The following is a 57671-nucleotide window of genomic DNA, read 5'->3' as shown; positions in this document are numbered from 1 at the left end:
ATCAAGGTCGCCCTGTGATTGTCGATACGGCTTAAGTAAAAACTATAAACTCTCTTCTGCATCTTGACGTTTGACAACCTTATGCTCATCTTCACTACTATCAAGCTTCCAGTAACTTGAGATATAAAGATGACTTTTCGCCACTTGCTTTTCTTCCTTAAAATATTGGCGCAAAGCGCGCATACTATTAAACTCACACGCTGTCCACACTGCCACCTCACCATATGGCCAGTCCAATGTCTTAATCTTATCTAATAAAGGATAGCGGCTATCGGTGCTCACCGGATTTATTACCCACTCAATAGCGAGGTTTTCTGGTTTTTGTAGCAGTTGGATATCGTCTTCACTTAATACTTCTATAACGGCATAACCAATCGCATCTTTGGGCAGTTGTGCCAAATTCACGGTGATGGCGGGTAATGCGGTCATATCGCCAGCTAATAAAAACCAGTCTGCCTGAGGGTTAATTAATTTTTTGGCACCAGGACCGCCGATCAAAATACTGTCGCCTATATTCGTGGTTTTTGCCCAGTGTGATGCGGGGCCCTCTTTTCCTTTGTGATTCAGTCCATGTAAAACAAAATCTACATCTATCTCATCATCGCGCTGCTTGATAATGGTATAAGTACGCATGATTGGCTTTTTGTCTTGCTGCTGTGGAAACATCAACTTGATATAGGCACTTTCTTGGTCTACTGGGAAATCTTTGATGCCCTGACCGCCAAGCGTAATCCGGCGCATATTGGGCGTAATATCTTTGATACCTTTAACTTCTAAAACTCTTGGTGTCGGTTTGGCCATTTTTTCACTCTCCTATTACCTATAGACTTATATAGTCAATATTTCGGTTTATTACGTTATGACTTACAAAAAACCAGCCATCTAAAATTAGAGGACTGGTTCTATATTTAAATGATAACGTCTATTAAAAACCGTTATTTAAAGACACTATTAAACTATCAAAACTGATACGTCAATGACGCTTTGATGTTACGGCCCGGCTCAAAGTCAGTGCTCTCATCTTTAATTGCATTGTAGCGTGAGGCATGACTGGCGTAGGTTTCGTCAAATAAGTTATAGACGCCAACGGTGGCTTTGACGTTTTTTAGCTGACGCGGTGCATAATTCATGTAGATATCATGCACATCATAGTCGGACTTAGTGTCGCCCTGATTATCAGTGATAGAGGCGACATAAGTACTACGCCAACCTAAATCAACAACGTCATTGGGTGCATAATCTAAATTCACCATGTAACGATCGCCTGAGTCAGCACTGCCGCCACTTACTGAAGGAATGCTATCACCAGTTTTGTCGCCTTCACTACGCGCGCGCGAATAGCTAAGCCCCATACCAAAGTTATTGGTGCTGTAATTCGCTGCGAGCTCAACCCCTTTGATCTCGTAATCCTCTTCGCTGTTGATCATGCCTTGGCAATCTTGTAAGTTACCGGCTGAACCGCGCTCACCTGTAGTACAGTTTAGACCGTAGCGACCGGCGCGATCTCCTGTTCTGATAAACTGCTGAAAGTTTTCGATATTAGAGTGGAAGTATTTGGCACTTAATTGCAGGGCGTCATCATCTGTGGTTAATCCACGCAGCGTTGTCGCCACGCCCACCTCAGAGTTATAGCCTTCTTCTGCTTTGAGATCGTCGTTGACATAGATACTATCGCCATTACTATTGAATATCGTTTGCGCAAGATCAGGGCCATTGAATAACTGCGTATAGCTGGCGAATATTTGCGTACTTGGAGCAATCTCGTAGCTTGCTGCTAGCGCACCGACGACGTTATCATACGTCTCGCCACCCGATACAAATTCAGGCGACTCGTAACGATCATAACGCACGCCTGGCGTTAGGCTGAATTTGCCCATTCGCCACTGATCTTCTAAATATACTGAAGTGTTATTTGCCTCATCAGTCGCGGTATCACTACCCTCACGCGCCATCTGTGATTCTTTTTTGTAGTGCTCAACACCTGCAATGAGTTTATGCGTACCCGTAATCCCTTCAAAAACGCTGTCATCGATTACACTAGTGTTTTCAATCTTGCCGCCTGTGGTTTTTACCTGAGCTTGCCAGTCATAACCGGGCGATACATCAGCATTATTATCTCGCGAAATTTCGGTTTCAGTCTGATAAATCGTGGTATCAACATCAACCAAAGCATTTAGCGGGTTAAAGTTGTAATCAAGAGTATAAGTATCGCGGTTTACCTTTTGCGGTATAGGATCATCACTTAAGCTAGGAAAATCTGGACGAAACGGAAAAACACCTTCTTTTTCGGTACGGCTAAAGCTAGCACCTACGCGGTGATTATCATTAATATAAGCGCCCGCTTTTAACAAGATATTTTCGCTCTCACTATCCTCAAATAGCTCACGGCCACTGCCATCTTCGCCAGAATCTGTATCGCGCTTACCATAATAAGCTAATAGGTCAATATCGTCTGTTGGCGCGCCATAAACGGTTGCTGACGTTAGAAGCTCATCATTATTACTGGCATACCCTGCTTTTAGTTTTGCACCAATCTTTTGATCGGGCTTTAATAAATCTGCGGCATCGACTGTTTCAAACGCTACCGCACCACCAAGTGCGTCGTTGCCAAGCGTTACTGAGTTATTACCCACCGCTACTTCGGCTTGCTTAAGCAAGTCAGGATCAAGAGTGACATCACCCATATGATAAAACAGCGCTCCTTCTTGACGCGCGCCATCGATAGTGACTTTGAGATTAGTATCATCAAGCCCGCGCACTCTGATACGCTGGTTTACCGTCGACGTTCCACCGACCTCAACCCCAGGTATCACATCTAAAAAGTCACTCAAATGACTCGCCTGCGCTGCGGGCGTATAGTTATCGATATAAACAACCTCTTTTTGCACTTCGTCTCGTACTGAAGTATTTGCCGTTACCGTAATCGTCTGCAACGTAGTGCTAGGCATAGTCTCTGCAGCAGTGGCCATTTGTGAAAATAGCGCTGTGGCTATCCCTATAGATAAAACCGATAATCGACTAGAAAATGTTACTGCACCCATAAAATACTCACTTTATTTAACTATCAAATTTATGCCCAAGAATTAGCGTGTGAGATGTAAAACAGCAAAGCCACTCTATTGAGCGACTTTTATCACTCATAGGATTAGCTGCTATAACGACTCACTATTACTTATAGTAATATTAAGAATGTTAACGATAACTATTATCATTAACATTCTGAAAAGCATAATAGCGAAGTATCTATAATTTAGCAACAATGAATCAAAGCTTTTGTTCAAAAAGTAAGCGTGATGCCAAGTCTAGCACTAGCGCTTACTTTGAATAAATGCCGTCTTTAAGTAAAAAAAGCGTTGCAATAGTAAACCCTTTCACTATATCCTACATATAGCTGACTAAATGGTCAGGTTATTCCATTAACGTTTGATAGAGAAATTGAACCATTATTCTTGGTTTATTAGCATACGGACAAGTGCGACTCTTTGTTTTAGAAGACTGCAAAGTTCATATAAAAGGAAGTTACCATGAGCGAAACGACTGCACAGACGCAAGGAAATCCCGATTTATTATACGGGCTCCATGATCGCCCCGCCCCTGCAAAAGCCTTCTTAGGAGCTGTCCAGCACGTTCTTGCAGCTTTTGTCGGTATCATTACCCCCTCTTTAATCATCGGCGGAGCGTTAGGTTTAGGACAGCATATCCCCTATCTAATCAGTATGTCCCTGATGGTATCGGGGGTGGCTACCTTTATTCAAACTCGCAAAGTAGGTCCTGTAGGCTCAGGACTTATGGCATTACAAGGCACTAGCTTTGGTTTTTTAGCGGCCGTACTAGCCGCCGGTTTTGTGGTAAAAAACCGCGGTGGTAGTCCTGAGGAGATTTTATCTGTAATCTTTGGCGTTTCGTTCTTAGGCGCATTTGTAGAGATCTTCTTAAGCCAGTTCATCACTAAGCTCAAATCTTTGATGAGCCCCATCGTTACCGGCTGCGTTATTGTCACTATTGGTCTATCCTTGACTAAGGTAGGTTTGACAGACTTGGCAGGCGGCGTTGGTGCAGAGGATTTTGGGAGTGTACCGAATCTATTATTGGGCGGCGGGGTATTAGTCAGTGTGGTGCTGATTAGTATTGTTAATAATAAAGTCATACGCTCAAGCGCTATCTTTATTGGTCTCATGCTCGGTTTGGTTGCCGCTATGATTATGGGTAGGATTGATTTCTCATTGGTCTCAGAAGCGGCTATCTTTACGGTTCCTGTGCCTTTTAAGTTTGGCTTTAGTTTTGACTGGCAAGCGTTTATTCCGATTGCCTTTATGTATATCATTACCAGTATCGAGACCTCTGGCGATCTGACCGCAACCTCGATGATTTCAGGCGAGCCGATTAAAGGCCCAGTCTACGAGAAACGCATCAAAGGCGGGGTGTTAGGTGATGGTGTCAACTCTTTGATTGCCGCTGTATTCAATACTTTCCCGGTGACGACTTTTAGTCAAAATAATGGTGTGATTCAGATGACGGGTATCGCCAGCCGTTATGTTGGTTTTTTTGTGGCGGCTATCTTGTTCACGATGGGTCTGTTTCCGATTCTTGGCGCTATCTTCACTCAACTGCCAAAACCAGTAGTAGGCGGTGTCACGTTATTGATGTTTGCCACCGTAGCGACAGCGGGTATTCGTATTTTATCGACGGTTGACTTTACCCATCGTAATATCCTTATCATTGCCACCTCATTAGGTCTTGCTATGGGTGTGGCTTTCGTACCTGACGTGTTTGCACAAATGCCGCAGTTCTTTCGCAATATCTTCGGTTCGGCAGTCACCGTGTCTGGTATCATAGCAATTGCACTTGATATGATCCTACCTAAGAATTACGGTGTCGAGTTCGATACCCCTGAACAGCATATTGACGATGGTCTAAAGCATGAACTCAAGCCAGTTCGAGAATTGCCTTAAAGGACTGTTGAAAGGCGCTGATAAAAAGAGCTAACAATTGGTTCTGACAGCTTATTCTAGACCGCAGCCGCGCAAGATAAACGGTACTAAAAAATCGGCGGCTCGGTCTTCATCGTCCTTCTCATAAGCCTCTTTTTGTAATAAACCGACAATTTCGGTTTCAAATTCAGCATAACGCTGGGTGGTCGCCCAGATCAAAATCAGTAATTGTAGCGGATCCTTAATTCCTATCTTGCCTTGCTCATGCCAGGTCTTCATCACTTGCGCTTTATCAAGCGCCCAGTCTTGCATCGTATTCGACATAAAATCATGCAAGTGCGGAGCGCCACCAATGACTTCAAGGGCAAACAGCTTATGGCGATTGGGATGAGCAAAAGCTTGATGAAGCTTGGTTCTGACAAACTTCTCAATGACTGTTTTTGGGTCACTATCTACCGTCATCGTCACGAGGCCCTCGTTCCACTCCTCGATAATAGCGCGCAGTGCTTTTTCATACAGGTTTTTCTTATTCTTAAAGTAATAATGCACATTGGCTTTTGGCAACCCGGCACGATCTGCAATACCTTGCATGGTAGCACCGCGAAAGCTCTTCAGCACGAACTCCTCTTCGGCGGCCTTTAGGATAACGGCTTGATTATGAGCACGAATGTCTTGCTGACTGCGGTGAGTGTCATTATCTGCAGTACTCAAATCATTGTCGGTAGTAAAAGTCATAAATTCATCCAGTAAAAGAGCAGATAGTGACAGCTTGATGGCTGACTATTGCTTATAACGCTTAAATTATTGCCTACTCAAGGCGATAAATTATGATATATTGCATAAAGTAGTTGACCAGTTGGTCAGGTTTAAGCAGAATAGCTAATATAAACCAATTGGCTTTTAATTTATACTTTTATTATCACTCTCATGCAATAGCACTTTAGCACACGAATAGGCGGCCATATACTCAAGGCGTGTCCTCATTTTCGATACGCTATGATTTAAAAAGCTATGAGGCTTCCACCCCACAAGAAAAGGACTTCATCGTGAGTTTAACCCTAGCGCAGTTCAACGATTTTAATCAGGCTCAGGCAACCTCAACCCTCCTCACTTGCTGTACTAGCTCTCGTTGGGCACGTGAGGTAGCGAGCGCTCGGCCGTTCACTACGCTAGAGGCCCTAAGCGCTCATAGCGATACGATATGGGGCAAAGTACAACAGCAAGAGTCAGACTTATTAGAGGCGCTTGACGGCCATCCACAAATCGGTAATGTCGCCACTCTAAAAGAAAAGTATCGCAACACCCAAGATAGCGCCGCTCATGAACAATCAGGAGCGAATGAGGCAGAGGATGAGGTTCTTGAAGCGTTAGCACAAGGTAATCAAGAGTATCTCGATAAGTTTGGCTTCATCTTTATTGTCTTTGCAACGGGTAAAAGCGCCCAGCAAATGCTCGATCTACTATTAGCGCGTTTGCCAAATGATCGAGCCACTGAGCTTGTCAACGCCGCTACTGAACAAAACAAAATCACGCGCTTGCGTTTAAACAAATTATTCAAACCAGCTGTTTAGCTCAACAATTCGCACAAAATATAAAAGGACTTATTATGTCAGCCTCTCTTTCTTCACACATCTTAGACACCCATTTGGGCAGACCTGCCGCCGATATCGCGGTCGCTCTACGCCGAGTCGACAGCGACTCGAATGCGACGCTGTTGGCCCATGGGACGACCAATAGCGATGGCCGCGTCAGCCCAGATAGCTGGCAGTTTGATGAAGCCATTAGCACAGCTGATCGTGAGCTGAGCACTGGTCGCTACACTTTGACTTTCGATACGCAAGCTTATTTTGATACCCAAAACCTCACGGCTTTTTATCCGCAAGTTATTATTGATTTTGTGGTCAGTGATAGCAGTCATTATCATGTGCCACTATTGTTAAGTGCTCACGGTTACAGCACTTATCGCGGCTCATAATTTATTTTTTCGTATTAAACGCAGTATTTAAGACATCGTATAAAAGGACAGTAGTCGCATGGGTGCATATCTTCTTGATTGGGTCGCTTTATTTTTTCGCTGGTTTCACGTTATCGCCGGCATAGCATGGATTGGTGCTTCCTTTTATTTTGTCTGGCTTGATCTTAGCTTACGCAAGCCGCCGCAGTGGAAAGCCGATAAAGGCATTTCTGGCGATTTGTGGGCGGTACACGGTGGCGGATTTTATGAAATCGCAAAATACAAGCTCGAACCTGAAGAGATGCCAAAGACGCTGCATTGGTTCAAGTGGGAAGCTTATACCACTTGGTTGACTGGTGCGGCGATGATGGCAATTGTCTACTATGCCAATGCCACCGCTTATCTGATCGACCCAAGCAAAGTCGCTTTTGGTAGCAATATCGGCGCTATCTCGACCAGCTTACTCTTCTTGTTTGGTAGCTACTTTGTCTATGAGGTTATCGTCCGTAGCCGCATCGGTAAGAATGCGTTAGTGTTTAGCTCTACTATCTTTATCCTGCTGGTGATTGCTACTTGGGGTTCATACCAGCTGTTTAGTGATCGCGCCTCCTTTATCCATGTCGGTGCTATTTTAGGTACGATCATGGCAGGTAATGTCTTTTTTGGGATTATGCCCGCTCAGCGCGCGCTAGTAGATTGTGTTCGTAAAGGGGAAAAACCGGGTAAAGACGTTGCGGATTTGGCACTCATGGCCAAAAACCGCTCTTTAATGAATAACTATTTTACCCTGCCGCTTATCTTTACGATGATTAGCAATCATTACCCTATGATGTATTCACATGCCCATGGCTGGTTAGTGCTAGTGTTTGTAGGGGTCATTACCGCGCTCGTACGCCACTATTTTAATCAAAAGCACTTGGGTAATACGCAGACAAAATTCCTATGGATTCCAGCTTTACTCACCGTTTTACTGATTATCTGGATGCGCCCTGCACCTATTGAACCGCTGCCAGTACCGCCCGTTCAGTCGGCTGTTCCTGTTGAGGCTGACCCTGAAACGGATCCTAACACTACGCCGCCTGCTACTGAATCAACGTCTACCGCTGCTGAGACGACAGGCACTGCTGCCGATGCCGTTGCGGTGAGCGCTGCTACTGACAACCCTATTATGGATATTGTGCATACCCGCTGTAGTACTTGTCACGCCGCGCAGCCGACGCAGCAAGGCTTCAACGCCCCGCCTGCTGGTATTATCTTACAAACCCCTGAAGATATGAAAATTCACCAAGCTAAAGTAGTGACTGCAGTACAAACCGGCTATATGCCATTAGGCAATATTACACAACTGACAGATGAAGAGAGACAGCAAATTGTGGCTTATGCCTCTGGACTGTAGAGCGCTTTGAGACAAGACAATAATCGAGCTAAGATAGGCCAATAAACATTATTGAACAATTCGCTTGACCAATGACTTGGACCTCCCTAGAGTGGCAGTAAGCATCATTTCGATTGCTTAGTCATAAAAGAAAGAAGGAAGAGGGAATGTCTATTAATAAACAGGGAAGTCAGCTTAATCAGTCAGCAGACAGCGCGCTTTATGATTGTAACACTTTCGATCCAGAGCGTAAGAACTCAAGGTTATACAACGAGGATCTTGCTCCTTTACAACCTGAAGATCGCAATTGGGGCTGGTTCTCCATATTTAACGTCTGGTCTAACGATATCCAAAGCTTGTTCGGTTATACCCTGGCTGCTTCCTTATTTTTAAGTTATGGCCTCAGTGGCTGGTGGGTGATGGCGGCGATTATTTGCGCCGGTTTTATCGTGATGCTCATGGTCAATCTGACGGGTAAGCCTAGCGTCAAATACGGAGTGCCTTTTCCTGTACTTATTCGCGCTAGCATGGGGATCAATGGCGCTAATCTGCCCTCACTGCTACGAGCGATCATTGGTATATTCTGGTATGGCGTGCAGACCTATTTTGCATCAACCGCTGTGGCTATTTTGCTCGCCGTATTTATGGGCAGCTCGGATACTATCTTTTTAGGACTCAACGGTACCGCATGGCTTGCTTTTGTCATCGTCTGGCTGTTTCAGATTATGCTATTTTGGGCGGGTATTGAGCCTATCAAGCACTTTTTGAACTGGGCAGGACCGCTCGTTTATGTCGTCATGGTAGTACTCATGGCTATGATCTGGTATCAATCAGGCTCTGAGCTGTTACCCGCGATCAACTCGATTTTTACTAGCGGTAGCGATTACGCGGGCACTTCTGTGCAAGCCTTTACTGCTATTGTGGGTACGATGGTCGCTTATTTTGCGGCAGTGGTAATTAACTTCGGCGACTTTTCACGCTTTTTATGCAGTGAGCGCGATATGCGCAAGGGTAATCTGATTGGTTTGCCGATCAATATGGTGTTCTTCTCCTTTATCGCGCTGATTATCACCGCCGGTACTTTAGTGCTCTTTGGTGAAGCTTTGACGAATCCCTCAGATATCGTGGAAAGGGTCGATTCGCTACCGCTGACTATCGTGGCTGCTCTTACCTTCTTCGCGGCGACTGTCGGTATCAATATGGTTGCCAACTTTATACCGCCAGCTTATGATTTAGCCAATTTATTCCCAAGACATATTAACTTTCGCCGCGGCGGCTTAATTACCGCAATCATTGCCTTCTTTGTAGGGGCGCTATGGTTATCCGTTATTAGTAAAATTGGTATCGTCGGTTTTGTCAACGTCGTTGGCGCTATCATCGCGCCGTTCTTTGGGATTTTGGTCATCGATTACTACATTATTAGACGCCAAAATATTAACATGAACGACTTATTTTCTGCGCAGCCAACTGGCGCTTATTACTACACCAAAGGCTGGAATATACGCGGTCTTATTGCTTTTGCTATCGGGGCGCTATTTTCTGTTGCGACAGTACTCGTGCCCAGTTTGGCAAAATTTGAAGGTTACGGTTTTTTATTAGGCGCTGCGATAGGAGGTTTAATTTACTGGTTACTCATGCGCAAATACGGCGTTGAGCTTAATAAAACTTTAGCGCACAAATAAACACTGTCTACTTTTAAGACTCTATTGATAAATAGCTAATAATAAATAGCTAGATTGTTAGCAAACCGTATAGATATAAGGAAAAACGTTATGACGCAGAAGATCACTAGCGACTTTGATCACTCCGCTTACCCTCGTGATTTAAAAGGCTATGCTGACACCCCTCCTAAAGCCAACTGGCCGGGCGGCGCTAGAATTGCCGTGCAGTTTGTTCTCAATATTGAGGAAGGTGCGGAAAACAGTGTGATGCATGGTGATGGTCAATCAGAGCGGTTTTTGTCAGATGTCTTAGGTACTCCTGAATTTACCAACCGTCATCAATCTATCGAATCCGCTTTTGAATATGGCAGTCGCGTTGGCGTTTGGCGCGTACTCGATACATTTAAAGAGTATGGGTTGCCTATCACCACGTTCACTTGTGCTGCGGCAGCTGAAAAAACCCCGCACATCATCGAGCGCGTCTTAGAAGACGGCCATGAAGTAGCAAGCCATGGCCTGCGCTGGATCACTTATCAGTATATGTACCGCGAAACGGAGCGCGAACATGTGCGCGCGGCCACCCAGATTTTTGAGCGTATGCTCGGCAAGCAGCCACTAGGCTGGTATACTGGTCGTGACAGCCCTAATACTCGCGAGCTAGTCGCTGAGCAAGGCGGTTATATTTACGACTCTGACTCTTATGCTGATGAGCTCCCCTATTGGCTCAATGTCAAAGTAGAAGATGGCGATAAAATATTACGTAAACCGCATCTGGTTATCCCCTATACTCTTGAAACCAATGATATGCGCTTTGCTTCAAGTCCGGGCTTCACCAATGCTGAACCTTTTTATCAGTATCTAAAAGATAGCTTTGATACGCTTTATGAAGAAGGTGCCAAAGAAAGTAAAAACCAGCCTAAAATGCTAACTATTGGCCTGCACTGCCGTATTATTGGTCGCGCAGGTCGTATCACTGCTCTTAAACAATTTTTAAAATATATTACCAGTAGGCCTGATGTCTGGGTCTGCCGCCGCGATGAAATCGCCAAGCACTGGTACGAAAACCATCCAGCCACCGAAGATAACACCGCCAACTGGATGTAGTCATTCATGAGACGTAGAGGCGTATCATCATCTTTTTATAAACACTTAGATATGAGCTACTTAAGTGTGAGCCACCTAGGTATGAGCCACGTACCTAGTAGCAACCACAGAAGCTCACTGATGATACGCTCAAGACGGTTACTACCTCACTACTGACTCTGTCTGAATATTTTAAATAGCTTTGCCTTTCAAGCAAGCAGTACGTGATTTGGTGTCTTACGAAAGCCTTATGCAGACGGGTATATCTCCCTTTCACTGTTCGGGCTCAGACACTATTTATCGCGGCACACAACTCCTAAGGATTATAAATCATGTCAACAAAAAGCACTTATTACGCACCAACTGGCGGCTTGCCACCACAAACACAGCTCCTATCCGATCGCGCTATCTTCACCGAAGCTTATGCGATTATTCCCAAACGTGTCCTAACTGACATTGTGATTAGCTACCTGCCGTTTTGGGAAGGTATGCGTATGTGGGTGATTGCCCGTCCGCTAAGCGGGTTTTCCGAAACTTTCTCACAATACATCGTTGAGGTAGCACCCAATGGCGGCTCTGATAAGCCTGAGCTGGATGCTAAAGCCGAAGCGGTACTGTTCGTCGTTGAAGGCGAGATGGATATTACCATTGAGGGAGAGGCGCATCACATGGAGGCAGGTGGTTATGCCTTTTTACCCCCTGGCTGCAAATGGACGCTTAAAAACAACAGCGATACCCATGTTAAGTTTCATTGGATCCGTAAAGCTTATCAATTTGTAGAAGGTATCGATGTGCCCGAAGCCTTTGTCACTAGCGATCACGAGGTCGAAGCTATTGAGATGCCGGATACCAATGGCGTATGGAAAACCACTCGTTTTACCGAGCAGTCTGATATGCGCCACGACATGCATGTGAACATCGTCACTTTTGAGCCAGGCGGCGTGATTCCATTTGATGAAACGCATGTGATGGAGCACGGCTTGTATGTGCTAGAAGGCAAAGCGGTCTATCACTTGAACGCTGAATGGGTCGAAGTTGAAGCGGGCGATTTTATGTGGCTACGCGCATTTTGTCCCCAGTCTTGTTACGCCGGCGGACCTGGCCCCTTTAGATATTTACTCTATAAAGATGTGAATAGACATATGCCGTTTATTCGTCCAGAACGATAAGTCATCTAGAGTAATAAACAGTATCAAGTATAAACATTCATTCGTATAGGCCATTTATTCCAAATGGTGATTTAAGTCGCATGCAGGTTTATGATAAATTTGCAGGTAGTCATAATCAAAAGTAAGGCAAAATCATGAGTACTACAATCGTCGCAAAACCTTTAACTAAAGCTGAGTTTGCTCCCTATGGCACGGTGATTGAACCTTATGATGATGAGCAACAAACGCCTGATAATTGTTATCATATCAACCGAGGTTATGCTTGTCGTCATCACGCTATTACCAAAGTAGCTTTGGATGGTGGTGAGGTTGGCTTAAGTATCTTCCGCGCTAAAAAACGTGATTTCCCTATTACTTTATCAGTGATGGAATATCATCCGTTTGGCACGCAAGCCTTCTTTTCAATGAATGGTCGAGACTACATAGTCGTCGTTGCTCCAGCAGGCGAGCCGCCAAAGTCAGCAGATGATTTGACCGTGTTTTATGCCAAGTCGCACCAAGGCGTGCAATACAATAGAGATGTCTGGCACCATCCGCTACTCGCTTTGAGTGCCGACTGCGACTTCTTAGTCGTCGATCGCATCAATGGTCCTGGCAACAACTGTCACGAGCTAAACATTGATGATTGGGGCGTACGCATTGAGATCGAAAACGAGCAGCCCAATCCGAAAGATTCTGTCAATGCTTAGTAGCAATGCTTAGCAGATAGCCTTCAAGGTATTTATATAAAGCATCTACATATTGTAAATATCTGAGCCAGCTGATTTAAATTAGCTGGCTTTTTTATTAAGATTCAATTTTATTAAGATTCAATACGCTGTAAAAACGCTTGCGTGCGCGGATGGGTCGATAGCTCAAACATCTGCTTAGCGCTACCCTCCTCAACCACATAACCATCTTCAATTAACACCACATGATCAGCGACATCGCGGGCAAAATTGATCTCATGAGTGACCACGACCATCGTCCAACCTTCGCTTGCTAGCTGTTTCATAGTCTCAAGAACATCTTGTACCAGCTCCGGATCGAGCGCTGAGGTTGGCTCATCAAACAGCAACAATGAAGGCTCAATAGCCAAAGCGCGGGCAATGCCAATGCGCTGCTGCTGACCACCTGATAGCTGAAACGGATAAAGATCCGCTTTGTCCGCTAGCCCCACCTTTTTAAGCAGTGCTAAAGCTTGGGCTTGCGCGTCCGCCTTAGAAGTCCCTTGCACTACTGTCGGTCCGAGCATCAGGTTCTGTAGTGCCGTCTTATGCGGGAATAGATTATAAGACTGAAACACCATGCCAGATTTACGCTGCAGGGCTAATAGCTTTTTCTTATTCGGCTTAGCACTGAAATCTACCGTTAAGCTACCATCATCAAAAGCGATGATCCCTTGATCAGGAGTTTCCAGCGCATTGATACAGCGCAAAAAGGTGGTTTTACCTGACCCTGATGGTCCTAAAATTACCACCACCTTACCTTTATGAATGGTCAAGTCGATGCCTTTGAGCACTTGATTGGTACCGAAAGCCTTGTGAATATTAGTGATTTGAATCATAAGGACGTTCCGTTTATAAATGAATAAGCTGGCATGTAAAGGTCAAGTTACTTTGCCACATAGCGATCAAGACGAGTCTCAAGCTTGCCTTGGATAAAGGTTAAGAACAGGCAAATTCCCCAATAGATAACCGCCGCTTCGGTATAGACCAGCATAAACTCATAATTACGCGCGGTAATGATCTGAGCTTGTTTAAATAGCTCAGTGACCAGTACCAATGATGCTAATGACGTATCTTTTACTAAGCTAATAAAGGTATTAGATAGCGGCGGCACCGATACTCTGAGCGCTTGTGGCAAGATAACATGGCGAAAGGTCTGCAAGTACGTCAGACCTACTGTCGAGCCAGCCTCCCACTGCCCCTTTGGGATAGACAAAATAGAGGCGCGCACGGTCTCTGAAGCATAAGCGCCGATATTTAAGGAAAACGCAATAATCGCCGAGGGAAAGGGGTCGAGCTTGACCCCAACGCTTGGCAAGCCATAAAAGATAATAAATAGCTGCACAAGCATCGGTGTACCGCGAATGGCGGAAACATAGATGCGAGCAAGTCTATAAATGATCTTATGAAACCAGCCTGTCCGCGGCACAATACGAATGAGCGCGACTGTTAGCGCAATCACCATACCAATAGCAAATGAGATCAATGCCAGCGGTATCGAATAATAGATACCGCCTTTAAGCATTGGCCAAAATGAATTGATAACAATTTGCGCCCGATCAGGGCTCATAAACGGCAATAATGCCAATAAATCAGCTAACACCGATGTTATAGAAGCTAGCATTATTTTTGTTGGCTTATATCGGCGCCAAAGAACTCTTCGCTAAGCTCAGTCAATGTACCATCTGCTTGCAACTCACTCATGGCTTCGTTCAGTTTTTCCACGACAGCATCATTACCTTTTAATAGTATCAAACCTGAACCACGCTGCTCACTTTTTGGTGCAACCAGTTTAATCTCAAGGCCACTATCTGGGAATTTTTTGAGATAATCGAGTACGGCTAGATTATCATTCATGGTAAAGTCAGCACGGTCTTGTTTGACCAGTTGAATCGCTTGCGCCATACCATCGACTGGAACGACTTCTGCTTCATAACGCTCTGCCAGCTCGCCATAGTTGCTTGAGAGCGACTGAGCACTACGTAGACCTTTCAAGTTCTCCCATGAGCTATAGCGATTGTCATCGGTTGGCGCTAAAGCGACCGCACCCGACCAGCTATAAGGCGAAGCTATATCATATTTTGCTTGGCGCTCTGGGGTAGTGAGACTGACTTGGTTAGCCACCATATCGAAACGCTTAGAGTCGAGCCCTGCTAGCATCGCATCCCACTGAGTCTCTTTAAACTCAACATCGACGCCAAGTTTGTCAGCGACCGCGCGAGTGACTTCGACATCATAGCCGGTCAGCTTACCGCTTTGATCATGGTAGGTAAATGGCGGATAAGTGCCTTCAGTGCCCACATTGATAGTGCCGCCGTTATTGATACGTTGTAATAGTTCTGAGCCACCCTCAGCAGTACTATCGGCATTATTAGCCGTTTCATCGGTTGTAGATTGGCTACAGGCCGCTAGCAATACAGTGCTAGCAGCTAAAGTTAATAGAGCACGGCGTTTCATAGGATTTCCTTAAGTTACAAATTAACAGTTATTATTGTCATTGCGATTGGTTACGACTAGTTTAACTTGGCTCGGTAAGAATTGGGCAAAAAAAACGTACAAAAATAGTGAGCAGAAGTCAGAAGGTTGAGGCACAAAGCAAAATTACAAGAGTAGCTAGTGATGATAGAGCAAGCAAGCTTTATATTTTTGAGTCTGCCATATATAAAAAGCCCCAATCAGTGATTGAGGCAAGGTGCCAGTATTCTTTGAGAATACTAAGGTCTATTTAGAATAATAAGGGCTATAAATAAAGGTCGCTTATTTTTTGACTTTACGCGCAAACTCTCTACCTGTTTCGGCGTCTATTTTGAGCTCAATAATTTGCTTGTCTCTGAGCATATCGACCTCAAAATAGCTAGGATGATCAGCGTAATCACGGTCGTTTTTGAACTCTACTTCTAGCACGCGACTATTAGCTTGCTTTTCGATAGCATTAATAACACCCATAGCGCTTATTTTTGCGCGGCGCTGACTATTATAATCGTCGACATCACCACTATCTAGACGGTCTGTATCTAGCTCGAGTACTTGACCGCTAATAGCATCAACCTTGATTTCATATTCAGTGGTGCCATTACTGAACTGTATCTCATAAGCGCCGCCGTTGCCCTTAGCAGCACTATCGTCATCGTCGAACTCTGCACTGATCAAGGTGCCTTTTGCTTGTTTATTAGCGATATTGATCGCTTGCTTGAGACTAATTTTGGTCCCTTGTGCGGCACGTATTTCGTCATTGATATTGGCATGAGACACCGTACTGACAGCACCTAACGCTAATGTCAATGTTAAAGCCAATCCAGATCCTAATGTCGTGACTTTAAACCTTTCAAAATACTTATTCATTACCTTCTCCTTATTAGTATTAGGGTATTGCTGGTAGCATAACGTTTTTCGGGAAAGGATTTTGAAGCAAAAAAGTAGCGTAATGTATCACTCCTGTCTAGAGCTTATGAGGATTGTTAGCTCTACATCTTGCTGCTGCTTCATGCTAGTAAATGCTACAATAGCGCACCCGTTTAAGGACTCTTATGATTGATTTTTTAATAAGCAGTCGGGCGAAAATACCTACATAAACTTAATAAAAACATTTATTCCTTTTTATCTCTTTACCTCTAAGAACCAAGTCCGCTATGACAATCCCCTTTACAGACTTATTTTATGACAATCCTGTCAGCCATGATACCAATAATAAAACCTCTGAGCTGAACCTAAATGATTGTAATAATACGGACATCTCGGTATTGGCATATAAAAGCTTGCCTGCAACGATACAAAAAGCACTCTTAAGCCAAAATCGTTTGGTTATTATTGCTAATAACCCGTCGATTACTATCGAGACGTTAGAGCAAACCCTACAGCCTACCGATATCGTAGTCCTGTTCAACGACTTCATTCATGCCGACTTTTTTGCTACTCATGCACTCGCCAAAACCTTGCCCAAGCTATTATTTTTCAGGCAAATTGGCGATAGTCGGTTGCACTTTGGCCTACCCCCAAGAAGCAATAATTTGATCGCTATTGAGCAGATGGCGCAGCATGCCGCTTTGGGTATTTTTCTTAGTAATATCAGCTATCAGTTTCCTACCCCTACTGACGATCCTAAGCCGAATGATGATCCTATTAGTGAAGATCGAGTCTTGAGTATTGCTCATGATTTAAAGGTTATTTTTGATAGCAGCGAGCATTGCCGCGTACTGTCCGAGCAGCATCCTGTAGTCGCCGACTATCCGAGTTTTGCTGACATTCATTCTTCGGCACCAACCTCTGGATTTTTAATGTATCGATTGCTATTGGCAGCTCGCCAACCCGTGCAGTGCTTGCAGCGTACCAATAATCCACAGAAGAGGACTGCACCTGTAGAGATACTGCTGCTTGGCTTCAATGATGACGACAAGACGGCGCACTTTTGGGAGGGTCATAATTGGGCTTTTGAGCGTCAAGAGCTGGCAGCGCCGCCTATTGGGGTGGAGATTATTCGTCAGTATTAGAATTAAAGTTTAGAATTGAGAACATGTTAAAAAATGCTCGCTTGTCTCATTAATTGTCTTAGCAAGTAGTATCTACAAGGAAGCCTGATCATTTTTAACACCTAAACCCTAAACCCTAAACCCTAAACAAAAAAATACCGCGTTTGGCTTGTTATTAGCTGAACGCGGTATTTTGCTATAGATAACTATCTAAGCAAGCCTACAGGCTGACCTACTCTAAACGACTATTAGTTCAAGATGCCATAAGCACATAGCGCATCAGCGACGCGCTTAAAGCCAACGATGTTCGAGCCGGCCATATAGTCGATGTAGCCATTATCAGTCTGATTATACTTATCAGAGGCAGAAGCGGCGCAGTCATGGATGTCTTTCATGATGTTTTTTAGGCGCGTATCGATTTGCTCAAAGGTCTTGTACTGACGTACAGAGTTCTGTGACATCTCAAGCGCTGATACCGCAACGCCGCCAGCATTAGCCGCTTTACCTGGCGCATAATGGACGCGGTGGTCACGGATATGATCGATCGCTTCGGCAGTGAGTGGCATATTAGCGCCTTCCACCACGTACTTGATACCATTGTCGACCATCATTTTGGCATCGTCTTCATCGACTTCGTTTTGCGTCGCTGAAGGAATAGCAATATCGCCTTTAATGTGCCAAGGTTTTTTGCCTTCAAACCATTCACCACCGAACTTATCAATATAGTCAGCCAAAGGCTTGCTTTGATCTTTTTGCTTTTTCAGCCAGTCGATCTTTTCTTGATCGAAGCCATTTTCATCATACAGCGTGCCTTTTGAATCAGAGACAGTGATGGCTACGCCGCCGAGCATAACCACCTTTTCAGCGGCGTGTAGCGATACATTACCCGCGCCGGTGATCAGTACTCTTTTGCCTTCGATACTCTCGTTTTGTACTTTAAGCATGTTTTCTAAGAAGTACACCGCGCCATAACCGGTGGCTTCGGTACGCATCAAGCTACCCCCAAAACCGACACCTTTACCGGTCAACACGCCGCTATACTCATGCGTCAAGTTCTTATACATGGCAAACATATAGCTCACTTCGCGGCCGCCTACACCGATATCGCCAGCAGGGACATCCATATCTTTACTGACGTAATGATGAAGCTCACGCATAAAGGCGTAGCAAAAACGGCGAATTTCATTTTCAGTTTTACCCTTAGGATCAAAATCAGAACCGCCTTTACCACCGCCTATCGGTAGACCAGTCAAAGCGTTTTTGAAGATTTGCTCAAAGCCTAAGAACTTGAGTACCGATTGATTGACGGTAGGATGGAAACGTACGCCGCCTTTATAGGGGCCTAGCGCGTTACTAAACTGTACTCGCCAGCCGCGGTTGACTTGTACCTCTCCTTTATCGTTCTCCCAGTTAATACGAAAGGCAATAATACGATCAGGCTCTACCAAACGCTCAAATATTTTATTTCTTTCGTATTCAGGATGGGCGTCATATAAAGGAGCAATAGTAAGCGCAACTTCTTTTACGGCTTGCACAAATTCGGGTTGATGGGCGTAGCGGGTTTCAACTTTTTCGATGGCTTGACTGATACTCATATAGCGTCCTTAAAGTAGAGATGATCATTCTATAATTGACCACGGCATAGCGGTGTCGTGCTATCGCCTGTTTACACTTGCAGCGATGCGACTGTCCATACCAATGTAGGATTGCAATTATTAGAATAAAAGAGAATGGTATACGGCGACCTATGTAGACCCCTGTACTAGTATATCTAAGTTATGAATATATCCGATTTTGGTCTATAAATATCGCCGCGTTCATCGCCAGCTGATTGACCTATAACGAGTCTAGTAAAAACGAGTCGGTTACAGGTACGTTATAGTAGGCGCTTCAGGCGTCTATTTGACGACCAAAAAGATAAAATCGATGAAATCAAATTAGTGAAATCATAGTTTCGTTATAACTATATATCATTTTTTGCGCGTATAAGTCTAGTAAATAACGACATCATCGGAAGTTATAATAGTCCTCAGCGGTCATATTTTTTTACTGACAATAGCGCGATGGCGATAGATAAACGCCTGACAAGCAAGTTGGCGTAGTGATATTAGCTACTGTGGTGTAACTATCAATTATGAACAACAGCTCTGCCGCACCACATTGTGACTCTACTCAAATAAGCATTAATCATTGCAAATAGCAATGCACGCTCACAACTCATACTAGTTTCTATCCTTATAGCTGTCAATGTTATCTATAAGCCGTTGGCTACTAGAGCAGTTATAAAATCGTGAAAGGTCATTAAAGCAGGATAAAAGGTAAAAAAATTCGAATATTACACTTTCTAGGCGGCTAATCTATATCAATAATGCTAGTAAGGCTTTATAATGCTTAGCCTAGTTTGCCAGACTATTTACCTTTTATTCACCGTTTATTTCACCACTAATTGTAGAGAAAAAGTTATGCGTACAGATTCATTCCAACAAATCTTGGAAGACCTAAATAGCTCATCAGCAGACGTCGAAGCATCAGCGCTAATCTCCAACGATGGTCTTATGATAGCCTCAGCATTACCGACTGGCGTTGACGAAGATCGTGTTGGCGCTATGTCTGCAGCACTGCTGTCGTTAGGTGACCGCGCGGGGCGTGAGCTTGCCCGTGGCAGTATCGATCGCATTATGATTCAAGGCGAAAAAGGCTACGTCATTATGACCTCTTCCGGCGACGAGGCGGTATTAACGATTATGGCAAAACCGAATGCTAAGCTTGGCCTGATATTTTTGGACATCAAGCGTGCCTCAGAAGCGCTAGCCAAACTGATCTAACTATTAGTTTTAGTAACGATTAACTTTAGTATTTATCAATTTCAGTACCTGCCACAATAATTATGACATAACCATAATTAGGCTAAATAAAGGAGATTGCTATGGTCGCTTCCTTACCGGACGCCACTAAGCCCGACGCCACTGCTGAACCCATCACCATGACTTATCACGACGGAGCATCGCGCGTCATCTATGATACTGGGATTGAGCGCCCTTATCCGGATGGCAAACTCATCGTCTCGCGTACCGATTTGGCGGGTAATATTACCCACGTCAACGATGCTTTTGTTGAGATCAGTGGCTATGATATCGATGAGCTAATCGGTAAGCCGCATTATATTTTGCGGCACCCTGATATGCCAAAAGCGGCTTACAAAGATCTCTGGAGTACGGCTGAGGCGGGACAAAAATGGCATGGCTATGTAAAGAACTTATGTAAAGATGGTAGCCACTATTGGGTCTATGCCACCGTTGTACCGAATGTTCGCCGCGGTGAGACTGTCGGCTATACTTCAGTGCGCCGTAAGCCATCACGTAGCAAGATAGCCGCCGCCACTACCCAATATGCGCAAATGAAACAAGATGAGGAAGGTTAAATCATGACGACACACAATATGTTAATCGCCCCTGATTTTTCACCTGAGCGGTTTGCAGGCTGGCACATGCTCAACACTTTAATCCAAAAACGCGCCAACATCAATATGCACCTCAATATGCCGGCAGCTCATGCCGAGCAAGAAGATCTGATAGCTGAAGGTGACATCCAGGTCATTTATGCCAATCCATTCGATGCCGCTACCCTCATTCGTGAGCACGGCTACCGCGCTGCTGCGCGTCCGGTTGGCAAATCAGACGAGATGGTCATTGCCACCGCGAGCAATGGTGAAATTGCTAGTTTAGAGCAAATTACTGCGGGGATGACAATTGCCATGGCGGATAATCGCGATGTCAAACTGATTGGCCTGCGTTTGCTCGAAGCGGTTGATATCATAGAGCCTGATCTCAGCTGGGACATTACTGAGACTTATCAGGCAGCCGCACGCAAAATCATCAAAAGCGAGGCGCAAGTAGGGTTCTTTTTAGCCGAGATCTTTCATAGCTTCTCACGGTTAACGAAAGCTCAGCTCTCGGTGCTGATCGAGAGTGACTTGGCGGATATCAGTCATGTCCTCCTCGTCAAGGAAGACTTTGCTGATAGCCAAATACTGATGGATGCTATCTTGAACCTGCATAAAGACGAAGATGGCAAAGAGGTACTAACAGAGCTAGGTATGGCGCAAGGGTTTGAAGCTATGAGTGAAGAAGACGGCGAGTTTATGATAGATCTGATGGAAACCTTGCTTGATTAGTTTGGCTATTGGTTTTTGCACCTTTGCCTGACTGATATCTACCTTTTTGATTACTGCTTAGGATACGGCTATGAGTGAGCTACCCCCTACCCCCACGCAAGAAGCGACTGCTCGCCATGATTTTCGCTTTTATTCGCGCAAGATATTTTCAGCGCCCAATAATCGCTATTATCATGAGCAGCGGATCAACGCCGCCTTGCTCCTCAAAGAAAAAGAGCCGCTACAAGGTGCCGTCGCTGACTTCTTTTATGGCTGCTGGTACGACATTCCTTATGATGTTGAGGATATATTCATCCGTATCCAGAACCGTTTGCATCCGCAAATAGAGCGAGCGTTTCGCAACTGTATCAATAAGATTGACTATATTAGGCATAGTAGCGAGTTTGCGACGCGCTGGAGCGTGCTGATCACCCCTTCACTCAACGTCGATACTCACCGCCTGCGTATCAGTAGCGACGACGCCAAAGAGATCGCTAAGAACATCACCACTGAACTGATGAATGCTCGCGATAGTGAGGATTGGAGCACTATTGAGCAAATAGAAAATGAGTTTTTTGCGCACTGCTTAGCGTGTAACGATCGTCTTGCTTTCTCTATTGTCTGGTTTCGGTTAGGTAAGAGCGACTGGCAGTTCGATCAGCGCTGGCAAAGCTGTCAAGAGCACTTGGAGCAAACCCAAGTGACAGCAGAAGCCTAGCGACTACTTAGCCCTTATCTTACTTTCTCGCTCAGCTATTAGGTTAGCATTATTACTAAGGTTGTTTTTATGTCCAGTTTTGCTCATGCCGAAAAAACCTATATTACTTTGACCCCAGCAGGCGTCTTTGAAGCCTTTTCACAGCCCAAGCCTACTGCAATGCAGCTTGCCCTACAAGCGCTGTTATCACACCGTGAGACTATGCTAGTTGCCGACTGGCTCAAAGCGTTTCCTGAGCTGTGGCTTGAGGGCTTCGTTGAGCAAGGCTTTATTGAAAAGCTCTCGACCTTTTTACCCGCGCCTAACCTACCCTTAGATCAGTTTTTGCCTTATGTCGTCGCCAGCTTATCTGGTAAACGCCGTGCCGCTATCGCCTCAGATGAGGGCTTTTGTCTTGCACGGATTGGCTATAGTCAAGAAGAAGCGGATATGCTGAGTGTCGCTGCGGCGGATTTTTCAGGGTTTATGCTCAGGCAGCAGCAGCGCGGCTGGTCATTGGATAGCCGTGCTATCTCGTTCTTTCAGCAAGTGGATCTGCTCATCCCCGAGACAAGCTTTGTGTTTTTGTGGATTGATACTGATGGTTATGCCGTCATCATCGATGGCGAGCCTTTAACCAATAATCGTGCCTTCGTTGAGCTGATTTGGGGTATCAAAACCTCAGGGCTAAAGTTTGAAACAACGGAAGCTTAAAGTCAGCTAACGTCTTTGCTACACTTGCTATAAAAGCCTTGCGCTTTTCTATCATTGAATAGAAAGGCGCAAGGCTTTTTGTTTTAGTGTCTAAAATCTTATCTTATTTTCACCTTTTAGCCGCCTTTAAAAAAATGTTTATTTATAAAAACTTAGGCTAATAAATAGCGACAACTTGGCGCATAATAGGGCATACTGTCTTGGCTATGTTTATTTATAAGTAAGTAAAGCCACCGTTTTTTATAACTATCACTCCTACCACACCCCTTTATCATTATGAAAATGTTTCGTATTAACGGTTCTATTTAAGTTTTATCCTAACTCACTCACCCCTTTGAGTTAGGTCACTAGGCATGGTGCAACCTTCCCTAATGCTCCAAACTCCTTAACCATTTGCCTATACTCCCCTATGCCACTTACCCTCTGTTTAGGATCCGCTATGACTGCTCCAACTACCCCTATGGATGTGCGCTTACGTTATCAGACGCTTGAGTTTGGCGATATGGATATTCATGTCTGCACCTTGCGTGACAATCAAGAATATAGCGATCCGGACGGTATAGCAGCCGCTTTGGGTATTTGCTCAGCTTCTTGGCCAATCTTTGGGGTACTGTGGCCATCGAGTTTAGTACTGGCTCATCATATGCTAGAGTATGATATAGCAGGCAAACGCATCTTGGAGGTCGGCTGCGGTATGGCGCTTTCAAGCTTGCTGCTCAATCATCGTCAAGCAGATATCACCGCGACGGACTATCACCCAGCAGTGCAATATTTCTTAGACAAAAACGCTGAGCTCAATGGCGATAAGCGCATAACCTTTGAGCGTTTAGAGTGGTCGGAGCATAAAGGCGATTTGGGTCTATTCGATACGATTATCGGTAGCGATTTGCTCTATGAAGAACAACACGTACCGATACTGGCGGACTTTATCGGACGACATGCTAAGCCAAACTGCGAGGTCATCATCGTCGATCCGGGACGAGGCCGGAAAAACAAGATTATCGCTAAAATGGAAGAACAAGGGTTTAGCAGTCAACAGCAAAAACCTATAGATACGATCTATTTAGAACAGCCTTTTAAGGGGCATTTATTGACGTTTTTGCGTCAATAATTCATCCGGTTACTTTGCTATAATGCAAATACACCCTTGAGAAACTAGCGAAAAAAGTATTTATCCAAATATCCTGCAATTATTGTAATAAAAGACTTGCAAAGTCTGCGAAACTTGCTAAAATGCTCAACCTAAATAGGCGTATAGCTCAGTTGGTTAGAGCGCTACCTTGACATGGTAGAGGTCGCTAGTTCGAATCTAGTTACGCCTACCAGATTCGAAAGCCCCAATCTTTATGATTGGGGCTTTTTTTATGCCTGTAATATAAGGAGCTGTAGCGGAATAGATAGATTAATTTCGATTAGATTTTAGAGCCTTCTAACTTTAAATAATTAGCACTGAAAAGTGTGTGTGCCCAAAATGTGCCCAAGTTATGCCTTCTCTTAGTTTTTCCTATTTATTAATATAATATTTTTGACCTCTACTGTAACCTTTTAGTCAAAACCTACTTATCACTATCTTCTAATCTTATTTGTTTCATTCTACGTACGAGCAGTTTGTATTGTCAGAGCTATCTTTACAATACAGCAAATATTTAACTGAAATAAATAGAGAACTGCTTTTAGGGTTTGTTATAGTTAGACTCAGAAATTGTACTCACTATTGTATTTTTAGGAGATTATTATGTCGTATAAGAAGGTAACGGTCGCGGGAAGCGGCGTCTTAGGCTATCAAATCGCCTTTCAAGCCGCATATCATGGTTTTGATGTCACGGTTTATGACATCAATGACGAGGTTCTAGAGCAAGCTAAGTCAAAGTTTGAGTGGATGTGTAAGGCTTTTAGAAAGGACTTAAGAGCGACTCAAGAGCAATTAGATACAACGTTTGAGAACCTGAGCTATACCTCAGATCTTGCAGAAGCGGTCAAAGACGCTGATCTAATGATTGAGGCCATTCCTGAGATTCCAGAGATCAAAATTGAATTTTATGAAAAACTCGCTAAGCTTGCTCCAGACAAAACGATATTTGCCACCAATACCTCTACCCTACTACCTAGCCAGTTTGCTGAATCGACAGGACGACCGGCTCAGTTCTTAGCGCTGCATTTTGCTAATAAGATCTGGATGCATAACGTCGCCGAAATCATGGGTCATCCTGGAACCGACCCTAAAGTATTTGATGAGGTGGTAACCTTTGCGACAGATATTGGTATGGTGCCGATGCCGCTGTATAAAGAGCAACCTGGCTATATTATGAATAGTTTACTAGCGCCTTTTATAGATGCAGGCTTGCAACTACTCGCCAAAGAGGTTGCCGATCCGCATACCATTGATAAGACTTGGATGATAGTGACCGGTGCGCCTGTAGGGCCGTTTGGTATCTTGGATACTATAGGGATTAACACCGCTTACAACATCACTAAGATGTCTGCTGATAGGACTCAAAGCCCTGTGAGGTTTAAGGCAGTTAAGTATCTAAAAGAGCAGTTGATTGATCAAAATAAATTAGGCGCTGCGACTGGCGAAGGGTTTTATACCTATCCCAACCCTGCTTATATGAATCCTGACTTTTTAAAATAGTAGGTGATAACCCTTACAAACCTAAGAGGCTTAACAAATAGAGTTAATACAAAGACGAATCGCAAGACTGTTCTAGATTTGATTGTTCAGGACAGCGTTTAGGTCAAAATACTAACTCAGTCCTGTACGAAATAGCGTACCTACCACTACAAAGCTAACTGAAAATAAAGTCACTAAGATAATATTAACCGAAAAAGCCTTTAGCGTATGCACTGATAGTTTTGGTATTCTATAAAAGCGCGCATGCAAGGCAACCATAATAGTCAATAATAACAACAGCAACTTAAGACTAATAAGAATACTCAAATCATTATCAAAAGCGAACCATGATTTGACGTTAGGCAGTAATTGGTACGCCATCCAAAGACCAGTCACAATCTGAATCCCTAAAGCGGGCATACCCACCTTTTCAAATTGCTGTTCAAACTGTAGTAAAGTATCAATATCAGCGGTTAAGACTGCTTTGGGTAAGATGACGGATACCAAGATTAGATGACCGCCGGTCCAAACTGTGGAGCCTAATAAGTGCATGATTAATATATAGTTAAACATAGGGTGTTATCCTAAAAGTCTGACTTAATAGGGTTTTGTGTTTATTTATTAAGGTAACGGACTATGAAAGCGCCAATCAATTACAACCTCTATCACGCCAGCATCATCTTAGTCTGAATATATCACGCCACGCCTGCAACACTGATGCCACTGAAATCAATGAGCATTGGCGTAAACTAACCTCCTATATCAAGAGTATGAGAGCGTTAATTAAAACATTGAGCTAACCGACATTTTATCTAAGAGACTAATTGGGCTGACTGAGGTATAGGATAAACCTTGTCATAGATTAAATTATAGACAAAGGCGTATAGCAGATAAAAGGTAGCCATAGTGATATCCATCTTGAAGGCTGCCCATAACGTTATATTCAAGTACCAAGCAATAAATGGTAAGAGTAAGCATAGTAACCCTACCTCGAACAGTAAGGCATGGATCAGTCTTAGCCGAACTGTTTTATGTATATCTCTGCGCCATTTTAGTAAGGCATGATCAAACCATACATTGTAGATAAAATTCCAGATAGTCGCCGTCACAGAACCAACTATGGCTATAGTACCCATCAGATGTAGCTCAAAACCGAACACCCAACTTGCTAGTGGTGCAAAAGTGATTAGACCCATTAATTGAAAAGCTAAGGTGTGGCGAATACGATCTTTTACAGTACGCATGGTATTTCCTAATTTTAAATAATGTATGACTACTCTGTTTTTAGTTATTATTTATATTTAAAATTAAGTGTCTTAATGATTTAATATAATTAAATTTATACGTTGATAGGGTGGTTTGTTTTTTGGCATGATTTATCTATTGCTCTTTAGCCATTTAGAAGCATCGTCGTCATAGCACCCTTGCTTTTGACTCTCCATAGCACAAAGTCGTCACGCTCTGCCAGAGCATAACGTCATCCATGGTGCTTCAAACACTCAGCGACTAGTTATATAGGCTGCCTATCATTTTTAGCCCCCTGCTACTGGGGTAATAAAAACCACATGATCACCCTCATTTATCTTATCCGTCCACTTAGCGAAATAGTCATTTACCGCCACTCTTAAATCCGACTGCGGACGACTAAAGCTGTGCTTTTGACGAAGCTGATCATAAAGCTCAGTCAACGACGTCGAAGGCTTAACTTGAATATTCTCTTCATTACAGTTGGCTTCATCAGCTAAGCTAGCGAAATACAAAACATCAATATTTATTAAAGTATTTGTGTTGATACTTTCAGCTATAGCGCTCATTATTCTCTCCATTATTGAAATCTAAGTCAGAATACAAGTCAAAACCTAACCATAACTATCATCCGACTTAACACCGGCTTTGCTTAGCAAGCAGATATTATTAATCAAAGTGTTATGTGACATCGCGTTAGCTTTAGCCATGGTTCGGATTCACGCGCATGAAGTGCGGGATAAAGTTACAAGGACGCGTACGGCTATCAAACTGCTCTTTTAGGATATCTTCCCAGCCCGTACGGCAAGCCCCCGTTGAGCCCGGTAAACAAAAGATACCTGTACCATTCGCCATGCCAGCGACTGCGCGCGATTGCACCGTTGACATACCGATATCCTCTTTTGAGATCAAACGGAACATCTCACCAAAGCCATCAATAGCTTTGTCGAATAACACCCCTACCGCCTCTGGCATGCTGTCTCTGATATAAAAGCCTGTACCGCCTGTCGTAATCACCGCATGCACATCCGGGTCTGCTATCCAGTGGCTGATGACCGCTCTGATCTGATAGATATCGTCTTTGATGAGTTGACGGTCAGCAAGGTTGTGGCCAGCGGCTTTGAGCTGATCAACCAAATACTGACCTGAGGTGTCTTGCTCAACGGTGCGACTATCAGAAACAGTGAGAACAGCGATATTAATAGGGGTAAACTCAGCTACAGGCTTGCTCATGATTAATCCTTAATAAATATAGTCTTAAATGTAGTTTGAATAAATAAGAAGTAGATTAAATAAAATACAGACAATAAAAGTTTAGCCGCTAATCCTTTAACCACCGATCTCTCAACCACCGATCATGGATAGATTAGCCATCATGCCGCTATTGGCATCATGCAAATGGTGGTGTTCAGGCTTGATTGGCATAAAGCTGTGCAGCGTCTTAACCAGCCCCTCGACATCATCTTGACGTAGATGCTCACGGATATCGTAGTTACCCTGATCAAATAAGCATAAGTGCACTTTACCTTGGCTACTCACTCTTAGGCGATTACAACTGTCACAAAAGTGAGCGGCATAAGGGGCTATCATACCGATGCGACCCAAATAATCAGGATGGCTATATTCCACCGCTGGACCATCACTGCTACCGCGTACATGCGGCTGCCAGCCGTGCTCTAATAAATAATCAATAATCGTATCGGACTGGGCGTGCTGAGCGAAGAACAAATCACTATTGTCGCTGGTCTGCATAAACTCAATAAAACGGTAAGTGATCGGACGCTGCTTGACGTAATCCATCGCGGCTATTAAGTTCTCAAAAGCAGTCTCTGCCATTAAGATACTATTTATTTTCAGCTTAATATCGGTGGTTTCTAGGAGTTTATCCATATCAGACAGCAACTGCGGCAACATATTAAAACCCGTCATCTTATGAAAGATATCGGCATCGAAGCTATCCATACTGATATTAATTTGATTGAGCCCAGCGGCATCCCAGTTGGCCAAATGCTTACCCAATTTATAGCCATTACTGGTCATCGCCATGGTGTCGATACCATGAGTTTGCTTAATAGTATGCATAATATCGACCACATCGCGGCGAATAGAAGGCTCACCACCGGTGATTCTCACCTTTTTGGTGCCAACTTTTGCAAACCCTCGGATAAGAGTGTCAATTTCAGACACGCTCAATTCACCTTCAGGCGGCTTGCCTTGATAGCCATTAGGCAGGCAATACTCGCAGCGAAAATTACAAAAATCAGTAATAGATAGACGTAGGTAAGTTAGGCGCCGAGCAAAGCCGTCAACCAGTGATGTCGAGACAAGAGTAGAAGGTTCAGGGTGCGCCAATGTGATGCGCTGGCCGGTTGGCTGATCAGCCTGTGGCGAGTAGAGTGAAACTCTCCCTGTCGTGTTGGCGAGATCGTTCATATATGATTACCATTAATATTGAATAAGTTGTGTGCTCTAAGCGTTGCCTCGGGTTGTGAATAGGAATGATTTGGTATATATATTATGACAAGTAACGATGGTATAAAAAATAACCCTAAGTAGGTTTTGCCTACTCCTTAAGAGGTAGCAGCCCACTTAGGGTATCGGAGTTTAAAAGATGAAAATTGAACAACTCGCACTTATCCGCGAAAGATATTCTCTTGCTCAAGAGTCATCTCAATGCCTTCGATATCAGCCTCGTTTTCTAGCGTAAACAGATAATCACACAAGGATTGGTGAAAAGCTTGTTGGCTCAGCTTATTATGGATAGCTGGGCTGACCTGCTCATAAGTCATCTGAATACCAGGCTGCTTATCTAACACCTCGACGATATGAAAACCATACCGGCTCTCGATAGGGCTTGGCGCAAGGCCGACCTCTAAATTAAAGAGTGCTTTTTCAAACTCCGGTACGGTTTGTCCTTTATCGATAACGCCCAGCTCCCCGCCTTGCTCTTTAGAAGGGCAAGCAGAATACTGACGCGCCAATTCTACAAACTCAGCACTAGGATTGTTGTCATTTTTGATCTGCTCAATAAGCTCATAAGCTTGGCTTTTGAGCGTTAAGCGCTCCTCACCATCCTCAGGTAAACACGCCAACAAAATGTGACGCACCGACATGATCGGGTCGGTCTTAAAGTCGGTGATGTTTTGCTGATAATAGCGCTCACAAGTTGCCATATCTGGAGTAGAGGCTTTGACGTTTTTGTCAATTAAGGCTGAGATCGCCTGCTCCTCATCGCTCTCCCATGCCGCCTCGCCAAGGCTTGGCTCATCTAGTACCGCAAACTTTAACAGCTCCCGCACCACTAGCGCCTGTGTCGCCAAAAACAAAGCATCTTCCTTAGTTTCCGCTGGATGATACTGAACTTCTTGGGCAATAGCGGTTCTATCGATCATGATCCCATTGACCGTCACCGACGGTAGCTCATCACGGCTCGACGCAATCAAATTTTTATGATTGCTGCGCTCCTCCGCCAGTGCTCGATCAATAAACTCTTGATCAGAATGCGGCTTTTTGAGATCAGACGCCGTTGGCATGATACGGATAATATCTTCATTATCCATAGCGTTGTTAGAAGCAGTACTGGTCTGTTCAGTTGGGTTATAAGTGTTGACGGTCATATGGGATACTCCACTACTGGTTCATAACAAAATTAAGGATATATTAAGACAGCTCTAAGCTCATTTTAGGACCGAACGGCTCATAATGAACACTATCTACGCCGTGATCGAGTGTCATCAGTCCATCAATCATACTCTCCATAAATGGCATTGAGCCGCAAACATAAATATCAGCAGGCTGTGGTAGCTTAGCAAGCCATGCCTCATTTAGTATTTGGTTAGAGTCAAAATAAAAAATATGTTTTTCAACGTTTTCAGCCGTTGCTAATAGCTCATTAACCTGCGTCTCGAACGCATGATGCGCCTGGTTTTGACAAGCATAGACCCAAATGATAGGCCGCTTCGGATTGGCCTTCACTTGCGCTTCTAACATCGATAAGATGGGCGTAACACCAACGCCAGCACTCATCAATACTAGTGGGATGTCGTTTTGGTTGATAAGCTCTTGATTAAGCGCAAAGTCGCCTGCAGGCGCAGACAATAAAATAGTATCGCCAGCCTCCACCTCATCGTGTAAATGATTGGACACCAAACCATAATGCTCATTGCGATTGTCGCGTCTTACAGCAAACTGAATGCCTTTATCAGTACTGGTTGAATATAAAGAGTAATGACGTAGTGCAGCATGATCGCTATCTTTTGGGTCGGTTTTTACGGTGATGTATTGACCAGCGGTTAGGTTCAATTTGCTTAGATCAATCGTTTGCTCGTTGTTTTCTGAATCATCATTAACCAGAACGACAGTAAAGGCGGCGATGTCAGTAGCTGCAGCGCTCTTTTCGACGACTTTAAATGCCGCAAACCCTTCCCACATCTCTTGCTCATACATGTTTTTTTCGAGCTGAATAAAAACATCTGCAATCTCATCATACGCCTCAGTCCAAGCGTCAATGATATCATCATTTGCAGCCTCTCCAAGCACCTCTTTTATCGCGCCGATTAAGTGCTCGCCAACGATAGGATAATGCTCAGGTAAGATTTGTAGGGCGCGGTGTTTGTGGCTGATTTGCGTCACTTGTGGTAGCAGTGTCTCTAATTTTTCAAGATGCTTTGCTGCGGCTAGAACCGTAGTTGCCAACGCCGTCTGTTGTCGACCTAGTTTTTGATTGGTTTCGTTAAAAATATCTAAGAGCTCTGGATGCTTATTAAACATGTTTTGATAGAAGACCGTAGTGATAGCCGTGCCATGCTCTTCGAGAACAGGAACAGTTGCGGTTACGATTTCTATAGTTTTTGGTGAAGCCATTATATATCCTTAGTGGATTGCCTATTGATGAATGAAAAAATGAATACTTCTATAAGATTCATTTGAAATGAATCTTATAGTATCACTCACAAAACGTCAATGCCAATCACTATACAAAGGGTCATTATTTGCTTTTGTCTACTGCGCTTTTTTCTGCCGAACAATCTGATAACGTCGACCTAAGTACCACACTGGGGCACTAATAATGTGAATCAGGCGCGTAAATGGGAAGATCATGATTAGCGTAATCCCTAGTGCCATGTGTAGCTGGTAAATCAGATCGGCTTGCTCAATACGGGCAGCGGCCTGTATCGGTCTCAAGATAGTAATATCCTGCGCCCAGCCTGCAAGGTTCATCATTGTGTAGCCATCTAAATGCTGCACTGAGGTAAAGATCGACATGAGACCTAAGTTCAGCTGCACAAATAACAACACCAGTACTAGCTTATCTGAGAAGTTTGAAGTGTTGGAAATACGATCATCAGTGAAGCGTCGCCACATCAGCATAGCCAAACCGATCCAGCAGGCCACCCCAGCGATACCGCCGACTACAACTGCGACGACTTGCTTGCGTCCAGCACTGATAAACGACTCGTAGAGAAAATGAGGGGTTAGCATCCCAAATAAATGGCCAAGTAGTACCACAATGATCCCTACATGGAACAGGTTACTCGCCCAGCGCATGTTCTTAGTTCTTAGCATCTGCGAAGAGCCGGTCTTCCAAGAATACTGCGATAAATCGAAACGTACCCATGTCCCGACAATAGCGATAGCCAAAGCAATATAAGGATAAACCCCAAACAGAAATATCTGTAACAAATTTAGGCCGGCTAAAGCCTCTAAGTTAGGACCTGCAATATCCATGTCTTGTCTCCCTATGATTAATTGGCCGAATGGCTTTTGAAGTCTACCCAGTGCACAGGAGCATCGACCAGTTTGGCAGCGGGCTTTCTGACGCCTGCTTTAGCGGCTAGGTTTTGGGTATTACTTTGAGAAGAACAACGCTCTTCTTGCTGAGCATCCATAAAATCGACAACCTCCTCCTCCCACTCTTTATCTATCGCATCAAAGGTGTCATCGGGTTTTTCTTTACTGATCTTTTCTTGATACTCTTCAATCACCGCAAGTGGCTTGCCAGCGATTTGCAATAACGCATTAAAGCAGCCTTGATAGATACTACCGCGTTCTTCAAGACGGGCCGCCAGTAGCGCGATGATATGGCTGACATCAGCGATATCCATACGTATCTGAATATCATCGTCAATGACCGTCGCTTGATAGGCCAAAAATTCTAAATACAATGGCAAAAAGTCCGGTAATTCTTTGACGCCAATCTCAAACCCGGCCTCTTCATATTGATTCATCAGATCGACCATCGCTTGACCACGATCACGCGACTCGCCATGCACATGCTCAAACAGCCATAGTGATAAAGAGCGACCACGCTCAAACAGACCGTCATAACGCGCTTGCGATTCAAGAGATCCTGTATCAATCAAGTCTTCAATCAAATTGATGATTTGCGCGCGCACCTCAGGACTGATTAAGGGCGAAGTCGCTACTATCTCCGCACAGTCCGCTAAGGTGTCGCCAACAAAAAGCTCGTTACTGGGGTAGTCTATAAGCAAGCTGATGACCTTGAGTAGCTTGAGATCCGAGTCGCCGATATTTGGCGGCATTGGCTCATTATTTTCATATTCATCAAAGACTGAATTAAGAGAACTATCAAGGGTAGTATCGACAGTTTCTGGGTTGTATATTTGCGAAGTTTGCATCTTATGACTCCCACTTTTGTACGGTATCGATAAAATCGCGGCGATTGGCTTTGCGTTGTCCGAACATACTGTTATCAGAATGTCCTGAACAGCCTTCACCAAAGGTAAATCCGCAGCCATTACGCTCAGCGAAAGCATCACTTAGAGCTTCTTCACGGTGGGCAGTTGGAATCACAAAACGATCTTCGTAATTAGCAATCGCTAGATAACGATACATCTCTTCGACTTGCAGCTTAGTCAGGCCGACATCATCCAAGATGCTTTGTACTTCTTGCTTTTCGACCAATTGCATACGCTTGTAGCTACGCATCGCCAGCAGGCGCTTTAGGGCTAGACGCACAGGTGCTTCGTCACCAGCGGTGAGCATATTAGCCAAGTAGCGTAGCGGAATACGTAAGCTATCGACATCGGGAATCAGACCATCCATCGCCACTTGACCGGCTTCGGCTGCGTTTTGGATCGGTGATAATGGCGGTACATACCACACCATCGGTAGCGTACGGTACTCAGGATGTAGCGGTAGCGCCAGCTTCCAATCCATCGCCAGCTTATAAACTGGTGAGCGCTGCGCAGAATCGATAACCGACTGCGGTACGCCATCTTTAAGAGCCTGAGCAATCACTGCCGGATCATTGGGGTCTAAAAAGATATCTAACTGCGCTTGATACAGATCTTGCTCATTAGGAGTGCTGGCCGCTTCGGCGATTTTATCCGCATCATACAGCAGCACGCCTAGGTAACGAATACGTCCAACACAAGTCTCTGAACAAACGGTTGGCATACCCGCTTCAATACGCGGATAGCAGAAGATACATTTTTCTGATTTCCCCGATTTCCAGTTATAGTAGATTTTTTTGTACGGGCAGCCTGAGATACACATACGCCAGCCGCGACATTTTTCTTGGTCGATCAGCACAATACCGTCTTCTTCACGCTTATAGATCGCACCACTCGGACAGGCCGCGACACAAGTCGGGTTCAGGCAATGCTCGCACAGACGTGGCAGATACATCATAAAGGTGTTTTCGTACTGCCCGTAGATGTCGGCTTGAATATTATCGAAGTTTTTATCTTTGCGGCGCTTTTCAAACTCTGAGCCTAAGATCTCCTCCCAGTTAGGACCCCATTCAATCTTTTGCATACGTTTGCCAGTGATGGCTGAACGTGGACGAGCAATAGGCGAGTAATTACCGATAGGCGCGGTATGCAGATGTTGGTAATCGAAGTCAAACGGCTCGTAATAATCATCAATCTCTGGTAAATCAGGATTGGCAAAGATGTTTGCCAAAACTCTGAACTTACCACCGATACGTGGGTTGATAGTGCCGTTAGCGTTACGTATCCAGCCGCCGCGCCATTTAGTTTGGTTTTCCCACTCTTTGGGATAGCCAATACCGGGCTTGGATTCAACGTTATTGAACCAAGCGTATTCCATACCTTCACGACTGGTCCAAACGTTTTTACAGGTAACTGAGCAGGTGTGGCAACCAATACATTTGTCGAGGTTAAGTACCATGCCGACTTGTGAACGAATTTTCATGAGTGTGCTCCAAATACTGCTATAAGAAGTACTGTAAAGTACTGATGTATAAAAGTGGCTTTAGCTATCCAGGGTAGTCGGTAGCGGACGCGGTAAAGCGTTATCAGGCTTTTCTTCTAACCAGTCGATCTTCGACATTTTGCGGATTACCACAAACTCATCGCGGTTACAGCCCACAGTGCCGTAGTAGTTAAAGCCATAAGACTGCTGCGCATAGCTACCAATCATGTGAGTTGGCTTTAAGATAGTCCGCGTCATTGAGTTGTGGATACCGCCACGTATACCGGTTTGCTCAGAGCCTGGAACGTTGACTAGCTTTTCTTGCGCGTGATACATCATGGTCATGCCTTCTTTGACTCGTTGGCTGACGATAGCGCGGGCGGTAAGTGCACCATTAGCATTGAACAGCTCAATCCAATCATTATCGACGATACCTGCTTTTGCCGCATCAACCTCTGACATCCAAACACAAGGACCACCACGACTAAGGGTCAGCATCAGTAAGTTTTCAGAGTACGTACTGTGAATACCCCATTTTTGGTGCGGCGTTAAGAAATTCAGCACAATCTCTTTATTACCATTGGGCTTAGCATTTTTGATAATGTCTGTGGTTTTAGTATCGATAGGAGGTCGATACTGCTGCATTTGCTCACCAAACGCCTGCATCCAAGGGTGATCTTGATAGAACTGCTGACGGCCAGTAATGGTGCGCCAAGGGATCAGCTCATGAACGTTGGTATAACCAGCGTTATAGCTCACCTCATCAGATTCAATACCTGACCATGTAGGACTGGAAATAATTTTGCGCGGCTGAGCGACGATATCTTTGAAGCGAATCTTTTCATGTTCGCTCGATTTAGCCAGATGGGCATGGTCGCGACCGGTAAATTCAGATAAAGCATTCCAACCTTTAACTGCCACATGGCCATTAGTTTCAGGGGCTAGCATCAAAATCATCTCAGACGCATTTACAGCGGTGTTAAGACGCGGGCGACCTTCAGAGATACCAGGCTCAGTGACACGGCGATTGAGATCTCCTAACTGTTTAACCTCCGTTTTCATATCCCAGTTTAGGCCTTTTGAGCCGTTACCTAATGCCTCGAGTGCAGGCCCCATAGAGGTGAACTTTTTATAAGTATTAGGATAATCACGTTCAACAATCTTGATCATCGGGCAGTTTTTACCGGGAACAGGTTTTTCGCCAGCGGTTTTCCAGTCGGTACCACCAAAGGGCTGTGCTAGCTCCCCTGGGCTATCATGCTGCATAGGCAAAGTCACGACATCAGTCTCAACACCCAAATGGCCTTTGGATATCTCAGAAAAACTCTTGGCAATGCCTTTATAGATCTCCCAATCCGACTTAGACTCCCACGCCGGATCAGTAGCAGCCGTTAATGGATGAATGAACGGATGCATATCAGAGGTATTCATATCGTCTTTTTCATACCACGTTGCCGTTGGTAGCACGATGTCAGAATACAAGCAGGTCGAGGACATGCGGAAATCTAAGGTCACGACTAAGTCAAGCTTACCGGTTGGGCCTTTTTCTACCCAATCTACTTCTTTTGGTTGCAGGTGTCCGGTAGGGTTTTCTTCATTAAGCAAACCATTTCTGGTACCTAAGAAATAGTGCAGCATATATTCATGGCCTTTACCTGACGAACCCAATAGGTTCGAGCGCCAGATGAACATATTACGTGGGAAGTTAGCTGGGTTATCCGGTGATTCACAAGCAAAACGTAAGCTACCGTCTTCTAAAGAGTCAACGACATACTCTTCTATGTCTTTGCCACTTTCTTTAGCTTTGGCAGCGATAGTCAGCGGATTACGGTTGAGCTGCGGCGCTGATGGCAACCAGCCTGCCCGCTCTGCTTGAATGTTGTAGTCCAGCATATGCTCAGGGAAGAACTTTTTATTAGCATTGGGCGAGAGAATCTCATGTGCTGAGATAGTCTCATGACGCCACTGCGAGCTGTGCGCATAGAAGAAACTGGTACCATTCATATGACGAGGTGGACGATGCCAATCAAGAGCAAAGGCTAATGGCAACCAGCCGGTTTGGGGGCGCAGTTTCTCTTGACCAACATAATGCGCCCAGCCGCCGCCTGACTTACCGATACAGCCGCATAGCATGAGCATGTTAATCACGCCGCGATAGTTCATATCGAGGTGGTACCAGTGGTTCATACCCGCGCCGATGATGATCATTGATTTGCCATGCGTTTTATGCGCATTTTCAGCGAACTCACGGGCGACTTGAATGACGCGCTCACGGCTCAGACCAGTGATCACTTCTTGCCATGCCGGCGTGCCTGGTACGGTTGCATCGTTATAGTCATCGGTGACGTACTCGCCGCCAACGCCATTATCTACCCCAAGGTTTGCTACGGTTAAATCAAATACGGTCGCAACAACAGCAGTGCTGCCATCAGCAAGGGTAATCGTCTTACAAGGAACGGTTTTTTTCTGTATGGGCTCGCCTGGCACTGAGGTGAAGTGTGGATGGTCAACATGACCAAAGTAATCAAAGTCTACCTTGCAAGTCTCGGCGCTGTCTTTTAGCGTCAGCGTTAAGTCGATATCCTCGCCCGTTGCACCATTTTTGTTCTCAAGATTCCATTTGCCTTTTTCGCCCCAGCGATAACCGATAGAGCCCAGTGGAGATACTAGCTCACCATCATGGTTCAAACCAATGGTTTTCCATTCTGGGTTGTTTTCCTCCCCCAAGTCATCAACTAGATCTGAAGCACGTAGATAGCGACCAGCACGGCGTGCACCTTCCTCGCCCTCTAACATCACTAACACGGGTAAGTCGGTATAGCGCTTAGCATAGTCTAAGAAATAGTCACTTGGCTGCTTGAGGTAAAACTCTTTGATAATCACATGACAAAAGGCTTGAGCGACTGCCGCATCTGTTCCTTGTTTAGGGTTCAGCCATAAATCGGTAAGCTTAGAGATTTCTGCATAATCAGGCGTGATAGAGACGGTTTTTGTACCTTTGTAACGGACTTCGGTGAAGAAATGCGCATCAGGCGTCCGCGTTTGTGGCACGTTGGAGCCCCAAGCGATAATATAATCAGAGTTGTACCAATCCGCTGATTCAGGCACGTCAGTTTGCTCGCCCCAAACCATAGGAGAGGCAGGCGGCAAATCGCAATACCAGTCATAAAACGATAAGCAAACCCCGCCGATCAAGGATAAATAACGGCTACCAGAGGCATAGCTGACCATCGACATCGCAGGAATTGGCGAGAAGCCAATAATACGATCAGGACCAAAAGTCTTGGCAGTATAGACGTTACTGGCGGCGATGATTTCGTTGACCTCGCCCCATGTTGAGCGAATAAAGCCACCCAAACCGCGCTTAGACTTATATTGTTCTGCTTTGATCGGGTCTTGTACGATACTGGCCCAAGCCTCAACAGGATCAGGGTACTGCGCTTTGGCTTCGCGCCATAATTTGAGTAGCGGCTTACGAACCTTAGGATATTTGATACGGTTAGCTGAGTACATATACCAGCTATAGCTAGCACCGCGAGGACAGCCGCGCGGCTCATGGTTGGGTAGATCAGGACGCGTCTCAGGATAGTCCGTTTGCTGCGTCTCCCAAGTCACTAGACCGTTTTTGACATAGATTTTCCACGAGCAAGAGCCTGTACAGTTCACCCCATGGGTTGAGCGTACAATCTTGTCATATTGCCAGCGGCTACGATAGACATTTTCCCAAGCGCGCGACTCATCACGCACTTCGCCGTGTCCATCGGCATACTCTCCTTTTTTGCGGGTAAAAAAGCGGAACTGGTCGAGTAAATGACTCATGTATCTATCCTCTATTTTGCAGTCTATATTGAGTTGCTATAAGTTTTGGCTACTGACTGACTACGTCTAATTACAGATGAAAGTGAAGACTGTAATACTGAAGGCCAAAGCAAGACTATTGCGATATGATTATTCTAATGCTGCTATAGCGATGTTGATATTATCTAACGTGAGCAGATAGCTACTCCCTTAGTGGTAGACTGGAAGTAGCTTGCAGCAATAAAACCAAGGCTTGATGTTTTAGTCAAAAAAAAGCTACTTACCTAAGTAAGTAGCAAAGTGATAAGTAGCAAAGAGAAAAAAGTTAATCCTTTAATTCCGAGAAACCTAGCAAGGGATTTCTGCCTTAGCACGGCTGTAATACCACCATGTCAAGACAATACAAATAACGTAAAAAAAGATAAGTGCGATAAACGTACCAGTGATACCCAGTCCTGAGCCAAACATTTTTGGCACAAAAAACGCACCATAAGCAGCGACAGCAGCGGTAAAACCAACCACAGCAGCTGACTCTTTACGGATCTCAATAAACAGATCCTCTGTGCCCACTCTTTCGGGGTTTAGGCGCTCTAAAAAGGTCCTAAAAATAACGGGGATCATACTAAAGGTAGAGCCGTTACCAATGCCGGTGGTAATGAATAGAACCATAAATGAGATAAAGTAGCCCACAAAACTGCCACTGCTGCTCTCGTTAGGTAAAAAATACATCACGCCGATGACGGCAATAATCATCACGATATAATTCCAGAAGGTCACTCGCGCGCCGCCTAACTTATCCGCTATCCAGCCTCCTAAAGGACGGAATAAGGCTCCGACTAATGGCCCCAAAAAGGCGTATTTTAAGGCGTTGATTTCAGGAAAAGAGTTTTTTATCAGCATAGGAAACGCCGCTGAAAACCCAATGAATGAGCCAAAGGTTGCCATATATAGAACGCACATAATCCAGTTATGCTTACGCTTAAAGATGATCGATTGATCTTTAAAAGACGCTTTAGCCGATGAAATATCGTTCATCATAAACCAAGCGGCTATAGAAACCAGGATGATAAAAGGTACCCAAATAAAGCCTGCGTTTTGTAGATAGAGCGTCTTCCCTGCTTCTGTGATCTGCGGGGCGCCGCCTAGAGCGCCAAATATGCCTAAGCCAATGACGATAGGCACGACAAACTGCATGACCGATACGCCTAAATTACCGAGTCCTGCATTAAGACCCAGTGCGGTTCCCTGTTTAGCCTTAGGGTAGAAAAAGGAGATATTAGACATCGATGAAGAAAAGTTAGCGCCGCCTAAGCCGCAAAGCAGCGCAATAATAGCAAAGACGCTAAAAGGGGTTTCAGGGTCTTGTACCGCAAAGCCCATCCATAGTGCAGGAATTAATAAGGAGGCCGTTGAGATCGCCGTCCAACGCCTACCACCAAAGATAGGCACCATAAAGGAATAAAATATACGCAGTGTCGCTCCCGTCAATCCTGGCAGTGCCGCGAGCCAAAAAAGCTGGCCGTCATCAAAAGCAAAACCAATCTCTGGCAAATGTACAATGACCGCACTCCACACCATCCACACGGCGAAGGCCAATAGTAAGGCGGGTATGGATATCCATAAGTTACGCTTGGCAACCCTCTCACCTCCTCCTTCCCAAAACTCTGCGACCTCAGGACGCCAATCGTTGATGAGCTTACCGCCTCTTGTATTATATTTATTACTCATTTTACTCCTCGCTTACTGTCATTTACGCTTATAGGGCTAGCGTTATCTCTCGCTTATGCTCAAGCAAAAAGTCATGACTTACGGTACTATACGAGGACTATTTGTGATATTCATACATAGAGGTAGCGGCTGCGCTCAAAGAGGTAATAATGAGCCCTTCAAGCTGACTACTGCTTTAGGGGTATATCTAAGACCAACTCCTGGCTTATAATCTAACTTATAAGCGCTAATTTTTGATAGCCTTAATGTTAGATGCCCTAAATATTAATTAGCTTCACTCCTTCTTTAATAGGTAATATTCATTCGATATGCACAGAATCCTTCGTCACTCTCTACCGATTCAAGCCTTAGTTTCCGTATTCGCAATTGCTATCTTGTGTTTTATATCGGCTTTAGGAAGTGGTATGTTGGCATGGGTGTCAGAAGCTGACGGGCAAGCGATTAACACCGCAGGCTCAATACGGATGGCCACTTATCGTATCAACTTTCAGATTGCTACTGACTTTGAAACCAATAGCCCTGCCAATCTAAGCATTGACGACGACTCTGCAGACAGGGCAACTAATGGCTCAAATAATGAGATAATCGCAGCGGATAGATTAAATGGTGCAAGCCAAAGTGATGCTCATAAAATATCAGCCCTAATTGCAGACATGGAGAGCAGACTGGCAAGCCTGCGCACTTATCAGCTCGCCTATGCCAATGAACATCAAGTTATCAATGAACAGCTTGAACGGATAGAGTCGCAGTGGTTTGAGCGCTTAAAGCCTATTTTGCTCTCAGCAAATAAAGAGGGCTTTTATATCGCCTCTTCTAAATACATCAAAGATGTCGATGGTTTTGTTGATGAATTACAGTATAGAAACGAGCAGCGCCAAAACTGGCAGCAAGCGTTGCAAATCGCCTCATTATTACTGACGATTATTATTATGCTTGTTGGTATGTATAAGCTGCGCCAAAACGTTCTATTTCCGGTACAACGACTGATAAAAGCCAATAGTCGGTTCAAAGAAGGCAACAGCGAGACTCGGGTGGCGATAACCGGCTATACCGAATTCAAAGCGCTTGGCGACTCTTTTAATGATATGGCGAGCACCATTGAAGCTTATCAGCACTCGCTTGAAAACGAAGTTGCGATCAAGACTAAGCATTTAGTCAAAGCCAATCAAGCCTTATCGCTGTTTTATGATTTCTCCAAACAGCTTACCATTAGCCCTGTCAGCTTACATAAGCTCGACAATCTCATTACCGACTTTGGTAATATCTTCTCCCATCTAGATTTTACTTTGTGTATTCAAAGTGGGCTTTTAAACGACAAAGACAGTATCGCTTTGCATGATGATAAAATGCGCGAACTCTGCACTAAGCTCACTTGTAACAATTGTCTGATCAGAGAAGATAGCTACACCCAAACCTACCCTATCGTGCATCAAGATTTTGAATTTGGCGAATTACAAGTGCGACCCAAATCAGTGCTAATGGCTCATTCTGAGTCTGCCTCGGCTAATAACCCTCAAGATAACATCCAAAAAGGCGCGCGTATTGCGATGGTGGATGCCGATAATACTTATTTGGATCATCGAAACAGCGAACTGATTGTGGCGTTAACCAACCTAGTGAGCACCGCTTTATCCTTACGCCGACAAAGACAACAAGAGCATCAGCTCATCTTATTAGAAGAGCGTACCACTATCGCTAGAGAGTTACACGACTCTTTAGCTCAGTCCTTATCGTATCTGAAGATTCAAGTGAGCGTGCTCGAAAAACATCTCAAAAAATCAACTGATAATGAACGCAAGCTTGCTTTAGATGAACCCAATCAAATTACCCTTTGGCAGCATATCGCTCAGATCAAATACGGACTCAGCTCTGCATATCAAGAGCTCAGAGACCTACTCACTACCTTTCGTTTGACCATCGATAGTGACAATTTCGATGAGGCCTTATATGAGGCTGCTGATGAGTTTGCCGCAAAAGGCAGTTTTGAGATAACGGTAAGCAATCAGATTATGTCTATTAACTTAACGGCCGCCGAACAAGTACATTTGATCCAAATTATACGCGAAGCGCTCTCAAACGTGAGCCGCCATGCTAAAGCTGATAACGTCACCATTCATCTAGGCTATGATGATGAGAGTAATTATATCGCTATGCAAATCAGCGATGACGGTATTGGCATGTCAGGGACAGTCAATCAGACCCAGCATCATGGACTCATGATTATGAAAGAGCGCGCCTATCAGTTGGGAGGGGATTTAATTATCACGGATAATAAGGCTGTAGCCACTAAGGGCACTAGTGTTATCGTGAGGTTTGTCCCTAGCTTCTTTGATGATTATATGACGGTACAAACAAATAATCCCAAAGGCTAAACTCTTAAAAATTGAGCTCTTAAAATCTAGAAAACTAAAAACTTATTTTATTTCACATCCATTGTTAATTTATGAGTGTTTTATGACGACGACTGTTTATACCCCAAGCTCACCTGCCAAGCTGTTGTTGGTTGATGATCATCCGATGCTGCGCCGCGGTATCGCCGAGCTATTGAGCCTCGAAGATGATGTCGTGGTTACAGGCGAGGTCAGTAATGGTCAAGAAGCCTTAGACTTTTTGGACAGCAATACCGTCGATCTAGTGATATTAGATCATAAGATGCCCATACTGACCGGTATCGAGACGCTCAAAGAGATAAGAGCTCGTGATATCGAAGTCAAGGTGCTGTTATTTACCGTCTCTGACAGTGGTGAAGATGTGCAAGAAGCTCTAAAGCTCGGCGTCGATGGCTATCTGCTCAAAGATATGGAGCCTGAGCTGATTATTATCGATATCAGAAAAGTGCTGCGAGGCGAGCTGGTGATTAGCCCCAATCTAGCTTCAATATTAGCGCAAACGATGCGTAAGCCGAGTATAGAAGATATCGCTGGCAATCTGACTAACCGAGAGCTACAAGTGATTCAAATGATAGCAGAAGGGTTAAGTAATAAAATGATCGCCAGTCACCTTAATATCGCAGAATCGACAGTCAAGGTTCATGTCAAACACATTCTTAATAAAACAGGTCTACGCTCTCGCGTTGAAGCGGCGGTTTGGACGGTCAACCATTTATCAAAATAGCCAAGATATAAACCCACCTAACCTCGTTAAGTGGGTTTGATTAACAGCCAACGTTTATGACTTAGCTTGCTGTGCTGCAATCTGATGATCAACTGACGACATTTGATACTCGTCCCCAAAAGCGCCTTCGGGCTCTTTGAGCCAAAAGAAACACAATACCCAAGCGATAAAGGCGCCTATAGCGATAATAAAGAAGAACTGATTGGGCTCAACTAAAGTGAATATAAACAAGTAAAACACTGCGCCCACGTTACCATAAGCGCCTGCCATACCTGATATCTGACCCGTTAAACGACGCTTGATAGAAGGAATAATCCCAAAGGTTGCCCCCTCCGCTCCTTGTACGAATACTGAGCACAAAATAGTAAACACCACAGCGATAAATAACGGCCATTCGGCATTTAACAGTCCCATTAAACCAAAGCCAATACCAATACCAAACATATAGATGAGCATCACCAAACGGCGATTGCCCACTTTATCGGAGATATAACCGCCAAGCGGACGCGCCCATAAGTTGACAAAGGCAAAGGTTGAAGCGACAAGACCTGCGACCGTTGGATCAAGCTTCCATGTCGCCGCAAAAAACATCGGTAGCATAGAGACTACAGCAAGCTCAGCACCAAAATTAGCAAAATAAGTGACATTAAGCGCGGCAACTGAGGTGAACGGATACTTATCATCTTCAGGAATACCCGCCTTGAGCATAGGTATATTGACACTAAGCGCTTTATAAATCTGATAAATAACCGCCGCCGCAATCAGCACATAAAACCCTAAAGCGCCTGATTCGCTTAAAAACCCCATATTCTGCGTACGATAAACTAGCACGCCCAAAATACCGTATAGCGGAATGATAAATAAACAATAAAGCAACAGGTCGCGCCAGCTTGAGACCTCAAGCGCACCGGCTTTGCGTGCTCTTTTATGCGTATCTTTGGTCGGGCCATCAGTGATCAAAAACCAGTAGGCAACTCCGTATGCCGCCATCAAAAGCCCTGATAGCGCAATCGCCCAACGCCAGCCATCATCACCGCCAAAAAACTGCAACGCCACTGTCGGAATGGTAATCGCTGCTGCTGCGGAACCAAAGTTACCCCAACCGGCATAGAACCCTTCAGCAAAACCTATGTCTTTGGGCTTGAACCATAGCGCGGTCATATGAATGCCCACCACGAAGCCGGCACCGACGATTGACATAAATAACCGGGCAACAAACAATTGCATCGCTGAGTTACCAAAAGCGAAAAACCAGGTCGGTATCGCCATCACTACCATGAGTATCGAAAACACGCGCCGAGGGCCAAAACGATCTAACGCCATGCCTACTATGACGCGTCCCGGAATCGTTAAAGCGACGTTGGCAATCAAAAACAGTTTGATATGATCAGGGGTCAAATAGCTTTCAGTCGCTAGCATAGATGTCGCTAGCGGTGCCATATTAAACCAAACATAAAAGGTGAGAAAAAATGCAATCCAAGTATAATGCAGCGCCCTTATATCGCGGCGTTCAACCTCAAGTAACTCCTTTGCATGCATAGCAAACTGTCCTCATTAAGTAATGTAGCAGTTAATACAACTAGCATTAGAGAGATTGCTTAAATCTTATGTCATGCGTAAGACGTTTATTTGATTGGCAGCAAGTGATAACACTAAAGGAGCTATAGTTATCGATATCACTGTCTCTAAAACCAGTTATTTCAACCAGAATATAAGAGTAATTTACCAATTAATATTGAGATTGAATATTGGGCAAAAGCGGTATTCCTTATATGAGAACTACCACTAAAGGAGGATTCACGAAAAGAATGATTGGGCTATAATAATGTAAATGATAATCATTATCTAATCAATGCCTTTATGTATAATCATTTATTGAGCTTATTTTATTTATCAAGGAGCTAATATGAAACCTCAAGTTATCCCAAGTCACTGGAAAATAAGACGTTCTACGCATTTCTTTACCAAAGATAAAGTTCCTAAAGCCTTACTGACGCATCACAATACTGCAGAGGGCGTGTATGGTCAGATTTGTGTTATGCAAGGAGAAGTCACTTTCTATGGATTTGCTAATGAAGCGGCTACCGATCCAGAACAAATTATCGTTATTGAAGCTGGGCAGTTTGCAGTGAGTCCTCCGCAGTACTGGCATCGAGTCGAATTAAGCGACGATGCGCAGTTTAATATTAACTTTTGGACTGAAGGCGATACGGCTAACAAATCCCTTTTCAATCAGTCCACCATTCACAGCAAACCTATTAAAAAGCTATTTGATACACCTGATGATTAACATCCCGTCATAAATATGCGGCAATTCATGCGATTATTCTGCGCATATTACGCATAGATTAGATAAAGCACTTAACGCATCTTACGTTTGAACTTGATCCTACTCTCATAAAAAACCCTACTAGCTATATCGCTAATAGGGCCTGGAGAAAAGTACTAATCATACTTATTGTTATTATTATTTTTTTGACTGATTACTCATTAACAAAAGCAATCTTCGTCAGTCCTGCCCCGCTCGCTGCCGCGAGCACTTGCGCGACATTGTCATAGCGGCTGTCTTTATCGGCGCGCAGCTGAATAGAGGGATCATTACCGCTCGTCCCTTGCTCCTGCAAGCGCGTCTCAAGCTCCTCCATACTAATCGCCTTATCATCCCAAAACAGCCCTGCATCCTTATCAATACTGATTTGGATAGGATCGACTGGCGGCTCATTGATCTCAGCACTGGTCTGGGGCAGATTAAGCGGCACGGTTGGATTGAGTACCGTCGCTGTTAATAAGAAGATAATCATCAATACCAGCATGACATCGATGAGCGGAATGAGGTTCATCTCATTCATACTTTGCGTGTCATCATCACCTAATTGAAAAGCCATAGTTGTCTCTTATTCTCAGTTGTCTTCTTCTTAGATCTGTTATTCTCAGTGCCTATGTCAATACTTATGTCAATACTTATGCCAGTACTTATATAAGCCCAGCATTACGCCTTTGATTGCTAACTGACTGAATGCTAGTACTAATGCGCTGGTAATAATATTAGTACTGAGGCTGTGCTTGGTTATTGGGGCTTGTCGCAGCAACTCGTTCACTGGTTACCGCTCTCTGAGTAGACTCTGTCTTTGGTAGCACATCGCGTGTAGACTGCGCTAGTAGATCATGAGCTTTGTCATTAGCATGATACATCACCCGGCGATTGATACGGATAGCTAGGTTATAAAACACCACGGCTGGAATAGCAACGGCGATACCTAAACCGGTCATAATCAAGGCTTCCCCTACAGGCCCTGCCACTTGTGCTAGACCTGCCTGCCCGGTCGTACCAATATTATGCAAGGCGTGAAAGATACCCCACACCGTACCGAATAGCCCGATAAACGGCGCGATGGCAGCCGTCGTACCCAAGATTGGCAATCCGCGCTCACTGGCAAAGCGGTAACGACCAATATGTTTGAGTAGCGTCTGCTCAGTGACCAGGCGCTGATTTGCACTATCAGATGCCGTCAATTCAGCACGGCTCGCCTGAATTTTCTGCACTAAATCGTCGGCAACCGTCGCTGCTAATTTGCGGCTTTGGATAATACGAATAATGCCTGTCACCCAAGAGAGTATCGACAATGCTAACAGCAAGAAAAACAATGTTCTTGTCACCATATCGCTGTATTGCCAGTAGCTTGCAAAGTCCATTGTAGACTCCTTATTGTTTGAGTTGCCCAAAATAAATAGTGGTTAGGGTCTGTTGATAACCCTTAAGATCTAACAGCAATAGACAAATTCACAATACCGGTAACCGGTAAGCCGTTTTGTATAAATGGGTTTAATTTACTGCGTCCAAGTCGACGCTTGGCTTCTCGGATTATCCGGCGGTCATTTGAACCCTTTACTGTAATATTGCTGATATTACCTTGCTTATCGACTCTAAATCTTAGGTTTAAGGTGAGTGCTTCATGAGTTAAACCCTCAAAATTAGGCTCTCTTGCCCACGATGCATCGCTACCGCTAAAACTCACAGGCTCATTACTTGCTGCTTGTTCTGCAGCTTGGCGCTTGGCCGCTTCTTCTGCTTTGATTCTCGCTTGTTCGGCGGCTTGTCTTCTAGCCTCTGCTACGGCTTCGATTCTCGCTTCCTCTTGCGCGTTCAATCGCGCTTGTTCTTGCGCTTCTAGTCGTGCTTGTTTTCGCGCTTGTAGTCTTGCGTCTTCTTGGGCTTTAAGTTCTGCCTGCTTTTGCGCGTTTAGTCTTGCCTGCTGCTCTTGTTCTGCTAGCGCTTGTTGTTCTGCTACTTTTTTATCTTGCACTTCTTGCTTGGGTTGCGGCGTATTTAGTGGTTTTTCAGGTTTTGGCTTAGGTGTTACTTTAGGTTCAGGTTTTGGCTCTGGTTTAGTTTCAGGCTCAGGTTTAAACTGCGGTACAGGCTCAGGTTGCGGCGCTACAGTAGATACGGGTTCAGACTTTGGTTCAGCTTTTGGCTCAGGGACCGGTTTAGGTTGCGGCTGAACTTCTACAACTTCAGGCTTTTTGATAATAGGTTTAATGATTTCAATTTCTAAGGGCGGGGTTTCTACAGGCTCAGTGATAGCGACTTCTGGCGTTTTTACACTCGCAAGCGCCCACCCTGTAATAGCGTGCAGCGCGATTACAGCAATAAATGTCCCTGTATAAAGGTTTGGAAAGTTTTTTTTATTCGTTTTTTCAGTCATAACGATTTATCAAATAGTATTTGAGTGATTCATCTTATGCGTTATAAGTTATTTAAGACTTATAGGTATGGGTGACATTAAGATGAGAGTTTTGCGAGAAACCAGTGCAATATAAGCCATCAAGCTGCTTTGTTGGCATGCTTCTTTAGTGATATTTCATCTGGTCGGTTATAAGCATAACCTCACTAAAGGGGCATTATAAATGATAATAATTATTATTACCATAATCAATTAGGCGTTATGGTTAATCTATTATAAAATAAATAGGGTTTTCAAAACTCAGGGCTGTTAGGTACACTTGCGGTTGGATAATCAAAAGTTAGAGTGACAATGAAAACAATAGTAATAACGGTACTCTGCTTAGCAGTTACGCTCACTGCTTGTGGTAAAGACAGCGCTATAGATAAACCTGAGTCGACTCAAACGTTACGTATCGCTGCTGCTGCCAACTTATCAGACGTCTTACCTAAAGTCGTCGAAGGTTATAAAATCGACAACCACTTACCGGCTTTAGAGATTGAGGTCACTTATGCCTCCTCAGGTAAGCTATACGCGCAAATCATCTCAGGCGCACCTTACGATATTTTCTTATCTGCTAATCAAGAGTTTCCAGCCAAGCTAGCTGCAGAAATACTAACGCCTGATAAGGCGACTGGCCAAAAGGGCATTCAGCCGTTTACTTACACTCAAGGTCAGCTGGCGCTCTATAGCGTTGTTCATCCTTTAAATGCACTTAACCCATCTACTTTGAATGAATTATTGATGGCGAAATTTGTTAAGGTCACTATTGCTAACCCGCAGCTAGCGCCTTATGGCGACTCTGCCAAAGCGTTTCTACAAAGCCAAAATAGCTACGACTCTATGATAGAACAAAAACGTCTGATACAAGCTGAGAATATCGGCCAAGCCTTTCAATACGTGCATACTGGCAGTGTCGATTATGGGTTTGTTGCGCAAGCACAGCTGACCGCGATCAAAGCAAAGCCTGAGCAGTTCTATACCTTAGCACCGACTTCCTATCCGCCGATATTACAAGACGGCATCGTACTCAGTGATCGCCCTGTCGCTCACGGTTTTTCAGAGTATCTACGCTATACAGCTGGACAACAGTACTTTTCTGCCGCCGGCTATCTGCCGGTTCAGTGATCGCTTTTGTGATCTAGCGCCTTGATCTATTGTATCAGCACCGTTTTTAGCGGCTCTCACCTGAGCGTTTGACGTTATCAGGACTGGCGGCATAAATAGCATCTAACTCCGCTGTTGTCAGGTAACGCTCAGCAATAGGAAACAGTTCGCGCTCTTCAAAACGAATATGATCGTATAGCAAAGTGGCGAGTTTTTTGACTTGGGTAACACTGATAGGATGGCTTTGAGAGTGTGCAGAGTCTTGAGTTTGCTCCATGAGAGCATGTAGAGATTTGTGTTGCTCATCGAGCGTCGTGAGCGCTGAGGCGACTTCGGGCTTACTAATACTATAAGGCAGTAGCGCCGTGGCGATTAGATGATCCTCAATCTCAAAATGAATTTGCAAATCATCAAGGTAAGAAGTGAGCTTCAACCAGTGTTGACTGATGTCTTCAGGATTATCAGGGCACTCTTTTGCATGGCGAGAGATATTGAGACCTAGGTGATGTTGACGAGACAGAGGTTGTAGTTGGGCGGCGCGTTTCATAGTGAGTCCTTTTTAGTCGTTACTTGTTTTTAATAGTAAATCCTCATTAATGTAGACTTTCTCTAAACTGTAAATAAGCTGTCGTCACCGCTTCAGCCTCTTCAAGCTGCGGATAATGACCTAACTCTAGCAACTCAGTGACATTGGCTTTAGGGATTAATTGCCGATAGCGCTCGACCATATGCTTACCTGAGATGGGATCTTTGACGCCATTAATGAGCGTGACCGGAACGCTACTCTTAATAATAGCTCCGACCCAACGCTCACGGTGTTGCTGACGCTGCGGAATATAATCAATGAGTTTATGCATCACCGCAAGACCATTATTATGGTTGAGCAGCTGCCATAGGCTATCGACAACCTCAGGAGTCGGCGGCGTATTAGGACCAAAAATGCGCTTTAGATTATCCGCAAATTTGGGCTTAGTAAAAAGCTTGGAGACTAAGGGTCCCAAAGGCGATAGTAGCAATTTTTGAATTAAGACTGGCTTATGAGCTTCTGGGAACAGACCACCATTTAGCAAGCCAACACTAGCGATACGCTGTTTTGCACTACCCTCATGCTGCCTGGCAAGCAACTCCTGCGCTACCGTATCCCCGTAATCATGAGCTAGAATATGATACTCCGTGATACCAAGCTTATGCAAATACTGCTCAAAAATATCTGCCTGCTCTGTTATCAAGTAGCGCGCGTCTTTAGGCTTAGCAGAAAAACCAAACCCTAACATGTCGAGCGTAATCACATAATAGCGCTCCGTCAGCGTCTGCCACATTCCCTCCCAGTCCCAGCTGGCGCTTGGATAACCATGTATTAACACCAGCGCTGGGGCATTGTTATCACCGCCACGACGGGTAAAAATTTGCTGCCCCTTGATCGACTCAAGCTGCCCTTGTTGTCGCCACTGCTGCAGAGTAATCATTAGCTACTCCGCAAAAGACGGATCGGTACGGTGTAGCTTACGCAGCAGTGCCGGCCAAGCGATATCACCGCCAGCGCCTTTGGTCACCTCTGTTGATGCCGCTTGAATACCGGCTAAGATTTGCGGCGGTATCTTAGTGAGCTCATGGCCACCGCTTTGCGCTTTGATTTGCACCTCACAAGCTCTTTGCGTGATATACATAAAAAGAAAAGCGTCTGCAACGCTGCTCGCACAAGTCAGCAAGCCATGATTACGCAGAATCATAAAGTTAGCATCGCCTAAATCAGCGACCAAACGTACTTTTTCATCGGGGTTTAGCGCCACTCCTTCGTAATCGTGGTAAGCCAAATTTGATAATGGAAATAGCGATTGCTGCGAGATAGGTAGTAGTCCCTGCTTTTGCGTGGACACTGCAACGCCGTCGCTGGTATGCAAATGAATCACGCAATGAGCATCACTACGCGCCTCATGTACCGCGCTATGAATAGTAAATCCTGCCGGATTGATATCATAAGGAGATGCAGCGACTTTTTCGCCGGCTTGATTGACTTTCACTAAATTTGAGGCGGTGATCTCTTCGAACAATAAGCCATAAGGGTTAATCAAGAAGGCATCTTCGCTATCGGGTACACGCGCTGAGATATGGGTGAAGACCAAATCATCCCAACCATACATGGCTATTAGCCGATAACAAGCGGCCAAATCGACGCGCATCTGCCACTCTGCTGCGCTGACGTTATCTTTTACCTTATCTAGTACAGAGTCTTGTGCTGTATATACTGAATCTGATACTGAATCTTTTGTCATGTCATTTTGCATGGTGTCATCCTTTACTGTGTTGGCTCTTTAATAGTATGAACTAATTCCGTTACTTCATTCTAAACAATTTTATCCGCTTAAAGCTATCCCTAAAAATGAGTAGTCATCATCCTTTGTTGTTAAATATAAAGTTGCGCTTTGTCAGTTTGAGCGCACTGCTATGTTTTGTTACCGCCAGTCACGCTAGCCAGCCTAAGCTGCGCCGAATTTCTGCTAGAATTGTGTCATAATGTTACCGCCATAAATAATAGGCACTGTAGTAGCTAAATGAAAACCGTTAAATAAGAACAGTTAAATAAGAACAGTTAAATAAGCAGCAATAATAATAGGAAAGGTTTGCTATGCGCCTCAACTCACTTTTTCAAAAAATGCATGAACGTACGCCAAAACTCGGCAAAGCGGTCTCGCTAGCAACAGCGACAGGGGTCATTGTTGGTAATAGTTTCGCCGGTAGTATCCCTATTTGGCTCATGGGCGCTACCAAGATCATTACTGGCGCTGACATCGCTGACAAAACCGTGATAAAAATCGCTAACTATTGGATCAATAGTAATAATACCTTGATCGATACCATCTTACCCAAAAAAGACTGGCGCATTAGCCTACCCGATGATGTCAATGTCCACGGTAAATACTTACTGGTCAGCAACCATCAATCGTGGGTCGATACTAGTATCGTACAATATATCAGTCGTGATCGACTGCCTTTGACGCGGTTTTTTACTAAGTTTGAGTTGATATATATCCCCATTGTTGGTCAGACATTTTACTTTTTAGACTTTCCGATGATGCGCCGCCACTCTAAGCAAGCGGTGACCAAAAACCCAGCACTCGCGGGCAAAGATATCGTCGAAGCTAAACGTGCTTGTGCGCTATTAAAAGATAAGCCCTTTACCTTACTTAATTACTTAGAAGGTACGCGCTTCACGCCAAAAAAGCGTGATGCTCAGCAATCGCCCTATACGCATTTGCTTAAACCACGCGCCGGTGGTCTAGCGCTAGCGATCAATGCTTTGGGCAATGAGATCGATGGTATCTTAGATATGACTATAGTCTATCCTGATGGCATACCGACTTATGGCGAGTTGTGGCAAGGTAATATTAAGCGTTTAGGTGTCGATGTCCGGCATATCGAAATCCCTGACGAGCTATTTGCTAGTATTCAAAAGGGTGGTTATGAGAACGACGCGGCTACCAAAGAGCAAATGTTTGCTTGGGTTGAACAGCTGTGGCGTCAGAAGGACGAGCGCATTACGTCAATGTTGGCTGAGTTTGACACCTAATAATTAAACTCTCACCTACTTTGAGGGGCGTCTACCGTCCAAAAATAACGCAAAAAGAAGGGGCTAACTTATGATTAGCCCCTCCTTTACAGATAACATGGATTTATGAAGCGTCCAAAAGGTAGAAACAGCTATTGCATAAAGGTCACGTCGATAGTGACACGGCGATTCGGCTGCAAGCAAGCAATCTCTTGCTGACGTGGTAGCGACGTTGAGCACTGTTGTACTGGCTGCATCTCCCCTGCCCCTACTGCTGAGATGGTATTTGGGTTCACTCCTTGGCTGACTAAGTAGTTGGCCACGGTATGAGCACGCTGAGTCGACAATCTCATATTATACGCCTCATCACCCTTACGGTCGGTATGACCTGTGATAAGTACACGGCTGCTGCCCATCTGCTGATATTCTCTGAGCTTTTGTGCTAGAGCGTCAAGCTCATATCTGCCATCTGGTATGATGTCTTGAGCACTAGACTTATCAAAAGCAAACAAAGCATCAGCGCCTAGATTGATACGCTCTGTCATAGGCGGCGTCACGGCTACGGGTGCATATGGCATGCTAGCCGCTGTGTTAGGAGCGCAATCGGCAGGCAACCAATAAAACTCCTGACCTCTATACTCTTTATCAAAGATGACCTTGTATTGGCAGATCTTAACTTGATCATTTTCATCATAAAACTTAAAGATATAATCCCATTCGCGCGCTTTGTAACCTTCGCTAAAGTGCGGCGGGCCGATAAGCTGATACAGCTCATCTTTATTGACGCCAGCTCTTATCTTAGCTAGATTATCTTCGTTAACGAATTTACCTTCTTGTTGCCAAGCCTCATCGGTTGCTGGAAACACTAAATCACTAGCATTGACGTGACCATTGTCAGTCAAGTTGCTACTGACATTACGGGTGCATCCAACTGCTGACATGAGCATTACGGCAAGGACAATACTGTTACGATACAGAGATTTTTTCATTATTCATTCCTCAATAGATCTTATATTTGGTGTGAAAGCGCTTGTCTATCCAAAACAAGCGCTGTCATTAAGAGTAGTAGCTATATTAGAAATGAAAGCCTGCGCCAATCGCGCCGCCAGCATTGCCTTGAGTATCTGCGGTACCGTTGATCTTCATGACCCAACGACCATTATCAGAGACTCTTGAGACCCCAATTGCAACCGCGCTCTCGCCGTTGTAAGTTGCGACACCGCCACCGACCATAGACTTACCAGGGATGTAGGCTTGTGGTAGTGAAGACATCGCCATCGCCGCTGAAATACCGGCATTAGCGTCATCTTCGACTTCGCCAATCTTATACCCTAGATCATTGACGCTATTGCTCAGCTTGCTATCTAGAGCGTTTAGCTGACCTAGATTGACAGCATCATTGACTTCGACACCATCAGCAACGCCTGTGATAGTCTTGCCGCCCGCATCGATACCGTTTGTAGTAATGCTTGGGCCATCTTTGATCGTCACACCGTTGTTATTAACCACGGTGTTACCGGTAGTAACGCTGTCTACACTGATATTGCCATTCAAGTCGAACTTAATACCACTATCAGTCGTGGTTGTACTGATATTATTACTACCTTGGAAACTGACAGCAGTACTATCACCTATCGACTTATTGATGTTATCACCACTATCAGCGCCGAAGCTTAAACCAGAATCAAGTCTATCAGCGTTAGCTTGGATATCTTCGCTATTGGCTTGGATATCCTCATTAGCTTGAGCATTACCTTGATTAACAGCAGCAATCGCATCACTAATGTTACCTTGACCAGTGCCGCCGATGTTACTAGCAGTCAAGTTACCATCAGCGTCATAAGCAGCATCGCCACCGATAATGCCAGCGACACCGCTACCAAGATTATCTAACTGACCTTTATTAACTGCATCTGATGCTTGAACACCATTGGCTACGTTAGTAATAGTGGTCCCTTCAGCACCGCCGCCTAACGTGATGCTACCTTTGTTGACTGTGTCATCTGGGTTTTTGTCATATTGTACCGCAGCATTGCTAAGCGAGGCATTACTATCACCAAGTGCGTCACTGACCGCTTTTAACTGCGAGACGTTGACAGCGTCAGAGTCAGCCGTACCAGCAGCGACACCTGTAATTTGACGATATACACCACTGGTAGCATTACCTACAGCAACTGCTCCTGTAGTGCTTCGAGTATTAAAAATACCTTGATTGATTACTCCGCCCATACTGTTAGTGGCTAGATAACCTACAACATCTGCGCCAGTAGTAGCGCCAGAACCTGTACCTAGAACAACAGAACCTTCCATTGTTTGCGACACATTATTTCCTAGGACAAAGCTATCATTACTAACAATAGCGTTGCTATTACCTACTGAATAGCTATTGCTACCGTTGATAATACTTGGGTCACCGAATGCGCCAGAGTTATTACCATTGACGATATTACCCGTACCTATACTGATAGACTGATTACCATTGGCTTGAGAGCTATCACCAATGGCGATTGATGATGCACCAGCGACTACTGATTGGTTACCAATAACTACAGAATTTTTGGCGGTTGATTTGGCTAAAGTATCTAAACCAAGAGCAACAGTATTGTCAGCATTGGCTTCAATAATAGCGTTAACACCTATAGCGGTTGAATCAAGGCCGCCAGCACTGGAGTCATTTGTCACACCACTAGCAATATCTCCTTTACTTTGAGGACTTGCATTAGTGTGAGCAAATTTCACCCCTTCCGTATTCATTTTTTGTACTGTCTCGCCAATGGTTAGGCGATCCGTCACTTCTTGACCTTCTTTGTTATAGGTTAAGAATAAAGAGTCTTTATTGTCATCGTAGTTGGTGCTGACTTTAGTATTGATGACGTTCTGAGTGACATTTTCCGTTTTTATTACATTGCCATTTTGATCCTTGATTTCGACATCAGTGATGTTATTAGCAACGATACTATCTAGTTGACCTTTGTTGATAGCGTCGTCTGCATTGACGCCATTAGCGACATTAGTAATAACGGTGCCGCCGCTGACAACAACATATTCGCCATCCGTATTTTTCTCAATAACAACAGGGGTGCCTTTACCGTTACCAGCAATAATACGATCATAATTAACGCTACCATCTGCATTGCGATCATACTGAACACCGCCAGCGGTTATGTTGTCAGTAATATATGATAGCTGACCAAAGTTCACCGCATCGCCGTCATCAGTACCATCCGTTAGGTTGGTGATCTTGGTGTTATTTGCATTGATGCCTGCAGTGGTAATGCTTGGGCCTGTACCGTCAACGAAGCTAAAGCCTGTGTTATTGAGTACGCTGTTACCTGTGGTGACGCTGGTGACGTTTAAGTTCGGGTTTAAAGCAAAGTCAACGACGTTACCTGTTTTACTCACCGTGATGTTCGTTTCACCATCAGCGGTGCCGATATCAACGGTGCTACCTGCAGTAATAGCACCAGTATTTGCACCATTGGTTTCTAGGTTGAAGCCGCCTTGCAAGGTTGTGATGTTGTCAGTGTTATCAGAGATGTTACCTTCGTTAATAGTCACTCTGTCATTGGTGGCACTGAGCTGACCGCCATTAACAGCGTCGGTTGAGCCTGTGCTGATATCACCATTTGCTACGTTAGTTAGGGTCACAGGAGTCGTTGACCCTGTGCCGCCTAAAGTGACGCTGGTTTTGGCTGCGCTGTCATACTGGACTGAGTTGTTAGCCACTGCTGATACAGCATCTAATTGGCCAACGTTGACTGCATCTGTGGTGTCACTGCCTGCTTTGACATTCGTGAGCTTCTGACTACTGGCATCAAAGCCATTAGCTTTGACTTGTCCGCTAAAGACTGGGGCGTCAGCAAAGTCAAGCGCAACGCTGTTACCGGTTCTTGATACGGTCACGTTGCTGTCGTTTGAGCTGATGGTTTGAACGGCACTGTCCGCTCTACCAAGGCTGGCTTTGGTGTCGGCATTTAAGCCAACCGCATAGTCGGTGACGTCATTTGTGGTGGTGCCTGCAGTAACGTCTAAACCACCATCTGTCGCAGCAGAGACGGTGCTCTTTTCAGCATTGACGGTGTAGGCGGTGTTGTTGCCTGTGGTGGTCGAACTTACGCTGGTGTTATTGCCTGCAACCACTGAGCTTGTGAGTTCAGTTTCAGCCAATTGTGAGAAGTTCACAGCGTCAGTGGCAGCTGTTCCTTTGGCAATACCGGTAAGCTTACGGGTTTCATTCGCTGAATTGGCAAAGCTAACACTGCTGCCACCTGTTTGAGCGCCTACTGTGATGGCGCCTGTACCAGCGTCTTGACGGACGATACCTGCGGTGCCGTTGGTTAAGCCTGCGATATTCGTGGTGTTGGTGGCGATGTTGCCCGTGTTGGTGGTAGTGCGAGTATCTAGGTTACCAAGCGCATCACCTACGTTGTTATAGTCTGTGGTGTCAGTGGTGTTGTTACCTCTGTTTAAGGTATAAGTTGGGGCTTTTACGGTACCCGTAGTAGGATCATACTCTGAGTCGCCGCCAAGGTTGGTGGCGATAGATCCCGCTGCAGTATTGAGCTGTCCACCGTTGATGGCGTCTTTGCTGTTCGCTGTGGTGGCGCCGTTAGCGACGTTGACAATCTTAGCACTACTGGCATCAAAGCCATTAGCTTTGACTTGTCCGCTAAAGACTGGGGCGTCAGCAAAGTCAAGCGCAACGCTGT

Annotated in this window: 50 protein-coding genes, 1 tRNA gene and 1 pseudogene (1 of these 52 running past the window's edge); 23 read left to right on the top strand and 29 right to left on the bottom strand. The window is 44.7% G+C overall.

The genetic code is table 11. The features are described from left to right. Positions 1-35 carry the 3' end of an iron ABC transporter ATP-binding protein gene (locus ACS8FD_RS07585; protein ID WP_439275233.1) on the top strand. The gene continues 736 nt to the left of window position 1, outside the view, so the window shows 35 of its 771 coding nt (coding positions 737-771); its start codon lies off the left edge, out of view; it ends in the stop codon at positions 33-35. A 7-nt stretch (positions 36-42) separates the two neighbouring features. On the opposite strand, the gene ACS8FD_RS07580 is transcribed toward ACS8FD_RS07585, so the two are convergent. Both ACS8FD_RS07580 and ACS8FD_RS07575 read right to left on the bottom strand, forming a co-directional pair. Further along, on the bottom strand, positions 43-801 hold the full coding sequence (locus ACS8FD_RS07580) for a siderophore-interacting protein (protein WP_439275232.1): 759 nt from the start codon (positions 799-801) through the stop codon (positions 43-45). A 158-nt stretch (positions 802-959) separates the two neighbouring features. After that, entirely contained in the window at positions 960-2969 is a 2010-nt protein-coding gene (locus ACS8FD_RS07575) for a TonB-dependent receptor domain-containing protein (protein ID WP_439275231.1), read from the bottom strand. Positions 2970-3524: 555 nt separating this feature from the next. Between ACS8FD_RS07575 and ACS8FD_RS07570 the strand changes: the two genes are divergently transcribed. Next, positions 3525-4952, top strand: a complete 1428-nt coding sequence (locus ACS8FD_RS07570) for a uracil-xanthine permease family protein (protein ID WP_439275230.1) — start codon at positions 3525-3527, stop codon at positions 4950-4952. Between the two features lie 51 nt (positions 4953-5003). Here the strand turns inward: ACS8FD_RS07570 and ACS8FD_RS07565 are convergent, their stop codons facing one another. After that, positions 5004-5666, bottom strand: a complete 663-nt coding sequence (locus ACS8FD_RS07565; protein WP_439275229.1) for a TetR/AcrR family transcriptional regulator — start codon at positions 5664-5666, stop codon at positions 5004-5006. Between the two features lie 311 nt (positions 5667-5977). Here ACS8FD_RS07565 and uraD point away from each other — a divergent pair, with 311 nt between their 5' ends. The 7 genes from uraD to ACS8FD_RS07530 all read left to right on the top strand — a co-directional run bounded on the left by uraD (position 5978) and on the right by ACS8FD_RS07530 (position 12862). Beyond that, positions 5978-6502: a 2-oxo-4-hydroxy-4-carboxy-5-ureidoimidazoline decarboxylase gene (gene uraD, locus ACS8FD_RS07560; RefSeq protein WP_439275228.1), complete on the top strand. Its 525-nt coding sequence runs from the start codon at positions 5978-5980 to the stop codon at positions 6500-6502. 35 nt (positions 6503-6537) lie between these two features. Continuing rightward, positions 6538-6906 carry a hydroxyisourate hydrolase gene (uraH, locus tag ACS8FD_RS07555; protein ID WP_439275227.1) on the top strand — a complete coding sequence of 123 codons (369 nt, stop codon included), beginning with the start codon at positions 6538-6540 and terminating at the stop codon, positions 6904-6906. Between the two features lie 58 nt (positions 6907-6964). Further along, complete coding sequence (locus ACS8FD_RS07550; RefSeq protein WP_439275226.1) at positions 6965-8281, top strand: urate hydroxylase PuuD; 1317 nt, start codon at positions 6965-6967, stop codon at positions 8279-8281. A gap of 146 nt (positions 8282-8427) precedes the next feature. Then, on the top strand, positions 8428-9942 hold the full coding sequence (locus ACS8FD_RS07545; protein ID WP_439275225.1) for an NCS1 family nucleobase:cation symporter-1: 1515 nt from the start codon (positions 8428-8430) through the stop codon (positions 9940-9942). A gap of 90 nt (positions 9943-10032) precedes the next feature. Continuing rightward, positions 10033-11025: an allantoinase PuuE gene (gene puuE, locus ACS8FD_RS07540; RefSeq protein ID WP_439275224.1), complete on the top strand. Its 993-nt coding sequence runs from the start codon at positions 10033-10035 to the stop codon at positions 11023-11025. A 311-nt stretch (positions 11026-11336) separates the two neighbouring features. Beyond that, positions 11337-12173 carry a bifunctional allantoicase/(S)-ureidoglycine aminohydrolase gene (locus tag ACS8FD_RS07535; protein WP_439275223.1) on the top strand — a complete coding sequence of 279 codons (837 nt, stop codon included), beginning with the start codon at positions 11337-11339 and terminating at the stop codon, positions 12171-12173. 134 nt (positions 12174-12307) lie between these two features. Next, entirely contained in the window at positions 12308-12862 is a 555-nt protein-coding gene (locus tag ACS8FD_RS07530) for an ureidoglycolate lyase (RefSeq protein ID WP_439275222.1), read from the top strand. A 113-nt stretch (positions 12863-12975) separates the two neighbouring features. Here the strand turns inward: ACS8FD_RS07530 and ACS8FD_RS07525 are convergent, their stop codons facing one another. The 4 genes from ACS8FD_RS07525 to ACS8FD_RS07510 all read right to left on the bottom strand — a co-directional run bounded on the left by ACS8FD_RS07525 (position 12976) and on the right by ACS8FD_RS07510 (position 16222). Continuing rightward, the gene (locus tag ACS8FD_RS07525) at positions 12976-13719 is read right to left on the bottom strand and encodes an amino acid ABC transporter ATP-binding protein (protein ID WP_439275221.1); all 744 of its coding nucleotides are present in this window, start codon (positions 13717-13719) and stop codon (positions 12976-12978) included. Between the two features lie 47 nt (positions 13720-13766). Next, positions 13767-14504, bottom strand: a complete 738-nt coding sequence (locus ACS8FD_RS07520) for an amino acid ABC transporter permease (RefSeq protein WP_439275220.1) — start codon at positions 14502-14504, stop codon at positions 13767-13769. Continuing rightward, positions 14504-15337, bottom strand: coding sequence for an amino acid ABC transporter substrate-binding protein (locus ACS8FD_RS07515; RefSeq protein WP_439275219.1), 834 nt, complete (start codon positions 15335-15337; stop codon positions 14504-14506). Before ACS8FD_RS07515 ends, ACS8FD_RS07520 begins: the two co-directional genes overlap by 1 nt. Positions 15338-15637: 300 nt before the next feature. After that, the gene (locus tag ACS8FD_RS07510) at positions 15638-16222 is read right to left on the bottom strand and encodes a PepSY domain-containing protein (RefSeq protein ID WP_439275218.1); all 585 of its coding nucleotides are present in this window, start codon (positions 16220-16222) and stop codon (positions 15638-15640) included. A 287-nt stretch (positions 16223-16509) separates the two neighbouring features. Here ACS8FD_RS07510 and ACS8FD_RS07505 point away from each other — a divergent pair, with 287 nt between their 5' ends. Further along, positions 16510-17367 carry a hypothetical protein gene (locus tag ACS8FD_RS07505; protein ID WP_439275217.1) on the top strand — a complete coding sequence of 286 codons (858 nt, stop codon included), beginning with the start codon at positions 16510-16512 and terminating at the stop codon, positions 17365-17367. Between the two features lie 227 nt (positions 17368-17594). Here ACS8FD_RS07505 and gdhA read toward each other — a convergent pair whose 3' ends face one another. Next, the gene (gdhA, locus tag ACS8FD_RS07500; protein WP_439275216.1) at positions 17595-18941 is read right to left on the bottom strand and encodes an NADP-specific glutamate dehydrogenase; all 1347 of its coding nucleotides are present in this window, start codon (positions 18939-18941) and stop codon (positions 17595-17597) included. Positions 18942-19808: 867 nt separating this feature from the next. Here gdhA and ACS8FD_RS07495 point away from each other — a divergent pair. From ACS8FD_RS07495 to ACS8FD_RS07460, 8 genes are all read left to right on the top strand, one after another. Next, the gene (locus tag ACS8FD_RS07495; protein ID WP_010201036.1) at positions 19809-20171 is read left to right on the top strand and encodes a roadblock/LC7 domain-containing protein; all 363 of its coding nucleotides are present in this window, start codon (positions 19809-19811) and stop codon (positions 20169-20171) included. Positions 20172-20272: 101 nt separating this feature from the next. Then, positions 20273-20767: a PAS domain-containing protein gene (locus ACS8FD_RS07490; protein WP_439275215.1), complete on the top strand. Its 495-nt coding sequence runs from the start codon at positions 20273-20275 to the stop codon at positions 20765-20767. A gap of 3 nt (positions 20768-20770) precedes the next feature. Next, positions 20771-21520 (top strand): PhnD/SsuA/transferrin family substrate-binding protein, encoded by a 750-nt coding sequence (locus tag ACS8FD_RS07485; RefSeq protein WP_439275214.1) that lies wholly within the window; start codon positions 20771-20773, stop codon positions 21518-21520. Positions 21521-21590: 70 nt separating this feature from the next. Continuing rightward, positions 21591-22217 carry a hypothetical protein gene (locus ACS8FD_RS07480; protein ID WP_439275213.1) on the top strand — a complete coding sequence of 209 codons (627 nt, stop codon included), beginning with the start codon at positions 21591-21593 and terminating at the stop codon, positions 22215-22217. Positions 22218-22286: 69 nt separating this feature from the next. Further along, positions 22287-22910, top strand: a complete 624-nt coding sequence (locus tag ACS8FD_RS07475) for a hypothetical protein (RefSeq protein ID WP_439275212.1) — start codon at positions 22287-22289, stop codon at positions 22908-22910. Between the two features lie 439 nt (positions 22911-23349). After that, positions 23350-24021, top strand: coding sequence for a class I SAM-dependent methyltransferase (locus ACS8FD_RS07470; RefSeq protein WP_439275211.1), 672 nt, complete (start codon positions 23350-23352; stop codon positions 24019-24021). Between the two features lie 137 nt (positions 24022-24158). Further along, positions 24159-24235 (top strand) — tRNA-Val (locus ACS8FD_RS07465). 410 nt (positions 24236-24645) lie between these two features. Beyond that, positions 24646-25542: a 3-hydroxyacyl-CoA dehydrogenase gene (locus tag ACS8FD_RS07460; RefSeq protein WP_439275210.1), complete on the top strand. Its 897-nt coding sequence runs from the start codon at positions 24646-24648 to the stop codon at positions 25540-25542. A gap of 111 nt (positions 25543-25653) precedes the next feature. Here ACS8FD_RS07460 and ACS8FD_RS07455 read toward each other — a convergent pair whose 3' ends face one another. The 12 genes from ACS8FD_RS07455 to ACS8FD_RS07400 all read right to left on the bottom strand — a co-directional run bounded on the left by ACS8FD_RS07455 (position 25654) and on the right by ACS8FD_RS07400 (position 40470). Next, positions 25654-26094, bottom strand: a complete 441-nt coding sequence (locus ACS8FD_RS07455) for a CopD family protein (RefSeq protein ID WP_439275209.1) — start codon at positions 26092-26094, stop codon at positions 25654-25656. A 239-nt stretch (positions 26095-26333) separates the two neighbouring features. Further along, positions 26334-26765: a PACE efflux transporter gene (locus tag ACS8FD_RS07450; protein WP_439275208.1), complete on the bottom strand. Its 432-nt coding sequence runs from the start codon at positions 26763-26765 to the stop codon at positions 26334-26336. Positions 26766-27053: 288 nt separating this feature from the next. Further along, positions 27054-27335, bottom strand: coding sequence for a MoaD/ThiS family protein (locus ACS8FD_RS07445; RefSeq protein ID WP_439275207.1), 282 nt, complete (start codon positions 27333-27335; stop codon positions 27054-27056). A 133-nt stretch (positions 27336-27468) separates the two neighbouring features. Continuing rightward, the gene (moaB, locus tag ACS8FD_RS07440) at positions 27469-27999 is read right to left on the bottom strand and encodes a molybdenum cofactor biosynthesis protein B (RefSeq protein ID WP_439275206.1); all 531 of its coding nucleotides are present in this window, start codon (positions 27997-27999) and stop codon (positions 27469-27471) included. 111 nt (positions 28000-28110) lie between these two features. After that, positions 28111-29199 (bottom strand): GTP 3',8-cyclase MoaA, encoded by a 1089-nt coding sequence (gene moaA, locus ACS8FD_RS07435; RefSeq protein WP_439275205.1) that lies wholly within the window; start codon positions 29197-29199, stop codon positions 28111-28113. 200 nt (positions 29200-29399) lie between these two features. After that, positions 29400-30383: a peptidylprolyl isomerase gene (locus ACS8FD_RS07430; RefSeq protein ID WP_439275204.1), complete on the bottom strand. Its 984-nt coding sequence runs from the start codon at positions 30381-30383 to the stop codon at positions 29400-29402. Positions 30384-30426: 43 nt separating this feature from the next. Further along, complete coding sequence (locus ACS8FD_RS07425) at positions 30427-31629, bottom strand: globin domain-containing protein (protein WP_439275203.1); 1203 nt, start codon at positions 31627-31629, stop codon at positions 30427-30429. 138 nt (positions 31630-31767) lie between these two features. Further along, on the bottom strand, positions 31768-32493 hold the full coding sequence (gene narI / locus ACS8FD_RS07420; RefSeq protein WP_439275202.1) for a respiratory nitrate reductase subunit gamma: 726 nt from the start codon (positions 32491-32493) through the stop codon (positions 31768-31770). Between the two features lie 17 nt (positions 32494-32510). Continuing rightward, the gene (gene narJ / locus ACS8FD_RS07415) at positions 32511-33308 is read right to left on the bottom strand and encodes a nitrate reductase molybdenum cofactor assembly chaperone (protein WP_439275260.1); all 798 of its coding nucleotides are present in this window, start codon (positions 33306-33308) and stop codon (positions 32511-32513) included. Between the two features lie 97 nt (positions 33309-33405). Further along, entirely contained in the window at positions 33406-34944 is a 1539-nt protein-coding gene (gene narH / locus ACS8FD_RS07410; protein ID WP_439275201.1) for a nitrate reductase subunit beta, read from the bottom strand. A 60-nt stretch (positions 34945-35004) separates the two neighbouring features. After that, positions 35005-38763, bottom strand: coding sequence for a nitrate reductase subunit alpha (locus ACS8FD_RS07405; RefSeq protein WP_439275200.1), 3759 nt, complete (start codon positions 38761-38763; stop codon positions 35005-35007). Positions 38764-39090: 327 nt separating this feature from the next. Further along, the gene (locus ACS8FD_RS07400; protein WP_439275199.1) at positions 39091-40470 is read right to left on the bottom strand and encodes a NarK family nitrate/nitrite MFS transporter; all 1380 of its coding nucleotides are present in this window, start codon (positions 40468-40470) and stop codon (positions 39091-39093) included. A gap of 404 nt (positions 40471-40874) precedes the next feature. Here ACS8FD_RS07400 and ACS8FD_RS07395 point away from each other — a divergent pair, with 404 nt between their 5' ends. Further along, a complete protein-coding gene (locus ACS8FD_RS07395; protein ID WP_439275198.1) occupies positions 40875-42842 on the top strand; it encodes a histidine kinase in 1968 nt (655 codons plus the stop codon). A gap of 82 nt (positions 42843-42924) precedes the next feature. Then, positions 42925-43584 carry a two-component system response regulator NarL gene (gene narL / locus ACS8FD_RS07390; RefSeq protein ID WP_439275197.1) on the top strand — a complete coding sequence of 220 codons (660 nt, stop codon included), beginning with the start codon at positions 42925-42927 and terminating at the stop codon, positions 43582-43584. Between the two features lie 54 nt (positions 43585-43638). Here the strand turns inward: narL and ACS8FD_RS07385 are convergent, their stop codons facing one another. After that, complete coding sequence (locus tag ACS8FD_RS07385) at positions 43639-45123, bottom strand: MFS transporter (protein ID WP_439275196.1); 1485 nt, start codon at positions 45121-45123, stop codon at positions 43639-43641. Between the two features lie 367 nt (positions 45124-45490). Here ACS8FD_RS07385 and ACS8FD_RS07380 point away from each other — a divergent pair, with 367 nt between their 5' ends. After that, the gene (locus ACS8FD_RS07380; RefSeq protein ID WP_439275195.1) at positions 45491-45874 is read left to right on the top strand and encodes a DUF1971 domain-containing protein; all 384 of its coding nucleotides are present in this window, start codon (positions 45491-45493) and stop codon (positions 45872-45874) included. Positions 45875-46067: 193 nt separating this feature from the next. Here the strand turns inward: ACS8FD_RS07380 and ACS8FD_RS07375 are convergent, their stop codons facing one another. The 3 genes from ACS8FD_RS07375 to ACS8FD_RS07365 form a co-directional block, all read right to left on the bottom strand. Beyond that, positions 46068-46469: an ExbD/TolR family protein gene (locus tag ACS8FD_RS07375; protein ID WP_439275194.1), complete on the bottom strand. Its 402-nt coding sequence runs from the start codon at positions 46467-46469 to the stop codon at positions 46068-46070. Between the two features lie 160 nt (positions 46470-46629). After that, on the bottom strand, positions 46630-47277 hold the full coding sequence (locus ACS8FD_RS07370; protein ID WP_439275193.1) for a MotA/TolQ/ExbB proton channel family protein: 648 nt from the start codon (positions 47275-47277) through the stop codon (positions 46630-46632). Positions 47278-47339: 62 nt separating this feature from the next. Continuing rightward, positions 47340-48290: an energy transducer TonB gene (locus ACS8FD_RS07365; RefSeq protein WP_439275192.1), complete on the bottom strand. Its 951-nt coding sequence runs from the start codon at positions 48288-48290 to the stop codon at positions 47340-47342. Between the two features lie 330 nt (positions 48291-48620). On the opposite strand from ACS8FD_RS07365, the gene modA reads away from it, so the two are divergent. Then, on the top strand, positions 48621-49436 hold the full coding sequence (gene modA, locus ACS8FD_RS07360) for a molybdate ABC transporter substrate-binding protein (RefSeq protein WP_439275191.1): 816 nt from the start codon (positions 48621-48623) through the stop codon (positions 49434-49436). A gap of 46 nt (positions 49437-49482) precedes the next feature. Here modA and ACS8FD_RS07355 read toward each other — a convergent pair whose 3' ends face one another. The 3 genes from ACS8FD_RS07355 to ACS8FD_RS07345 are packed head-to-tail and all read right to left on the bottom strand — an operon-like array spanning position 49483 to position 51700. After that, a complete protein-coding gene (locus ACS8FD_RS07355; protein WP_439275190.1) occupies positions 49483-49962 on the bottom strand; it encodes a hemerythrin domain-containing protein in 480 nt (159 codons plus the stop codon). Between the two features lie 46 nt (positions 49963-50008). Next, the gene (locus ACS8FD_RS07350) at positions 50009-50881 is read right to left on the bottom strand and encodes an alpha/beta fold hydrolase (RefSeq protein WP_439275189.1); all 873 of its coding nucleotides are present in this window, start codon (positions 50879-50881) and stop codon (positions 50009-50011) included. Positions 50882-50884: 3 nt separating this feature from the next. After that, a complete protein-coding gene (locus ACS8FD_RS07345) occupies positions 50885-51700 on the bottom strand; it encodes a class II aldolase/adducin family protein (protein WP_439275188.1) in 816 nt (271 codons plus the stop codon). Positions 51701-52041: 341 nt separating this feature from the next. Here ACS8FD_RS07345 and ACS8FD_RS07340 point away from each other — a divergent pair, with 341 nt between their 5' ends. Continuing rightward, positions 52042-52983, top strand: coding sequence for an acyltransferase (locus tag ACS8FD_RS07340; protein WP_439275187.1), 942 nt, complete (start codon positions 52042-52044; stop codon positions 52981-52983). 131 nt (positions 52984-53114) lie between these two features. On the opposite strand, the gene ACS8FD_RS07335 is transcribed toward ACS8FD_RS07340, so the two are convergent. Beyond that, positions 53115-53951, bottom strand: coding sequence for an OmpA family protein (locus ACS8FD_RS07335; RefSeq protein WP_439275186.1), 837 nt, complete (start codon positions 53949-53951; stop codon positions 53115-53117). Between the two features lie 148 nt (positions 53952-54099). Continuing rightward, positions 54100-57671 (bottom strand): annotated as a pseudogene (locus tag ACS8FD_RS07330) (beta strand repeat-containing protein); the annotation flags it as partial.

The organism is Psychrobacter sp. 1U2, assembly GCF_051847575.1.
Note: the sequence above shows the minus strand (reverse complement) of the source record. Positions and strands in the feature narration are given on the sequence as shown.

What these genes read in the sequence shown, in the direction of transcription:
- narI (WP_439275202.1), bottom strand. Translation starts at nt 32,493, where the DNA reads ATGGATATTGCAGGTCCTAACTTAGAGGCTTTAGCCGGCCTAAATTTG.
- ACS8FD_RS07455 (WP_439275209.1), bottom strand. Translation starts at nt 26,094, where the DNA reads ATGTTTAACTATATATTAATCATGCACTTATTAGGCTCCACAGTTTGG.
- ACS8FD_RS07530 (WP_439275222.1), top strand. Translation starts at nt 12,308, where the DNA reads ATGAGTACTACAATCGTCGCAAAACCTTTAACTAAAGCTGAGTTTGCT.
- ACS8FD_RS07470 (WP_439275211.1), top strand. Translation starts at nt 23,350, where the DNA reads ATGACTGCTCCAACTACCCCTATGGATGTGCGCTTACGTTATCAGACG.
- ACS8FD_RS07480 (WP_439275213.1), top strand. Translation starts at nt 21,591, where the DNA reads ATGAGTGAGCTACCCCCTACCCCCACGCAAGAAGCGACTGCTCGCCAT.
- ACS8FD_RS07565 (WP_439275229.1), bottom strand. Translation starts at nt 5,666, where the DNA reads ATGACTTTTACTACCGACAATGATTTGAGTACTGCAGATAATGACACT.
- ACS8FD_RS07515 (WP_439275219.1), bottom strand. Translation starts at nt 15,337, where the DNA reads ATGAAACGCCGTGCTCTATTAACTTTAGCTGCTAGCACTGTATTGCTA.
- ACS8FD_RS07335 (WP_439275186.1), bottom strand. Translation starts at nt 53,951, where the DNA reads ATGAAAAAATCTCTGTATCGTAACAGTATTGTCCTTGCCGTAATGCTC.
- ACS8FD_RS07375 (WP_439275194.1), bottom strand. Translation starts at nt 46,469, where the DNA reads ATGGCTTTTCAATTAGGTGATGATGACACGCAAAGTATGAATGAGATG.
- ACS8FD_RS07485 (WP_439275214.1), top strand. Translation starts at nt 20,771, where the DNA reads ATGACGACACACAATATGTTAATCGCCCCTGATTTTTCACCTGAGCGG.
- narL (WP_439275197.1), top strand. Translation starts at nt 42,925, where the DNA reads ATGACGACGACTGTTTATACCCCAAGCTCACCTGCCAAGCTGTTGTTG.
- ACS8FD_RS07510 (WP_439275218.1), bottom strand. Translation starts at nt 16,222, where the DNA reads ATGAATAAGTATTTTGAAAGGTTTAAAGTCACGACATTAGGATCTGGA.
- ACS8FD_RS07430 (WP_439275204.1), bottom strand. Translation starts at nt 30,383, where the DNA reads ATGACCGTCAACACTTATAACCCAACTGAACAGACCAGTACTGCTTCT.
- modA (WP_439275191.1), top strand. Translation starts at nt 48,621, where the DNA reads ATGAAAACAATAGTAATAACGGTACTCTGCTTAGCAGTTACGCTCACT.
- ACS8FD_RS07400 (WP_439275199.1), bottom strand. Translation starts at nt 40,470, where the DNA reads ATGAGTAATAAATATAATACAAGAGGCGGTAAGCTCATCAACGATTGG.
- ACS8FD_RS07570 (WP_439275230.1), top strand. Translation starts at nt 3,525, where the DNA reads ATGAGCGAAACGACTGCACAGACGCAAGGAAATCCCGATTTATTATAC.
- ACS8FD_RS07340 (WP_439275187.1), top strand. Translation starts at nt 52,042, where the DNA reads ATGCGCCTCAACTCACTTTTTCAAAAAATGCATGAACGTACGCCAAAA.
- ACS8FD_RS07445 (WP_439275207.1), bottom strand. Translation starts at nt 27,335, where the DNA reads ATGAGCGCTATAGCTGAAAGTATCAACACAAATACTTTAATAAATATT.
- ACS8FD_RS07385 (WP_439275196.1), bottom strand. Translation starts at nt 45,123, where the DNA reads ATGCATGCAAAGGAGTTACTTGAGGTTGAACGCCGCGATATAAGGGCG.
- ACS8FD_RS07350 (WP_439275189.1), bottom strand. Translation starts at nt 50,881, where the DNA reads ATGATTACTCTGCAGCAGTGGCGACAACAAGGGCAGCTTGAGTCGATC.
- ACS8FD_RS07535 (WP_439275223.1), top strand. Translation starts at nt 11,337, where the DNA reads ATGTCAACAAAAAGCACTTATTACGCACCAACTGGCGGCTTGCCACCA.
- narJ (WP_439275260.1), bottom strand. Translation starts at nt 33,308, where the DNA reads ATGCCGCCAAATATCGGCGACTCGGATCTCAAGCTACTCAAGGTCATC.
- moaB (WP_439275206.1), bottom strand. Translation starts at nt 27,999, where the DNA reads ATGAGCAAGCCTGTAGCTGAGTTTACCCCTATTAATATCGCTGTTCTC.
- ACS8FD_RS07505 (WP_439275217.1), top strand. Translation starts at nt 16,510, where the DNA reads ATGACAATCCCCTTTACAGACTTATTTTATGACAATCCTGTCAGCCAT.
- ACS8FD_RS07405 (WP_439275200.1), bottom strand. Translation starts at nt 38,763, where the DNA reads ATGAGTCATTTACTCGACCAGTTCCGCTTTTTTACCCGCAAAAAAGGA.
- ACS8FD_RS07425 (WP_439275203.1), bottom strand. Translation starts at nt 31,629, where the DNA reads ATGGCTTCACCAAAAACTATAGAAATCGTAACCGCAACTGTTCCTGTT.
- ACS8FD_RS07490 (WP_439275215.1), top strand. Translation starts at nt 20,273, where the DNA reads ATGGTCGCTTCCTTACCGGACGCCACTAAGCCCGACGCCACTGCTGAA.
- ACS8FD_RS07345 (WP_439275188.1), bottom strand. Translation starts at nt 51,700, where the DNA reads ATGCAAAATGACATGACAAAAGATTCAGTATCAGATTCAGTATATACA.
- ACS8FD_RS07575 (WP_439275231.1), bottom strand. Translation starts at nt 2,969, where the DNA reads ATGGCCACTGCTGCAGAGACTATGCCTAGCACTACGTTGCAGACGATT.
- ACS8FD_RS07550 (WP_439275226.1), top strand. Translation starts at nt 6,965, where the DNA reads ATGGGTGCATATCTTCTTGATTGGGTCGCTTTATTTTTTCGCTGGTTT.
- narH (WP_439275201.1), bottom strand. Translation starts at nt 34,944, where the DNA reads ATGAAAATTCGTTCACAAGTCGGCATGGTACTTAACCTCGACAAATGT.
- moaA (WP_439275205.1), bottom strand. Translation starts at nt 29,199, where the DNA reads ATGAACGATCTCGCCAACACGACAGGGAGAGTTTCACTCTACTCGCCA.
- ACS8FD_RS07495 (WP_010201036.1), top strand. Translation starts at nt 19,809, where the DNA reads ATGCGTACAGATTCATTCCAACAAATCTTGGAAGACCTAAATAGCTCA.
- ACS8FD_RS07545 (WP_439275225.1), top strand. Translation starts at nt 8,428, where the DNA reads ATGTCTATTAATAAACAGGGAAGTCAGCTTAATCAGTCAGCAGACAGC.
- ACS8FD_RS07475 (WP_439275212.1), top strand. Translation starts at nt 22,287, where the DNA reads ATGTCCAGTTTTGCTCATGCCGAAAAAACCTATATTACTTTGACCCCA.
- ACS8FD_RS07525 (WP_439275221.1), bottom strand. Translation starts at nt 13,719, where the DNA reads ATGATTCAAATCACTAATATTCACAAGGCTTTCGGTACCAATCAAGTG.
- ACS8FD_RS07380 (WP_439275195.1), top strand. Translation starts at nt 45,491, where the DNA reads ATGAAACCTCAAGTTATCCCAAGTCACTGGAAAATAAGACGTTCTACG.
- ACS8FD_RS07355 (WP_439275190.1), bottom strand. Translation starts at nt 49,962, where the DNA reads ATGAAACGCGCCGCCCAACTACAACCTCTGTCTCGTCAACATCACCTA.
- gdhA (WP_439275216.1), bottom strand. Translation starts at nt 18,941, where the DNA reads ATGAGTATCAGTCAAGCCATCGAAAAAGTTGAAACCCGCTACGCCCAT.
- ACS8FD_RS07520 (WP_439275220.1), bottom strand. Translation starts at nt 14,504, where the DNA reads ATGCTAGCTTCTATAACATCGGTGTTAGCTGATTTATTGGCATTATTG.
- ACS8FD_RS07460 (WP_439275210.1), top strand. Translation starts at nt 24,646, where the DNA reads ATGTCGTATAAGAAGGTAACGGTCGCGGGAAGCGGCGTCTTAGGCTAT.
- puuE (WP_439275224.1), top strand. Translation starts at nt 10,033, where the DNA reads ATGACGCAGAAGATCACTAGCGACTTTGATCACTCCGCTTACCCTCGT.
- ACS8FD_RS07395 (WP_439275198.1), top strand. Translation starts at nt 40,875, where the DNA reads ATGTTGGCATGGGTGTCAGAAGCTGACGGGCAAGCGATTAACACCGCA.
- ACS8FD_RS07580 (WP_439275232.1), bottom strand. Translation starts at nt 801, where the DNA reads ATGGCCAAACCGACACCAAGAGTTTTAGAAGTTAAAGGTATCAAAGAT.
- ACS8FD_RS07365 (WP_439275192.1), bottom strand. Translation starts at nt 48,290, where the DNA reads ATGACTGAAAAAACGAATAAAAAAAACTTTCCAAACCTTTATACAGGG.
- uraH (WP_439275227.1), top strand. Translation starts at nt 6,538, where the DNA reads ATGTCAGCCTCTCTTTCTTCACACATCTTAGACACCCATTTGGGCAGA.
- ACS8FD_RS07370 (WP_439275193.1), bottom strand. Translation starts at nt 47,277, where the DNA reads ATGGACTTTGCAAGCTACTGGCAATACAGCGATATGGTGACAAGAACA.
- ACS8FD_RS07450 (WP_439275208.1), bottom strand. Translation starts at nt 26,765, where the DNA reads ATGCGTACTGTAAAAGATCGTATTCGCCACACCTTAGCTTTTCAATTA.